Source organism: Streptomyces sp. NPDC006385, assembly GCF_040612485.1.
GTDB lineage: Bacteria > Actinomycetota > Actinomycetes > Streptomycetales > Streptomycetaceae > Streptomyces.
Window position 1 is genome coordinate 113,726 of sequence record NZ_JBEXQG010000002.1, and the last position, 57,043, is coordinate 170,768.

A 57,043-nucleotide genomic window follows, 5' to 3' on the forward strand; every position below is an offset into this window, starting at 1 on the left:
TCCAGGAAGGGCTGGAGGCGTTCGAGGGCACGGTGCTCGCCGTCACCCACGACCGCTGGTTCGCCCGCTCGTTCGACCGCTACCTCGTCTTCGGCAGCGACGGCCGGGTCCGGGAGACCCCGGAGCCGGTGTGGGACGAACGGAGGGTGGAGCGGGCGCGGTGACGCTCACGCCCACCGCAGCAGGGCACCCAACCCGCCGGCCGGCTCCGCGACCGGGTCGGCCGGAGTGACCGACAGGGCCGCAGCACCCGTCGCGACCGCGGAACGGATCAGCGCGTCGTCGGCGCGGGCCGGCCAGGAGTGCTGCTCGCCGAGGATCTTCAGGTCCGTACGGCGCACCGCCAGCTGGTCCGGATCCTCGCCGATCCACACCTCGCGATGTGCGTCGGGGCCGTCCGGGCGGATCAGGAGTTCCTCGATGCGGTGCTCACGGGCGGCCTCGATCAGCGCGGGCACGCCCTCCGCCGCACCGGAACGCCCCTCGGGATCCGGCTGCCGGGCGGCCAGGAACCGCTCCAGCTCGCGCTCCGCCCGCTGCCGTACATGCTGCTCGCGGATCCGTTCGACGTCCTCGTCGAGCAGCCTGCTGCCGGTGCCGTGCGGGGCCTCGACCACGAGGTCGTGCAGCCGCTGCGGCAGCCGTTCGTGCACCGACCGCCGCTCGCGGTCGTCACCGACGAGGATCAGCAGGTCGGCGCGGGTCTCCTCCTGGCAGACGGTGAGCGCGTCGGCGATCTCGGCCGCGTTGTGCTCCCAGGTGTTCTCCACCTTGAGCTGGAAGTGCCGCTCGGACCAGTCGACCGTGCTCGTGCGGTGGATCGGATGCTGCCGGCCGGTGACCGAGCCGACGTCCTGCCGGCCGAGCGCGGTGCGCAGCTCGAAGGCGGCGCCCCGGCGGTCGACGTAGGCCACCACGCAGACCGGGTCCTCACCCGCGAGCTCCAGGAGGGGCGCGGTGTGCGGCAGCGGCGCCCAGTGGGCGCTGTCGCGCCGCGGGGGCCGGGCCAGCGGCGGGTCCAGGACCACCTCGCCGGCGCGGGCGAAGACCGCGCGTCCATGAGGTTCGGAGGAGTGTTCGAGTCCTTCCAGCGCGTGCCGTACGGCCCGGCAGGTCGCGTCGTCGGCGCCCTGCTCGGACAGCTCCCGGGACAGGGCCTGGGCGGTGAGGCGCCGCTCGTGGGGCGTGTCCTGCGTGTGCCGGGACGTGCCGACGTACACGGAGGCCCAGGGGCCGGGGTGTTCGTACAGTGGATGCAGAAAGGCGAGATCCATAGGTTGCTCTCCCCTACGCCGCTCGGGTGCTGTGTGCTCCTCGGGCGGGTACCCGGACCGCATGATTGAACACGACGAGCGGGGCACCACCATGAACGGAGTCGACCCCGGCCGGCTGGACGACCAGCAGCTCATGAAGGAGCTGGAGACGATCCACCGGACGCGCCACGACACGCTGCTGCACGGCTCGAACGACGCGCTGCGGGTCCACAACGAACGCATGGCGCAGCTGGAGGGCGAGTACCTGCGCCGCAACCCACGCCGCCCGGTGGCCTCGGGCCGGACCCGCGAGGGCGCCCGCGACCGCACCGGCAGCAGCGCCGCCCCGACGACCCCACCGGCGTGATCCCGGCCGGTGCCGAGTGGCGCCCGGGGGTGCCGAGGAGTGCTCGGGCGTACGAGACACGCCGGTGCGCCGGGCGGGCCCGTCAGGCCCTCGTTCCCCGGCGCACCCGGTCCTGCCGCATCCGGTCCTGTCTTCGGGTCAGCCGTGATCCGGTCCTGTCTTCGGGTCAGCCGTGCACCGGCGGCCGCCCCCAGTGCCGATGGGCCCGCACCGCGGCCCTGAAGGACTGGAGGAACTCCTCCGTCGCCGGGCCCGGGGAGGTGTCCGTCACCACGCCCTGGTCGGTCACCGTGCGGTGGAACTCGGCGGACAGCCGGACGCCCTCCGGCTTCAGGGCGGACAGGACACCCACGCCGGAGCCGAGCGCGCCCACCGGTTTGCCGTGCCGGTAGGCGTCCCGCACGAAGCGCATCGCGTCCGGGTCGGCCACCGTGCCCGGGGTGTCCGCGGGGCCGCCGGGCACCAGTACGGCGTCGTACAGCACGGAGGCCACCGTCGGCAGCGCGCGGTCGACCTCGAACCGTTCACCCCCGGCACCGGTGACCGCGCCGTCCGTCGGCGCCAGCGCCTCGACGATCGCGCCCTCGGCCGTGAGCGCCTCGCGCACCGACGTCACCTGGGCGACGTCGACGCCGTCGGCGACGAGAACCGCGATCTGCCGGGTGCGGACCGAGCCGTCGCCGCGCAGGGACTCCAGACTCAGCGCGGGGGAGGACAGTTTGTCCGCCGCCTGCGTCACGGACGGCTCCGGCACCCCGATGCCCCGCGCCACCGACGCCGCCAGCTCGCCGTTCACCCGGGCGAGGTGCTCGACCGTACGGGCCCGCACCTCCTTCGCGCCGACCTTGCCGAGCTCGAAGCGGAACGCCTCGACGATGTGCTGCTTCTCCCAGTCCGCCATGCTGTTCCAGAACATCGCGGGCTGGGTGTAGTGGTCCTGGAAGCTCGCGCTGCGGCGGCGGATCTTGGCGCCGTCGACACGCTCCGCGTAGTGCGTGTACGCGTGCCCGTCCACGCCGGCGTGTGCCGGGCAGCCGCCGCCCAGGGAGTTCGGGAAGTAGTTCGTACCCCGGTGGATCGCGCTCTGGTGGTAGCCGTCGCGCTGGTTCGTGCGCACGGGCGCCACCGGCCGGTTCACCGGAAGCTGCGTGAAGTTGGGGCCGCCGAGGCGGATCAACTGCGTGTCCAGGTAGGAGAAGTTGCGGGCCTGGAGCAGCGGGTCGTTGGTGAAGTCGATCCCGGGCACGACGTTCGCCGTGTGGAAGGCGACCTGCTCGGTCTCGGCGAAGAAGTTCTCCGGGTTGCGGTCCAGCACCATCCGGCCGATCGGCCGCACCGGCACCTGCTCCTCCGGAATGATCTTCGTCGGGTCGAGCAGATCGAAGTCGAACGCGAACTCGTCCTCCTCCGGCACGAGTTGGACGCCCAGCTCCCACTCCGGGTACTCGCCCGCCTCGATCGCGTCCCACAGGTCACGCCGGTTGAAGTCCGGGTCGCGGCCCTGGCACTCCTGCGCCTCGTCCCACACCAGCGAGTGCACGCCCAGCTTCGGCTTCCAGTGGAACTTCACGAAGGTGCCGCGCCCCTGCGCGTTCACGAACCGGAAGGTGTGCACGCCGAAGCCCTGCATCATGCGGTAGCTGCGCGGGATGGCCCGGTCCGACATCAGCCACATGATCGCGTGCAGCGTCTCCGGCTGGAGGGACACGAAGTCCCACAGGGTGTCGTGGGCGGACGCGCCGGTGGGGATGTCGTTGTGCGGCTCCGGCTTCACCGCGTGCACGAAGTCGGGGAACTTGATGCCGTCCTGGATGAAGAAGACCGGGAAGTTGTTCCCGACCAGGTCGTAGTTCCCCTCCGACGTGTAGAACTTGGTCGCGAAGCCGCGCACGTCCCGGACCGTGTCCGCCGAGCCCTTCGGCCCCTGCACGGTGGAGAACCGCACGAAGACGGGCGTCCGCACGGACGGATCCTGGAGAAAGGCCGCCCGCGTGAACCGCGCGCAGGACTCGTACGGCTCGAAGAAGCCGTACGCCCCCGCGCCCCGCGCGTGCACCACCCGCTCCGGGATCCGCTCGTGGTCGAAGTGGGTGAGCTTCTCCCGGAAGTGGAAGTCCTCCATCAGCGTCGGACCGCGTTCGCCGGCGGCCAGCGAGTCGTCGGTGTGGTCGACCTCCACACCCTGCTCGGTGGTCAGCGGCCCGGCGGTCGGGTCGTCCGCCCGGAAGTTCTCCCGCTGCTCCTGCTTGCGGTCTGCCATCAGGCGGCCTCCTCGGACTCCCTGGCGAACACGTCGAGGAACGTCTCGCAGAACGCCTTCAGGTCGTCCGGCTTACGGCTGGTGACCAGCTTGTTCGGGCCGTGGTCGCAGATCCGCACCTGCTCGTCGACCCAGGTGCCGCCCGCGTTGCGGATGTCCGTGCGCAGACTCGGCCAGGAGGTCAGCACCCGGCCGCGTACGACGTCCGCCTCCACCAGCGTCCACGGGGCGTGGCAGATCGCGGCGACCGGCAGGCCCCGCTCGAAGAAGTCCCGCACGAACGCGACGGCCTTGCCGTTCATCCGCAGATGGTCCGGGTTGGCGACGCCACCCGGCAGGACCAGCGCGCCGAAGGAGTCGGCCGACGTCTCACCGACGACCTCCTGCACGGGGAACTTCTCCGCCTTGTCGAGATGGTGGTACGCCTGGATCGAGCCCGGCTTCGTCGACACGAGCACCGGCTCGTGGCCGGCGTCCACCACCGCCTGCCACGGATCGGTCAGCTCGACCTGCTCGACGCCTTCGGGTGCGATCAGAAATGCGATACGCATGATGTCTCCATGTCCTTCCGCGGCCCTGAAGCGGGCCTCGTCGCTCGTCGCGCTTTTCTTGTTCCGCCGGGCCGCGCACACAGCGCAGCAGCTCCTCGCCACACGCGCCGGGCAGCTGTGGACGTGCCGCTCGACCGGCTTGACCTCGCGGTCGCTGTGGCGGCCGTACGCGCGTCCCACAGCGCGGTCGCCTCGTGCGCCGCGGTCGCGCCGAGCTGCACGGTGAGCAGCAGCGGGTCGACCTCGTAGCGCAGGGCGCGCGATGGGGATGCCCACCTCGGTCATCATCAGCGCGTGGATGAGGGACTCCTCGGTCCCCGCCGTCTCCTCGATCCGGGTCCGCCGGTGCATCGCCACCCGGGACCCGGTGATGTCGTCCGACCGTCCTCGCTCATGCGCTCACTCGTCCGGAGCGGCCCGGCTGATCTCCGCCAGCGCCGAGTCGGGATCCTCGGTCTCGGCCAGGTCCCCGAGACTGACGACGCCGACCGGCAGACCGTCCTCGACGACCGGCAGCCGCCGTACGCGGTGCTCACGCATCAGCGCGACCGCGAGGGACACCCGGTCGCCCGGGCCGATCATCACCGGGTCCCGGGTGCACACCGACCGGGCGCTCACCGTCAGCGGGTCGGCGCCGTCCGCGACCGCCCGTACCGTGATGTCACGGTCGGTGAGCACACCCACGATCCGCTGTCCGTCCGCGACCACCACATCGCCGATGTCCTGCGCGCGCATCAGCTGCGCCGCCTCGACGAGCGAGGCGTCCGGGCGGACGGCGACCACGCCCGGTGTCATGACGTCCCTCACGAAATCAGCCATCCTGGGCCCTTCCTGCGTCGCCCGGCCGGTTCGGTACCGCGGGCGCGTCGGTGTGACCCCGCCCGCAGTACCCGCCGACCGGTCCCCTATGCGTTCGGGCGGCCCGTGGACCGCCCGGTCCCGGTCAGGGCCTCGGCCAGCTCCTGGACGTTGGCGTAGCGCGCGGTGCGCGGCAGCCGCTCCAGCGCCTCGATCAGGGCGTCCGGCGCGTATCCGCCGCGCAGGATCCCGACCAGCTCCCGGGGGCTCGCCGGGAAGGCACCACGGCTCAGGAACCGCGCCAGCTCCAGCCGGACCACCGCCAGGGACGCCGTCGACGTCCCGGGCGTCACCGGCCCACCCGCGACCCGCAGGTCGTCGTCGGCGGACGGCTCCGGGTCGTGCCACTCCTCGGTCCGGGTGGGGTGCCCGGACCTCAGCAGGCCCTGCAGTTCGTGCTTCATCTCGTCGTCGCGATGAACGCTCAGCCGGTCACTGCCTCGCTGCATGACTCCCTCCAGATCTTCGGGGGTCCGCACCGCGTACCCGTACACAGGGGGCCGACACGGGGTTTGCACCCCGGAAGGAGGGAGACCCGACCTGCACCCCCCACTCAGGTACTGGGGAAGGACAGATCATGGCACTGCTCACCGTGCTGCTCCCGCTCGCCATGCTCGGCGTGGTGCTGGCACTGGGCCGCTACGAGGATCTGCTGCTGCCGAAGGACCAGGACGAGGACCGTCCGCAGGAAGCGGCACTGGGGCACTGACACCGCCGTCCACGGGTTCGCCCGCCTGGTCCACGACACCTGCCCGTCGCCGTGGCCACGGGCATCGGCGCCCACCTCGGGTCCCGGCTCGTCGGCCGGATCGGCAGCCACCCGACGGCGGTCGCCGGCATGGCCGTCGCGGCCGCCGGAACCATGCCGCTGACCCGACTGCCGGAGACCGGCGGCGTGTACGACCGGCTCCTGCCGGGCCTGGTGATCGCCTCCCTCGGCATCGGCGCGGTCTTCGTCACCGCCACGACGACCGCCCTGGCCATGGTGGAGCACCGCGAGGCGGGGCTCGCCTCCGGAGTCGTCAACACCTTCCACGAGGTGGGCGGTTCGATAGGCGTCGCCGTTGTCTCGACCGTCGCGGCCGCCGGCTTCGAACGAGGCTCGGCAGCCGGCTTCCGCGACGCGTTCACGGTGTGCGCGGTGGCGGCGGCCGCCGGGGCCGTCGTGGCTCTGGGTCTTGTGCCGCGCGGCAGGCCGCAGTCGACCGGCGGCCCGCACGTGCACTGAACAGGGCCGGCCGTGCGCCGGCAGGTCGGTGCCCTGCTGATCGGTGTGGCCCCGCTAGTGCTTCTTCTCCCGCCCCGGCAGGAACTCCTGCATCTTCGCCTTGAACCCCTGCTTGACCATCGAGCCCCGGTCCGCGTCCCCCTTCAGGATGGACGCGGCCGTCGCCTCCAGCTGCTCCCAGGAGGCGTGCGGCGGGATCGGCGGTACGGCCGGGTCGGTGAGGAACTCGACGACCGCGGGGCCGTCCGCCTCCAGACCCGCACGCCAGCCCGCCTCGACGTCCTCGGGCTTCTCCACGCGGATGCCGGTCAGACCGAGGGAGCGGGCGAAGGCGGCGTACTGGACGTCGGGGAGCTCCTGGGACGGCAGGAAGGACGGGGCGCCCTCCATGGCGCGCATCTCCCAGGTGACCTGGTTGAGGTCGTGGTTGTTGAACACGCCGACGACCAGGCGCGGGTCCTCCCACTGGTCCTTGTACTTGGCCGCCGTGATCAGCTCCGCGAGGCCGTTCATCTGCATCGCGCCGTCGCCGACCAGCGCGATCGCCGGCCGGTCCGGGTGGGCGAACTTGGCGCCGATCGCGTACGGCACCCCGCAGCCCATCGTCGCCAGCGTCCCGGACAGCGACGCGCGCATGCCGGGCCGCATCGTCAGATGGCGGGCGTACCAGTTCGCCGCCGAGCCCGAGTCGGAGCTGATGATGGCGTTGCCGGGCAGCAGCGGGTCCAGGGCGCGGGCGACGTACTCCGGGTTGATCGGGTCGGCCGACAGGTTCGCCCGCCGCTCCATGACCTCCCGCCAGTGCGCCACGTTGTCGCACACCGTGTCGTACCACTCGCGCCCGCGGCCCTCCTCGATCAGCGGGATCAACCGCTCCAGCGTGGCCTTCGCGTCGCCGACGAGATTCACCTCGTACGGGTACCGCATCCCGACCATGTGCGGGTCGATGTCGATCTGCACGCCCCGCGCCTTGCCGAAGTCCGGCAGGAACTGCGTGTACGGGAAGGACGACCCGATGGTCAGCAGCGTGTCGCAGTCGCGCATGAGCTCGTACGACGGGCGCGTGCCCAGCAGGCCGATCGAGCCGGTGACGTACGGCAGTTCGTCGCTCAGGACGTCCTTGCCGAGCAGCGCCTTGGCCACGCCGGCGCCGAGCAGTTCGGCGATCCGCTCCACCTCGGCCCGCGCGCCGGACGCGCCCTGGCCGACCAGGATCGCCACCTTGTCACCGGTGTTGAGGATCTCCGCGGCCCGGCGGACCGAGTCGTCCGAGGGGATCGCCGTCCAGGAGCTGCGGTCCAGACTGGAGGGCACCATCTTGAACTCGTGCGTGGGCGGCGCGTAGTCGAGTTCCTGCACATCGCCGGGGATGATGATCGCCGTGGGCGCGCGGCGCGCGTACGCGGTGCGGATCGCCCGGTCCAGGACGTTCGGCAGCTGCTCGGGAACGGTCACCGTCTCCACGAAGTCCGAGGCGACGTCCTTGAACAGCGTGTGCAGGTCCACCTCCTGCTGGTAGGAGCCGCCCATCGCGGTGCGGTGCGTCTGACCGACGATCGCCAGCACCGGAACATGGTCGAGCTTGGCGTCGTACAGGCCGTTGAGCAGGTGGATCGCGCCGGGACCGGACGTCGCCGCGCACACCCCGACACGGCCGCTGAACTTCGCGTAACCGACCGCCTGGAACGCGGACATCTCCTCGTGCCGGGACTGGATGAAACGGGGCTCGTTCTCGGCCCGGCCCCAGGCGGCGAGCAGTCCGTTGATGCCGTCACCGGGATAGCCGAAGACGTGTTCGACACCCCACTCGCGCAGGCGCTGAAGGACGTGGTCGGCGACCTTGGTGCTCATGCGGGACCTCCTGGTTCCGGGGGACTGCGCGGCACCGCTACGAGTGACCCTGCGAAGAGGTGAAAAACCTGCCCGGTGTTTGCGGGCCGGGCGGCAGGGCAGGCGAAGGAACAGTGCTTCGGACAGGAGGCACGTCCGTGGGAGCGGCGATTTCCCGCCACGGGTGTGCCCGGTTCCGGTGCGCGCCCGCACTCCCATGGTGACCGTCCACGCCAGAGCACAATCAAGGGAGTTGTGGCGCATCATGCCCACCTCAGTGAGCGCGAAGCACCACCCGCACGACGACGCCCCGGACACCGCCGAGGACTTCCGCAAGCTCGCGTCGCTGCCCGAGGGCCCGCAGCGCGACGCCGTCCGCGACAGGATCGTCGAGGCGTGGCTGCCCATGGCCGACCGGCTCGCCGGGCGCTTCCGCAGCCGGGGCGAGAGCTTCGAGGACCTGCGGCAGGTGGCCGCCCTCGGGCTGGTCAAGGCCGTCGACCGGTACGACCCCGAGCGCGGCAACGCCTTCGAGAGCTATGCCGTGCCCACCATCACCGGGGAGATCAAGCGGCACTTCCGCGACCACATGTGGACGCTGCACGTGCCGCGCCGGGTGCAGGACCTGCGTAACCGGGTGCGGTTCGCCGTCCAGGAGTTGCAGACCGTCTCGGGCCGCAGGCCCACGGTCGCGGAGATCGCCGAGCACGCGGACATGAGTGAGGCCGACGTCAAGGTCGGCCTGGAGGCACTGGAGAGTTTCACCGCCCTGTCGCTGGACGCGGAGCTGCCCGGCAGCGAGGACGGCTACTCGCTGAGCGACGCGCTGGGGTCCGCCGATCCCGCGCTGGACACGGTCGTGGATCGTGAGGCCGTCAAGCCGCGGCTCGCCGCGCTGCCTGAGCGCGAGCGGGCGATCTTGTACATGCGGTTCTTCGGGGACATGACGCAGAGCCGGATCGCCGAGCAGCTGGGTATCTCGCAGATGCATGTGTCCCGGCTGATCAGCCGGTGCTGCAGCCGGCTGCGGGAACAGGTCCTCAGTGATGTGGCCTGAGGGTCGCCCCTCTAGGGCGTTCCCGCCGCCGCCAGTGCCATGTGGCGGGACATCGTGTCCATCGCCTTGGCCTCCGCCATTGAGAACGCCAGGCGGGCTCCGCAGCGGAACAGCGTGAGCACACCCTGCACGGCGCCGTCGGCCTTCAGGGGTACGCACAGCAGGGACGTGACGTTCGCCTGTACGAGGACGGGGGCGCCCTGGGGGTCGTGGCCGAAGGCGCTCGGATTCGGGGGGCGGAGCTGGAGGGCCGGGGAGGCGGTGCGGGCCGTCTCCATGACCAGGGGGCAGGCGGTGGGGTCCTGGGCCGCGAGTGCCTTCGCCTCCTGCTCCGAGGGGGCCAGCACGGTCGTACGGGACAGCCGGGCCGTGCCGGTGTCGGCGATCACCCAGTCGGCGAAGCGGCCGTGCAGGACCTGGGCCGCCCGTCGCAGGACGACCTCCAGGTCGCCGCGCGGCGCGGCCAGCAGGGCCGTGGTCATCTCGTCGAGGACGTCCATCAGCTCCGCGTGCCGGGTGGTCTCGGCGAGGTCGGGGACCTGGGCCGTCGGGCTCTCACCCGCGCCGTGGGCCCCGGGCGCGCGGAGGTCGCCGGGCTGGAGGACGACCAGCACGCTCGTGTGCGGCTCCCCGCTCGGGCGTACGGCGCACAGGGTCGCGTGGACCGGCGCGGAGGGGCGCTGCTGGAGATGCACGGTGAGGCCGCGGTCGCCCTCACCACGCGCCACCGCCGCCGCCTGGGAACGGAACGCCACCCGGTCGGCACGGGCGAGGAGACCGGTCAGCGGCCGTCCCGTCGCATAGCCCGCCCGGACGCCGGTGAAGGACGTCGCCGCGAAGTTCATCCGGCGCACCACCGCCTCCCGGTCCACCAGGGCCACCGGCAGCGGGAAGCGCTGGAACACCGCCTTCAGCAGATGCTGCTCCTGACGGTCGGAGGGCGCCGTGCGGGGCACTCCGCCCGAGGACAGCCGCTCGTACCACGGCCACAACTGGTCGGCCACGTGGTCGAGTTCGAAGATGGCGGCGTCCAGGACCGTCGGCAGGTCCCCTCCCGACAGGGACCGCGCCGCCTTGAGCTCCGCGACGCGGCGTACGAAATCCGCGAGCTCTTCACCGAATTCGTCCGTCTGCGCCATGGGACGAACCTAGCTGGCGACAAGAGGTCACGGGACGGCGGGGCGCCAACTGCCACGGCGCCTTCTCTCACGGTTTTCCTCGCGCCGGCCCGGGAACGCGCACGAAGAAGGAGGAGGGTTGAGGATGGCCGTGCACGAACAGGTGGACCGCTGGGGTGACGAGTCGGCCGAAGCCGCCCTGCCCGGGCGCAGGTTGTCCGAGCTGGCCGAACAGGCCGTACGCTGCACCGCGGACTGCTGCGGGGCGAGCAGCACGGTGTCCGAGGCGGGCGCCGAGCGCCCCGCCGCCGTCACCCATCCCGACCTCGCCGGGCTCGTCGCCGTGCAGCTGCGGTCCGGTGACGGGCCCATCCCGGCCGCCCTGGAACGCGGCGGACCGGTCGACACGGCCGACCTCCTGCACGACGAGCGCTGGCCGGACTACCGCGCCATGGCGCTCGACTCGGGGGTGCGGTCCTGTGTCACGCTGCCGTTCCGCCGCTCCGGGCTGACGGTGACGCTCAGTCTCTACAGCTTCCGGCCCGGCGCACTGGAGAACGCCTCGCACGGGCCTGTTCGAGCCCTGGGCGAGTTCGCGGTGAGCTGCCTGGTCCGCGACCGCTCCTACCGTGCCGCGCTCACCGAGCTCGACCAGCTCGGCACCGCGCTGCGCACCAGGCCCGTCGTCGACCAGGCGTGCGGCATCGTCATGCACGTCCTCGGCTGCGACGCCGACGCCGCCTTCGGGGTACTGCGCCGCATCTCGCAGGGCACCAACCGCAAGCTGTCGGACGTCGCCTCCGGCGTCGTCAGCAGGCGGGGACGCGGGCTGGAGCGGGACTTGGCGGCCCTGCTGAACTGACGGGGCGGGTTGGAACACCCAACTCGCCGGGGCGGAGTCGGTTCGGAAAGTGGACTCACGGCGGCCGGCTCACCCACTCGGCCGCCCCCGTCCCGCGAATGGTGCCCGGCCGCGCGCGTGCGGGCGCCGGGCGGGCTGTCATGGCTGCGGGGGCACGACCGCCGTACCCCCGCAGCCGTCGGCCGAAGGAGTTCACCCCATGCGCCGCACCGCCCGTGCCCTGTCCGTCGCCGCCCTGTCCGGTGCCGTCGTGGGCTTCGCCGCCTCGGCCGCCTGCGCGGACCCGGCCGTGGAGGTCAGCCCCGGCACCGTCTCGCCGGGCGGCAGCGTGACCGTCGAGGTCTCCTGCGATCCCGTCGACGGGGCGCCCGACACCGTGGACGCCACCTCGCAGGCGTTCGAGGAGGGCACCGTCGCGCTGAAGCGGGTCTCCGGCGACGAGGGGGATGCCGGGCCCGCTTACAGCGGTACCGCGACCGTTCCCCCGGCGGAGAACTTCGAGGGCGATCCGGACGCGGCCGGAGCGGACTCCGCCTGGACGGTCGACGGCACCTGCCCGGCGGCGGCCGGCGACGAGGGCAAGCCGTGGAGCGCGACGTTGACGGTGGCCCTCGACGACGGCGCCGGCACTCACGGCGGTGGTGGTGCGGACGGCAGCGGGGGAGCCGCTGATCATGGCGCGGACGGCGGCGCGGGCGGCGCAGGCGGCACGGTCGGCGGTGAGGGAGGCGCCGATCACGGCACAGAGGGCGGCACAGGCGGCACGGACGGTGGCAGGGGCGGCACCGATGGCGGCACCGGCGACACCGGCGGCACTGCTGGCGGCGGCGTCGGCGCCCCGGACGGCACCGACCGCCACTGCACCGAGCCTCACGCGGGCAAGGCCGAACCCGGCGGCACCGCGTCCCACGGGAGTGCGAGCGAGCACCACTCCGGCAGGAGCGAGCACCACTCCGGCAGGAGCGAGCACCACTCCGGCAGCAGCGAGGCCCACCCCGAGGACTGCGGCAGCGCCGCCGTCGAGCACGGCGTACGGGCCGGCCAGGGCGGCGCCTTCACCGACTCCGTCCCCGCCCTGGTCGCCGGCGGCCTTCTCATCGCGACCGCGCTCGGCGGTGCGGTGTACCGGCTGTGCCGCAGGACGCCCACCGGGGAGGGCTGATCCGCACGGTCACCCGCCGGCGGGCCGCGGTGTGACCGGCGCAACCCAACCCGGCGGCCATGGGGTGGCGCGACGATGGGTACTCAGAGCGCGAAGGGCACGCCACACACCGTGCGCACCCCTCGCCGTACGAACCTCAGGGCCCGCACCGCGCGCACCGCAGAACCCGATTCCCACAGCCGACCAGCCCGCCCGGACCCCGGCCCTCACGGAGCAGCACAAGACGACGAACCCCCACGGCACCAGGCAGCGCGGAGGAACGGATGCGCCGGACGGATCCCGAAGGCCACGGCCCCGTCCGTTACGGGCCGCCCCTCCCGGACGACGGGCTGCCCGTGCTGCCCGAACTGGCGGCCGTGCTCGCCGCGGCCGCAGGCCGGTCCGAGAGCGAGCCGATCGGGGGCGGCGCCGCACTCCTGGAGGCCGCGTGCGGCTACTGGGACCGGCGGGGTCTGCCCACCGAACCCGCTCGGGCCGTGGCCGCTCCCGGAGCGCCCGCCCTGCTGCTCGCCCTGACCGCCGCGCTCGGCGGCGACGTCCTGGTGCCGCGGCCCTGTGCCGCCTGGTGGGCGCCGTACGCACGCCTGTTGGGCAGACCCGTCTTCCATGTGGCGACGCCGGCCGAGTGCGGCGGGGTGCCGGATCCGTACGCCCTGCTGGAGACCGTTCGCCGGGTCCGTGCCGAGGGCGGTGACCCGCGGCTGCTCGTGCTGTCCGTCGCCGACGACCCCACCGCCACCGTGGCGCCGCCCGAGGTGCTGCACGAGGCCCTGGAGGCCGCGACCGGCGAGGGACTGCACCTGGTCAGCGACGAGACCTGGCGCGACACCGTGCACGCCCCGCACGACACCGTGCTGTTCAGCCCCGCCGAGATGCTGCCCGAGCACGTCACCGTCGTCACCGACCTGGCCGGCGCCCTCCTGCCGCCCGGCTGGCCCGCCGCGGTCGCCCGGTTCCCCGCGGGCGAGACCGGCGACAGCCTCCACGCGCGCGTGCTCGACGTGCTCACCGCGCTCGGCGCCCGTATCGCCGGCCCCGTCGCCCTCGCCGCCGCCCATGCCCTGAGGGAGCCCGAGCCGGTCACCGCACGGGTCGACGCCACCGTACGCCTGCACGCGCGCGTGGCCGCGGCCGTGCACGCCGCCGCGGTCGGCGCCGGAGCCCTGGCACGGCCCCCGCAGGCCGGACGGCACCTGTACGTCGACCTCGGCCCGCTGCGCGCCGGGCTGTCCGCGCACGACGTCGGGGACGCGCAGGACCTGGAGGACTTCCTCGCCGCCCGGCTCGGCATGCCCGCGCCGGGCGGGCACCGCTTCGGCGACGACCTCGGCGCGCTGCGCGTGCGACTGTCCACCGGACCGCTGCTGGCCGGCGGCGACGAGGAACGCGCGCAATGCATCACTTCACCCACTCCGTTGGAACTGCCACACGTGCACCGTGCGTTGATCCACTTGAAGTCGGTCTTCGACGATCTCCGCGACGACGCTCAGCGATGGGAGCCTCCTCGATGACGCAGCAGTCCGAGTCAGCCATGTCGACCACGTCGACGACATCGCGTACGGCCACCGGGCAAGCCGACGCCCCGGCGGACCCGTCCTCCTTCGCGCCCCCGTTCCCCCCGCTCGCGGCGCCCCGCCCGCTGGGCGAACGCCGGGTGTGGCCGCGGACCTTCCACGACCGTCTCACCGCCCCGCTCCCCGGCATGAAGGCCCTCGCCCGCTTCGCCCGCGAGGGAGCCGTCCGCCCCGGCCGGGAGGGCCTCGCCGACATCCCGCGACTGCCCTTCGAGCCGAGCCCGCTGCCGCGCGTGGACGCGCGCACGGTCGCCGTCTCCTGGGCGGGGCACGCCAGTTGGGTGGTGCGGATCGGCGGGCTGACCGTGCTCACCGACCCGGTCTGGTCGCGCCGCATCCTCGGCACCCCGGCCCGCATCACCCCCGTCGGCGTGGCCTGGAGCGCCCTGCCGCGTGTCGACGCGGTCGTCATCAGCCACAACCACTACGACCACCTGGACGCGCCGACCCTGCGCCGACTCCCGCGCGACACCCCGGTGTTCGTGCCGGCCGGGCTCGCCGGCTGGTTCCGCCGCCGCAGGTTCACCCAGGTCACCGAGCTGGACTGGTGGGAGGCCGCCGAACTGTCCGGCGTCCGCTTCGACTTCGTGCCCGCCCATCACTGGTCCAAGCGCACCCTCACCGACACCTGCCGCAGCCTGTGGGGCGGCTGGGTGCTCACCGCGCCCGACGGACAGCGCGTGTACTTCGCGGGCGACACCGGCTACGGCCACTGGTTCACCCGCATCGGCGAGCGCTACCCCGGCATCGACCTCGCGCTCCTCCCCATCGGCGCCTACGACCCCCGCTGGTGGCTCAGTGACGTCCACTGCGACCCGGAGGAGGCGGTCCGCGCCGCCCAGGACCTCGGCGCGCGACGCATGGCGCCGATGCACTGGGCCACGTTCGTGCTGTCGGCGGAGCCGGTCCTGGAACCGCTCACGCGCGTGCGCGCGGCGTGGCAGAAGGCGGGACTGGACCGGGACGACCTGTGGGACCTGCCGGTGGGGGGTTCACGGGTGCTGCAGCGATGACGTGCACCCGCGTCACGGGGCGCCGCCGGCTCTCCGCACCCGGCGCCAGACGGTCGGCGTCGCGCTGATCAGCACGGTCAGCGCGACCGCCGCCACCACGCCCTCCCACGGCTCCTCGAACAGCGAGCCACCGAGGATGCCGATCAGCTGGTACGTCACCGCCCAGGCCAGGCAGGCCGGAAGGTTGCCGCGGGCGAAGCGCCGCATCGGCCACTTCGCCAGCAGGCAGGCCAGCATCACCGGCAGGCGGCCCGCCGGCACCAGCCGCGACAGCACCAGCACGGCCACATCGTGGTCGGCGAGCTTGCGCTGGGCCCGCGCGAGCCGGTCCTCCGGGGCGCGTGAGCGGATCGCCTCCAGCCAGCGCGAGCCGTTCTTCGAGCCCATGCCGCGCCGCCCCAGCCAGTACAGGATCGCGTCGCCCAGGAACGCGGCCGTAGACGCCGTCAGGAACACCAGCGCCAGCGAGAACGGCGCCGTCTGGTGAAACGCCACCACCGCGGCCGAACTCACCAGCGCCCCCGTCGGCACGACCGGCACCAGCGCCCCGATCAGCACCAGCAGGAACAACGACGGATAGCCGATCGCCTGCTGCGTGGACTCGGCCGGCACCACCGTCGCGGCGACGGCCAGCGGCGTCACCGGGTCACCTCCGGGCGCACGCTCTCGCCGTGCGCGAGCCGGTGCACCGACACGCCGGGCGCGCGCTCGGCCGCGAGCCGCGCGAACTCGTCACCGGGCGCGTGGAATTCATGGGGGCGCACCGCATCCATGCCGATCGGCCAGTACGTGCCGTAGTGCACCGGCACGGCACTGCGCGGCGCGAGCCGGGCGAGCGCCTCGGCCGCCCGCCCCGCGTCCAGATGGCCCTCACCGAGGTAGGGCCCCCAGCCGCCCACCGGCAGCAGCGTCACGTCGACCGGGCCGACCTCCTTCGCCATCGACTCGAACAGGCCGGTGTCCCCGGCGAAGTACGTGCGTGCCTCGCCTTCGATGACGTAGCCGAGCGCGGGGGAGCGGCGCGGGCCGATCGGCAGCCGCCGCCCGTCGTGCCGCGCGGGCACGGCCCGTACGGTCAGATCGCCCACGGACGTCACGTCGCCGGGCGCCATCTCGGTCACCCGCAGGTGCGTGAGCCGGCGCAGTCCCGGCACCGCCCGGGGCGCGCCCCGGGGCACGAGCAGGCGGGTGCCCTGCTCCAGCCTGGCCAGCGACGGGACGTGCAGGTGGTCGGCGTGGAGGTGGGAGACCACGGCGACCTGCGCGTGCCAGGCGGCGGGCGGGGGCAGCGCGCCCCGGCGGCGGCGCAGGTGTGCGAGCCGGCGTGCGAACAAGGGGTCGGTGAGGACGCGCACGTTCGAATCCTCGATCGTGCAGGTGGCGTGACCCCACCACGTGATCTCCACCGGCACCTTCTTTGCCCCCTTCGCGCGACTCCCCGAAGCGTACGGGCTGGAGTAGGGTCGGCGGCGAAACCCGGAGGTGAGGGGGACGCCATGGGGTCATCCGTAGTGCGCGTGACGGCGATCGCCAGTCTGACGCCGCTCGAAGAGCTGGACGCCGACCCCTTCCTGGTGGACTCCCGCGGCCAGCACGCGATGTGCGCACGCTGGGCCACCGAGCACGGATACGTCGTCGCGCGTGAACTCCTGGTACGCGGTTTGAGGGTGGACCACAGCGTGCTGTGGGAGGGCGTCCGGCCCGGCCTCGACCTGTTCGTGGCGCCCAGCCGCAGGGTGCTGGAGAGCGCGCTGTCCTCCGTCGAGGAGTTCACCGCGGAGTGCGCCCGGCGCGGGGTGCGGGTGGAGACGGTGGGACGCGCGGAACCGTTGTACGACGCCCAGATGAAGGCGCGGGTGCACCGCAGGCTGTCGATGCCGACGGCCGGCTACGACGGCCGGTGACGAGCGCGCGAGACGGCGCACCGAAGTGACCGGTGGGGCACCGCGCACCGGCCGGGTGTCGGTGGCGTGTGCCACGCTGGGCGTAGGGGCCCGCTTCGGGGTGGTGGGTCGACACCGGAGGTGGGCTGGGCGTGCGTGGGCGTTGGCGGCGGATCGCCAGTCAGGTCGGGCGGAGCGTCGCCGTGTGGGCCGTCTCCACCGTCACCATGCTCGTGCTCGCCGGGATCCTGCCCGACTTCCAGCTCCAGTCGGCGGACGGTGACAGCGCGACCAGCATCGCCGTCACCGCCGCTCTCGGCGCCGGCGCCTTCGGTCTGCTCTCCGCGCTCGTGTGGCCCCTCCTCGTACGGCTCCTGCTGCTGGTGCCCGCCCTGGTGCTCGGCCTGCTGGTGTTCTTCCTCAACGGCTCGCTCCTCATCGTCGCCCTCAGCCTCGTCCCCTCCGGCGACAGCGAGGCGGCCCCCGAGACCGCCGTCATCGTCGCCGCCGTGATGTCCGCCGTGGCCTCCGCCACCGGCGCCGCCCTGGCCGTACGGGACGACGACGCCTACCGGCGCCGCCTGTACCGTCTCGCCGACCGCCGCCGCAGAGCCCTGCCCCCCGGCCCGTCCAGCCCCGGCACCGTCTTCGTACAGCTCGACGGCGTCGGCCACGACGTGCTCCTCGACGCCGTCGGTAAGGGCATGATGCCCACCGTCGCCCGCTGGCTCGGCAAGGCCAAGGGCGACGACGCCCCCGACGACGCCCCCGACGGCGCCCGTCCCACCCACCGGCTCACCCCCTGGCGCACCGACTGGTCCAGCCAGACCGGCGCCAGCCAGCTCGGGATCCTGCACGGCAGCAACCACGACGTCCCCGCGTTCCGCTGGTACGAGAAGGCCGGCCGCGAGATCATGGTCTGCAACCGCCCCACCAGCGCCGCCGAACTCCAGCGCCGCGCCATCGACCGCACCGGCGACCCCGGACTGCTCGGCTCCGACGGAGCCAGCCGCGGCAACCTCTTCAGCGGCGGCGCCGGCGAGCAGGCCCTGGTGCTGTCCATCGCCACCAAGCGGCGCAGCCGGGAGAACCGGTCCCGGGCGGGCTACTTCGCCTACTTCTCCGACCCCGCCAACGCCGTGCGCACCGCCCTGTCCTTCACCGCCGAGGTCGGCCGCGAGATCGGCCAGTCCACCCGGGCGCGCGCCCGCAAGGTCCGCCCGCGCGTCTCCCGCGGTGGCCTCTACCCGTTCATCCGCGCCTTCGCGACCGTCGTCGAACGGGACGTCGTCGTCGCCGCGGTGATGGGCGACATGCTCGCCGGCCGCACCGCCGTCTACGCCGACCTCGTGGCGTACGACGAAGTGGCCCACCACTCCGGGCCGTTCAGCGGTGACGCCGAGAAGGTCCTCGAACGCCTCGACCGGGCCCTGGCGCTGATCGAGAACGTCGCCGAGCACGCGCCGCGGCCGTACCGGATCGTCGTGTTGTCGGACCACGGCCAGAGCCCCGGCGAGACCTTCCGCGCCCGCTACGGCCTCGGCCTCGGCGACCTGGTACGGGCCGGCTGCGGGCTGCCCGTACCGCGCCGGGCGCAACGCACCCACAGCGGCGCCGAGGCCCGCGCGGCCGTACGGGCCGCCCTGCACCGGCCCGTCGAGGAGGGCGGCGAGCAGCACCGCCTGTCCGGCCGCCGCTCCGAGCCGATCGTGCTGGCCTCCGGCAACCTCGGCCTGGTCTCCTTCCCGGACGTCCCGCACCGGATGACCAAGGAGGAGATCGACGCCCGCCACCCCGCCCTGCTCACCACTCTCGCCAACCACCCCGGCGTCGGCTTCCTGCTCGTGCGCAGCGAGAAGCACGGCGGGGTCGTGCTCGGCGCGTACGGCGCGGAGATCCCGCTGGACCGACTGGACGAGCATCCGGGACCGTTGGAGGTCTTCGGGCCGGGCGCCGCCGACGCGGTACGCCGCACGCACTCCTTCCCGAACGCCGCCGACATCATGGTCAACTCCGCCTACGACCCCGCCGACGGCGAGGTCCTCGCCTTCGAGGAGCAGATCGGCTCGCACGGCGGACTCGGCGGCGCGCAGGGCAAGGCGTTCCTGCTGTCACCGCTCGCCTTCTCCGCGCCGGCCGACGACGGGGAGGACCTCGTCGGCGCCGAGCACGTCCACCACGTCCTGCGCCGCTGGCTGCGCGAATCGGACGGCCCCCAAGTGCCCCTGGAGGCGGAGCCGGAGGAGCGGGCCGCCTGAAAATGGGCTGCGTCCGAGGGGCCGCGGGCACACACTGTTCGAGTCGCAAAGCCCTCGAACACACCCAAGGAGCCCCTGCCTTGCAGGCAGCCGTCACCGTCACGCCCACCCGTGTCCCCGAACTCCTCCTCGGCCTCGCCACCGTGCGGCCGGTCTTCCTCTGGGGCGCCCCCGGCATCGGGAAGTCCTCCCTCGTCAGGGACTTCGCCGAGTCGCTGGGGCTGGAGTGCGTGAGCCTGCTCGGCACCCAGCTCGCGCCGGAGGACCTGATCGGTGTGCCGCAGATCCGGGACGGGCGCTCGGTGTTCTGCCCGCCGGAGGCGATCGCCCGCGACGAGCCGTACTGCCTGTTCCTGGACGAACTGAACGCCGCCACCCCGGATGTGCAGAAGGCGTTCTACTCGCTGATCCTGGACCGCCGTATCGGGAACTACGAACTGCCCAAGGGGTCCATCGTCATCGGCGCCGGCAACCGCGCCACCGACAACGCCCTCGCCCGGCCCATCGCCTCCGCGCTGGTCAACCGTCTCACCCACGTCCACCTGGAGGCCTCCGCCAAGGACTGGCTGACCTGGGCCGCGAACAACGACATCCACCCGTGGATCCTGGACCACCTCACCGACCGGCCCGACCACCTGTGGTCCAAGCCGCCGAAGACCGAGGAGCCGTTCTCCACGCCCCGCTCCTGGCACATGCTCTCCGACGCGCTGCACTCCTTCGGCCAGGGCCTCGACGAGGAGACCCTGAAGGTCCTGGCGCACGGCACGCTGACGCCCGCGCACGCCACCGCGTTCTGCGGCTACGTCAAGATCGTGCGCAGCCGGTTCGGCATCGAGGCCATCATCAAGGGCGACGCCCGCTGGCCGCACCGCATGGCGGACCGCGACCTGCTCTACTACCTCGCCGAGTCCTTCCGCGGGCGCCTGATCAAGGAACTGCCCGTCAGCAAGGAGCACCTGTCGGCGAGCGGGCGGCAGACCGCGTACCGCGCCAAGTCGCTGCTGGTGCAGCTCGCGGAGATCTCCGTCGAGGTCGCCCAGAGCGTCATCGCCTCCGACGCCGACGGCAACCCCGTCCTGCCCGCCTGGTTCCTGGTGGAGGCGGCCCGGGACATGCCGCGCCTGGTGGAGGCACGGCGGTGAGCCGGACTCCCGCCGACCGGACTACCGCCAAGAAGAAGCGGGATGTCGCGGCCGAGGCGTTCGCCGAGGGGATGCGGCTGGTGCGGGCCAACCAGGCGCTCGCCGCCGTCGAGTTCAGCGTCTGCCGCGAAGAGAAGTGCGAGACGGCGCCCCGGGACGGACTCGTCCGCGTCTCCTCCAGCGGCACGCTGCACGCCCACCCCCACCGTGTCGCCGATCCCGCCGTGTGGGCCTGGTCGATCGCGCACGCCGTCCTCCACCTGGGCTTCGGTCACGTTCCGGCCGCGAAGGGGGAGCGCGAGCAGCCCGACCGGTACGACATCGCGGCGCGCTGCGCGGTCGTCAACCGCTTCCTGCTGTCCTTCCCCGTGGGCCGCGCCCCGGACGACCAGCCCCTGGCGTACCCGGACGGCGACGAGGAGCGACTCGCCGCGCACTGGCGACGCCACGGGCTCCCGGCCGGGTACGAGCGCTGCGGTACCGCCGGCGCCGAGCCCGACCAGCTGCTCGTGGAGTGGAGGGACTGGTACAACCAGCCCCCGGACCACCAGCTGGCCTTCGCCACCGCCCTGACCCGCACCGTCTCCACCGCGATGGACATGGCGGGCGGCCGCCGCGACTCCATGGACGGCGAGCCGGTCGAGAAGCGCCCCTGGCAGTGGGCGCTGGAGTGGTTCATCACCTCCTACCCGCTGCTCGGCGGCATCGCGGCCGGCATCAAGCTGGTCGCCGACGCCGAACTCGCCCGCGCGCACGGCATCTCCGTCGCCGCCGTGAACGCCGAGGCCGGCGAGATCTACATCAACCCGCTGCGGACCTTCGAGTCCGAGGAGTGGCGGTTCATCCTCGCCCACGAGATGCTGCACGCCGCCCTGCGCCACGGCGACCGCTGCGGCACCCGTGACCCGTACCTGTTCAACGTCGCCTGCGACTACGTCATCAACGGCTGGCTGCGCGAGATGCAGGTCGGGGAGATGCCCCAAGGGCTGCTGTACGACGCGCAGTTCACCGGCCTGTCCGCCGAGGAGGTGTACGACCGGATCGCCGGCGACCTGCGCCGGATGCGCCGGCTGGCAACCCTGCGCGGCAAGGGCGTCGGCGATGTGCTCGGCGCCCCGCTCGGCCCGCCCGGCGCCTTCTGCGACCTCGACGAGTTCTACCGCCGCGGCCTCTCGCACGGCCTGGACCTGCACCAGCAGCAGGAGCGCGGCTTCCTGCCCGGCGGCCTGGTCCAGGAGATCCGTGCGCTCAGCCATCCGCCGCTGCCCTGGGACGCCCGGCTGGCCCGCTGGTTCGACGAGTTCGTGCCGCGCCCCGAGCCGGTCCGCAGCTACGCCCGTCCCTCGCGCCGCCAGTCGTCCACGCCCGACATCCCCCGCGCCGGCCACTACTTCCCACCCGAGGAGATCGCCCGCTGCACCTTCGGCGTCGTCCTGGACACCTCCGGCTCCATGGACCGGGTGCTGCTCGGCAAGGCGCTCGGCGCCATCGCCTCCTACGCCGCGGCCCGGGACGTACCGGCGGCGCGGGTGGTGTTCTGCGACGCGGCACCCCACGACGCGGGGTATGTGCCGGTGACGGACATCGCCGGGCGGGTGCGGGTGCACGGCCGGGGCGGTACGGTCCTGCAGCCCGGGATCGACCTGTTGCAGCGGGCGGACGACTTCCCGCCGGGCGCGCCGGTCCTGGTCATCACGGACGGCTGGTGCGATGTCCTGCGGGTGCGGCGCGAGCACGCGTACCTGGTTCCGCCGGGCCGTCGCCTGCCGTTCACCCCGCGTGGGCCGGTCTTCCGGGTGCAATGAGGGCGAGTGTGATCGGATGGGGGACACGGGTCCCGAACACGGGACTCCACTGTAGGAATTTCGAAGGGATTCATCGTGGCAACCACGCGCTCCGCACACACCGTGTGGGAAGGCAACCTGTTCCAGGGCAACGGCGTCGTCTCCTTCGACTCCTCCGGCAGCATCGCCCAGCAGCCGGTGACGTGGGCGTCGCGCGCCGAGGAGGCGAACGGCAAGACCAGCCCGGAGGAGCTCATCGCCGCCGCCCACTCCAGCTGCTACTCGATGGCCTTCTCCAACATCCTCGACAAGGCCGGCACGCCGCCGACCAAGCTGACCACCTCCGCCGACGTGACCTTCCAGCCCGGCGAGGGCATCACCGGCATCCACATCACCGTCGAGGCCACGATTGCGGGCATCTCCGAGGAGGACTTCCAGGCCAGGGCCGAGGACGCCAAGGTCAACTGCCCGGTCAGCCAGGCGCTGAAGGCGGTGCCGATCACGCTGTCGGCGAAGCTGGCCTGACCGCTGCGCCAGGGGGCTGAGCGCCCGCTCAGCCCCTGTTTGGCACCCGCCCCCCGGGGTCACCCGTCCCATTGACAAGAACCCACTCAAGTTTTGTGCTGGAGTTCGAAGGGGCGCCCGGGTGGAAGGGGACGACGATGGCACGCGCGGTCGGGATCGATCTGGGGACGACGAACTCGGTGGTGGCCGTCCTGGAGGGCGGCGAACCCACGGTCGTCGCCAACGCGGAGGGGGCCAGGACCACACCGTCGGTCGTGGCCTTCGCCAAGAACGGCGAGGTCCTCGTGGGCGAGGTCGCCAAGCGGCAGGCGGTGACGAACGTCGAGCGCACCGCCCGGTCCGTGAAGCGGCACATGGGCGACGGGAACTGGCGCTTCCCGGACCAGGGCGACATCGACGGCACCCGCTACCGGGCGCAGGAGCTGTCGGCCCGGGTGCTGCAGAAGCTCAAGCGGGACGCCGAGTCCTACCTCGGCGAGGACGTCACCGACGCGGTGATCACCGTCCCCGCGTACTTCGACGACGCCCAGCGGCAGGCCACCAAGGAGGCCGGCGAGATCGCGGGCCTGAAGGTCCTCAGGATCATCAACGAGCCCACGGCCGCCGCCCTCGCCTACGGCCTCGACCGGGGCGAGGAGCAGACGGTGCTGGTCTTCGACCTCGGCGGCGGCACCTTCGACGTCTCCCTGCTGGAGATCGGCGACGGCGTCATCGAGGTCAAGGCCACCAACGGCGACACGCACCTGGGCGGCGACGACTGGGACCAGCGGATCGTCGAGCACCTCGTGAAGAAGTTCAAGGGGCAGTACGGCATCGACCTCGGCAACGACAAGATGGCGCTCCAGCGGCTGCGCGAAGGTGCCGAGAAGGCCAAGATCGAGCTCTCCAGCTCCTCCGAGACGACGATCAACCTGCCCTACATCACCGCCTCCGCCGAGGGCCCCCTCCACCTCGACGAGAAGATGACCCGCGCCCAGTTCCAGGAGCTCACCGCGGACCTCCTCGACCGCTGCAAGACCCCCTTCCACCAGGCGGTCAAGGACGCCGGCATCAAGCTCTCCGCGGTCGACCACGTCATCCTGGTCGGCGGCTCCACCCGGATGCCCGCCGTCACCGACCTCGTCAAGGAACTCACCGGCAAGGACCCGCACAAGGGCGTCAACCCCGATGAGGTCGTGGCCGTCGGCGCTGCCCTCCAGGCGGGCGTCCTCCGCGGCGACGTCAAGGACGTCCTCCTGCTCGACGTCACCCCGCTGTCCCTCGGCATCGAGACCAAGGGCGGCATCATGACGAAGCTGATCGAACGCAACACGACGATCCCCACCCGCCGTTCGGAGATCTTCACGACGGCCACCGACAACCAGCCCTCCGTCGGCATCCAGGTCTACCAGGGCGAACGCGAGATCGCCGCCTACAACAAGAAGCTCGGCGTCTTCGACCTCACCGGCCTGCCGCCCGCACCGCGCGGCGTCCCGCAGATCGAGGTCGCCTTCGACATCGACGCCAACGGGATCATGCACGTCTCCGCCAAGGACCTCGCCACGGGCCGCGAACAGAAGATGACGGTCACCGGCGGTTCGGCGCTCCCCAAGGACGACATCGACCGCATGATGCGGGAGGCGGAGCAGTACGCCGAGGAGGACCGCAAGCGCCGCGAGGCCGCCGAGACCCGCAACCAGGCCGAACAGCTCGTCTACCAGACCGAGAAGTTCCTCCGCGACAACGAGGACAAGGTCCCCGCGGACACCAAGGCGGAGGTCGAGACGGCGATCACCGACCTGAAGCGGCAACTGGAGCAGAACGCCGAGACGAGCGCTCTGCGCACCGGCATCGAGAAGCTGGCCACGGTCAGCCAGAAGATGGGCCAGGCGATGTACGCCCAGTCCCAGCAGACACCGACGGACAGCGCCGCCGGCGCGGGCACGGAACAGACCGCACCGCAGGACGACGAAGGCGTGGTGGACGCGGAGATCGTCGACGACGAGAAGGAGCAGAAGGGCGGGGCGGCCTGAGGTCGCGACGCCGCGGCGCGGCGCCTACGCGTCCGTCTTCTCCCGGTCCCGTCTCCCCGGCCGCGGCCCCAGCCGCTCGGGGTCGCGGCTCCGGTACACCACGTACGGCCGGAACAGGTACCGCACCGGTGCGCTGAACATGTGCGCCAGGCGGGTGTACGGCACCAGCGCGATCAGGACCATGCCGATCACCGCGTGGATCTGGTGCACGACCGGAACGCCCGCCATCAGGTCGGTGTCCGGGCTGAGGGTGAACAGGCTGCGGGACCAAGGGCCGATCGACTGGCGGTGGTCGTGGCCGTCGCCGGAGGCGTGGGCCAGCTCGGCGACCATGCCCGAAACGATCGCCGCGAGCAGGACGGCGTACACCAGCTTGTCGCCGGCGGTCGTCGCGCGGGGCACGGGGGCTTGGGCGCGGCGGCGGTGGATCAGCACCACGATCCCGCCGACCGCGACCACGCCGGCCGCGGTGCCGCCGTAGAGCGAGAACAGGTGGTAGGCGTGCTCGCCGACGCCGAGCGCGTCCGTCCAGGACTCCGGGACGAACAGGCCCACCAGATGGCCGACCAGCACGAACAGGATGCCGTAGTGGAAGGCCGGCGAGGCGATGTTCAGCAGCCTCGACTCGCGCACCCGCGACGAGCGCGTGGTCCAGCCGAACCGGTCGTGGCGAAGGCGCCAGACGAGGCCGGCGACGAGCAGGACGAAGGTGACGTACGGCAGGACGCCCCAAAGGAGTGTGGTCATGAGCGCACTCCGGTGCGTGCGGTCGGCAGGGTGGCGCACACGGCGTCGAGGACCGTCGCGTACGGCGTGCCGAAGTCGGTGAGCCGGGAGCGGAGTTGCTCCAGGGCGTCGCGGTGCTCCAGCAGGAGGTCGATGTCACCGGTGCGGGCCGCGAACTCCAGCACCGCGGGCAGGAAGTCGGGCAGCTCCTCGCCGGCCAGTTCCAGGCCGTAGGCGTTGTAGAGGTCGTGGAAGCGGACCAGCGCCCTGCCGCGCCGGCGGGTGTCCCCGTCGCGCCACCAGCTCAGGTACAGGCTGTGGCGGCTGTCCAGGTCGAAGACCTCGACGTAGTGGGCGGCCAGATCCCCGGGCGCGGTGACGGCCGCGTGGTCGGTGAACTCCCGTAGCTGCGGGGCGGCTTCGCGCAGGAGCGGAAGCCTGGCACGGAAGTCGTCGTCGGGGTAGGTCAGGCAGAGCGCGGCCGCCTGGTAGAGCACCTCGAAGGCGGGCATCAGGTCTCCTCGGCGTCGGCTGTGTGGGTCATGGCGGCGGTGTCCGTCTCGTCCGCGGTCTGCCGTCCGCGCAGGCTGTGCAGGTTCTCCACCGGCACCAGCGGCAGCAGCTTGCGGTCCGGGTCCCGGCCGAAGGGGCCGTCCCCGCCCATCCCGGGCCCGCCGTCGTGATCGAGACTGCAGCCCTGCGCCAGCGCCGACTCCTCCAGGCGCCGGGCGTCCCCGCCGGCGGCCGTCGGAATCACGTACCGGTCCTCGGACTCGGCGACCGCCAGCAGCCGGTACATCTCCTCGATCTCGTACGCCCCCATGCCGACGGCGGCCGCCACCGAGGGGTCCGGCTCCTCACCGAGGTTGATCGCCCGCATGTGGGAGCGCATCGCGGCGAGCCTCTCCAGCGAGGCCCGGACCGGCCCGACGTCACCGGCTGAGAACAGCTCCGCCAGGTACTCCAGCGGTATGCGCAGGCTGTCGATCGCGCCGAACAGGTTGCGCGCGTCCTCGCCGTCGTGCCCGGTCTCCGCCAGCGCGTCCACCACCGGCGACAGCGGCGGGATGTACCAGACCATCGGCATCGTCCGGTACTCCGGGTGCAGCGGCAGCGCCACCCGGTACCTGCTGATCAGCGCGTGCACGGGCGAGCGACGGGCAGCCTCCAGCCAGTCGTCCGCGATGCCCGCCTCGACGGCGGCGCACCGCACCGCCCGGTCGTCGGGGTCGAGGAACACCCCCAACTGGGCCTCGTACAGGTCCTTCTCGTCCCGCACGGACGCGGCCGCCGTCACCTTGTCGGCGTCGTACAGCACCACCCCGAGATAGCGCAGCCGGCCCACGCACGTCTGCGAGCAGACCGTCGGCAGACCGGCCTCGACGCGCGGATGGCACAGCGTGCACTTCTCGGCCTTGCCGGTGCGCTGGTTGACGTACACCTTCTTGTACGGGCATCCCGTCACGCACATCCGCCAGCCCCGGCACCGGTCCTCGTCGACGAGGACGATGCCGTCCTCCGCACGCTTGTACATCGCCCCGGACGGACAGGACGCCACGCAGGACGGGTTCAGGCAGTGCTCGCAGATGCGGGGCAGAGAGAACATGAAGGTCCGCTCGTACTCGAAGCGCACCTTGTCCGAGGCGTGCCTGCGCGCACGCTCGGCCATCGGGTCCAGGTCACCGGGGGCGGGGGCGTCGGTGAGGTTCCGGTGGTCGTCCGCGCGGGGCTCGTCGTAGTCCTCGATCTCCGGGAGTTCGGGGTGGGAGAAGATCCCGGCGAGCTTGCGCAGCCGGCCGCCCGCCTTCAGCCTCAGCGCGCCGCGCCGGTTCAGCTCCCAGCCGCCGCGCCACCGCTCCTGGTCCTCGTAGCGGCGGGGATAGCCCTGGCCGGGGCGTGTCTCGACGTTGTTGAACCAGACGTGCTCCATGCCCGGCCGGTCGGTCCACGCCTGTTTGCAGGTGACCGAGCAGGTGGGACAGCCGATGCACTTGTCGAGGTTCATGACCATCGCTATCTGGGCCATCGGGCGCATCAGTACTCGACCTCCTGGCTGCGGCGGCGGATCACCGTCACCTCGTCGCGCTGGTTGCCCGTCGGGTCCAGGTAGTTGAACGCCCAGGTCAACTGGGCGTAGCCGCCGACGAGACGGGACGGCTTGAGGATCAGCCGGGTGGTGTCCGGTTCCGGGACGGCGATGGTGTGTTCCCGCGCGTGGTGCATGTGGACGGTGCCGTGCGGTATCCGGTGGGAGACGGCCGCCCGGGCGACGACGACGCCGCCGCGGCCGACGGCCTCGACCCAGTCGTCGTCGACGACCCCGATCACCTCGGCGTCCCGCGGGGACAGCCAGATGTGCCGGCCACCGCGGGAGAGGGCCAGCATGAACAGGTCGTCCTGGTACTCGGAGTGCAGGGACCACGTGTCGTGGGGGGTGAGGCAGCGGACCGTCACCTCCTGCTGCCCGTCCGGGCCGAGACGCGGTTCGCCGAGCAGCCTGTTCCTGTCCAGCGGCGGCCGGTAGACGGGGAGCGCCTCACCGATCTCATGGATCCAGTCGTGGTCGAGGAAGAAGTGCTGACGGCCGGTGAGGGTGTGCCAGGGCTGGAGGTGCTCGGTGTGGAGGGTGAAGGCGGCGCGGCGCCGCCCGCCGGACCCGCTGATGCCCTCGGCGGGCGGCCCGGGCCGCTCCACCAGCGGCTCGAGTGCCGCGAACCTGGCGCCGATCGCCGTGTAGTCCCGCTCGACGACGGTCAGGTTCGGCAGGGTCCTCCCGGGCACGGGGTCGCACTCCCCGCGCTTCCAGTCCAGGACGACCCCGCCGGGCTGGGCGATCTCGCCGGGGGTGTCGTGCTCGAGGGGCGTCGCCACCAGGTCCTTGCGTACGCCGAGATGGTCGACGGCCAGTTCGCTGAACCGCTCGGCCAGCGCCTTGAACGTGTCGGTCTCGTCCCAGGCGGCGGGCAGGACGACGTCCGACAGCAGGGTGGACGACGTGTGCCGGAAGTCCAGCGACAGCAGCAGGTCGAGCTTGCCCTCGGGTGCCTCCTCGCGCCAGATCACATCCCGCGGCCGGACGTCCTCGGGCGCCTCCTCGGCCCGCGGGGACGAGTCCGTGCCCAGCAGATGCCGCGTGAAGAACTCGGCGCCCTGCGCCGACGACCCGAGCAGGTCGGCCCGCCACAGTGTCAGCACCCGCGGCCAGTTCTCCGGCGCGTCCGGGTCCTCGCAGGCGAACCTCAAGGTGCCCGCCCGCAGTTCGGCCACCACCCGCGCCACCGGATCGCCGAACACCGCGCCCAGCTCCAGCGGATTGCGGTCGAAGGTCGGATACGACGGCATCCACCCCGACCGTGCCGACAGCGCGAGACAGTCCGCGCCCGTCATCCCCCGGAACCGGACCGCACCGAGCGGCGAAGCCAGCATGTCGGCCGTGAACCGGTCGTAGCGCCACTGGTCGGTGTGGAGGAACCAGTACGCCGTGCCGCTCATCCGGCGCGGTGGCCGCGCCCGGTCCGACGCGGACGCGAGGGTCGCCCCGCCGGTCACCGGGCGGCCCCTGTCCTGGCCCGCGCGGTGCGCCCAGCCGCCGCCGTCGCGGCCCGGGCAGCCGGTGAGCTGGAGCAGGGCGAGGAAGGCGCGGTACATCGTCTCGGAGTGGAACCAGTGCGTGGTGCCGGCGCCCATGAGGATCATGCAGCGGCCCTTCGACCGGTCGGCCGTCCGCGCGAACTCCCGCGCGATCCGCACGCACCTGGCCGCCGGGACGGAGGTGTGCGCCTCCTGCCAGGCGGGCGTGCCGGGCGCGTCGGCGTCGTCGTACGACACCGGCCAGTGGCCCGGCAGCCCCGGCCGGGCCACCCCGTACTGGGCGAGCAGCAGATCGAAGACCGTCGTCACCAAAGGCCCGTTCACCCCGCCGAGCTTCGTCGCCGGCACCCCTCGCCGTACGACGTCCCCGCGTCCCTGACCGTGTGCCCCGCCGTCGGTGTCGAAGCGGGGCAGCAGCACCTCGACGCCCGCGGCGACCTCGCTGCCGTACAGGCTCAACCGTGGCCGTATGTCGCCGAGTTCGAGGTTCCACCGGTCCTTGCCCGACCTGGTCCAGCGAAAGCCCAGCGAGCCGTTCGGGGCGACCGCGCGGCCCGCCACCTCGTCCAGCACGACCGTCTTCCACTCGGCGCCCTCACCCTCCTGCCCCACGTGCGAGGCGCGCAGGAACTTCGCCGGGACGTAGGCGCCGTCGCGCTCCTCCAGCGTGACCAGGAAGGGCAGGTCGGTGAACTTCCGTACGTAGTCCGCGAAGAACGGCGTCTCGCGGTCGACGAAGAACTCCTTGAGGATCACATGGCCCATGGCGAGGGCCAGCGCGCCGTCCGTACCGGGGCGCGGGTGCAGGCACTCGTCGGCGAACTTGGCGTCGTCGGCCCGGTCGGGGGCGACGACCACGACCTTCTGGCCGCGGTAGCGGGCCTCCGCCGTCCGGTACGCGTCCGAAGTCTCGGTCACCGGGGCGTTCGAGCCCCACATCATCAGATACGCCGCGTCCCGGCAGTCACCCGCCTCCGGCCCGTCGGCCTGGTCCCCGAACACCTGCGGGAAGGCGACGGGCAGATCGGCGCACCAGTCGTGGAAGGACAGCATCGGGGCGCCGATCAGGCAGTGGAAGCGGGCGCACGCCGCCTGCGACACCATCGGCATCGCGGGGGACCACCCGGCGACGCGGTCGGGGCCGTACGTCCTGAGGGTGTGCACATAGGCGGCGGCGACCAGCTCGATCGCCTCGTCCCAGCTCGCCCGCACCAGGCCGCCCTTGCCGCGCGCCCGCTGGTAGCGGCGGCGGCGCCCGGGGTCGTCCTGGATGTCCGCCCAGGCCGGCACGGGGTCCCGCAGACGCTGTTTCGCCTCCCGGTACATCTCCAGGAGCACACCGCGGACGTACGGGCGGCGGATCCGGGTGGGGGAGCAGAGCTCCCAGGGGAGGGCGGCGCCGGGAGAGCCGAAGGGCTCGTGGTCGGGGCGGTCGGGGCCGACGCCCGGACGGTGCGGATCGGGCGCGGCCGTACCGGGGAGGAAGAACCTCCCGGCCTTCAACAACTCCGCGCCCGGCTCGGCGGGCGGAGCGGGCGGTATCCGCGTGTCGGTCACAGGCGCTCCCTTGCTTGCCCTGGTCCCGAACCTAGGGCGGGGCGCGGGAGCGCACCCCTTCACGGCACCCGTACGGGTCAGACCTTGCGGGCGACCCCCGCGTACACGGGCACGATGCCCTCGGCCTGGGCCGCCACGTCCTCCGGCTCCGGCCGCCAGCCGTGGACGGGGATCACCCCGGGGCCGAGCAGTTCCAGGCCGTCGAAGAAGCGGGAGAACTCGGCCAGCGTCCGGGGGAAGAAGGGGGTCCCGCTGCGCCGGAACTGGTTCGCCGCCTTCTCGATCACCTCGGGGCTGAGATCCGGGGTGACCTGGGACAGGATCAGGTGGCTGCCGGGGGCGAGCGCGGCGACGTACCTCCGGAGCAGGCCGTACACGTCGTCTGCGTCGGGATCGTCGCCCAGGTAGTGGGTGAGCGCGACCAGCGACAGCGCGACCGGTTCGGAGAAGTCCAAGGACTCGCCGGCCCGGCCCAGCAGGGTGTCGACGTCACGGACGTCGGCGTGCACGTAGTCCGTGCTGCCCTCGGCGGTGCCGCGCAGCAGCGCCTGCGCGTGCCGCAGCACGATCGGATCGTTGTCGGCGTACACGACCCTGGACCGCGGGGCGACGCCCTGCGCCACCTGGTGCAGGTTGGGCTCGGTGGGGATGCCCGTGCCGATGTCCAGGAACTGGCGTGTCCCGGCCTCGGCGGCGGTGCGCACGGCCCGGTGCATGAACCGGCGGTTGGCGCGCGCTCCCCGTAGGACCGTGCCGTCCACGGCGAGGATCCTGCGGGCCAGTTCCTCGTCCACCGGGTAGTTGTCCTTGCCGCCCAGCCACCAGTCGTAGACGCGGGCCGGATGCGGCCTGCTGGTGTCGACGCGGGTGGGCGCGGCCTCGGATCCGGTCATGCGCTGCGTTCTCCTCGAAGGTCGTCTGCGGTCGTGCACAGGTCGTCGGCCGTGGCCGGAAAGGTTGCCGTACACCGCGCAGCGGTTGCGCTCAGCAGTCCTCGCGGTACTCCCGCAGGATCTTCCTCGTGCGCTCGGCCGACGCGGCACCCGTCGACATGTGGTCCAGAACCTCCAGGTGCGCGGCGACCTCCTTGCGGGAGTCCAGGTACAGGGCGCCGGTGAGGTACTCGGTGTAGACCATGTCGGGCAGCTCGGGCTCGGCGAAGCGGAACAGGGTGAAGGGGGCGTACGTCCCCGGGTGCGGTCCGGACGCGAACTCCGCGATCTGCAACGTGACCCGGTCCCGTTCGGCGAACTCCAGGAGCTTGTCCAACTGGTCGCGCATGACCTCGCCGCGGGCGCTCACCGGACGCCGCAGCACCGTCTCGTCCATGATCACCCACAGATGGGGCGGGTCCGGGCGCTCCAGCAACCGCTGCCGTCGCATACGCAGCGCCACATGCCGCTCGACGGTCTCCGGCCCGCTCTGACCGATCGTCCCGGCCTCCAGCACGGCACGGGCGTACTCCTCGGTCTGGAGCAGACCCGGCACGAAGTGCGGCTCGTAGGAGCGGATGATGCGGGCGGCGCCCTCCAGGCTCACGTACAGGCTGAACCAGTCCGGGAGCACGTCGTGGAACCGCTGCCACCAGCCCGGCTGGTTGGCCTCCTCGGCCAGGTCGACGAACGCGGCCGCCTCGTCCTGAGGTACGCCGTACGTCTCCAGCAGCACCTGCACGTACGGGATCTTCAGGGCGACCTCGGCCGTCTCCATGCGCCGCACGGTCGCCGCGGCCACCCGCAGCACGCGTGCCGCCTCGTCGCGCCCCAGCCCGGCCGCCTCCCGCAGCTCCTGCAGGCGCTTTCCCAGCACCACCTGGCCCACGGTGGGCGCGGGTCGCCGCTCACTCACGCCACGCCTCCCCTACGCGCCGAAGTACGGGTGCAGTGTGCCATGTTCCGGTTCCGGATCGGGATGGTCGCCGCTGCGCGCCGACCGCGGGGCGGTGCATTACCTCCCGGGTAATCGCCCTCTCGGCCCGTCCGCGGGACCGTTGTGGCACCGGGTTCCGGGGCGGCGCACTCCGTCCCGGGACCCGGGCCCCCGCCCACAACCCGACCTCCACGGAGGGTGATTCGTCATGTCCGCCACCTCGCTCGCCGCACTCGCCCGCACCTCCGACCCGCAGACCGTGCTGCGCCGCTTCCTGGCCCTGGACGCGGTGGTGACCGGGGCGAACGGGATCGCCTACCTCGTGGCGTCCGGCCCGCTCGGCCGCCTCCTCGGCGTGGACCGGGGGCTGCTGCTCGGGCTCGGGGCGTTCCTCACGGTGTTCGCGGCCGGCGTCGGCCTGCTCGCCTCCCGTGCCCGGCCCGCCGCGTTCCCGGTGCGAGCCGTGATCGAGGCCAACCTCGCCTGGGCCGTGCTGAGTGTCGTCGCGCTCGTGGTGTGGCTGTCTCCGACCACGGCGGGCGCGGTGTGGACCGTGCTCCAGGCGCTCACGGTCGCCGGGTTCGCGGCGCTCCAGCACGCCGCCCTGAAAGCCCGTCAGGGAACCATCGACTGAAGGTACTTGACCGTCGCCGGGTCGGCCGGGAGGAACGTCTCGACGGCCAGTTCGGCGACGGTCACGTCCATCGGCGTGTTGAAGGTGGAGATGGAGGAGATGAAGGACAGGACACGGCCCTCGTGCTCGATCCGCATGGGCAGTGCGAAGTACGGGACCGGTCCGGCCGGTTCGGCGGTCTCGGTCGGTTCGGCGCCGGGCGACTCCTCCGGCACCGGATACGCCGCCACCTCCTCGTACAGCTTCTTCAGCGGCTCGGAGCGGCGCAGCGCGATCTGCCGGTCCATCTGGTCGAGCAGATGCCCGCGCCACTCGCGCAGGTTGCGGATGCGCGGCGCGAGGCCCTCCGGGTGCAGCGTCAGGCGCATCGCGTTCAGCGGGGGCGTGAGGAGGTGCTCGGGGACGCCGTCGAGCAGCATCAGGATGCCCCGGTTGGCCGCGTGGACGTGGTACATGGCGTCGACCACGAGGGCGGGGTAGGGCTCGTAGCCCTGGATCAGCCGCTCCATGCCCGCGCGGAGCGCGTCCATCGCGGGATCGTCCAGCGGGGTCTCCGGGTAGCGGGGGGCGTAGCCGGCCGCCAGCAGCAGCGCGTTGCGCTCGCGCACCGGCACGTCCAGGTGCTCCGCCAGCCGCAGCACCATCTCCTCGCTCGGGCGTGAACGGCCCGTCTCGATGAAGCTGATGTGCCGCGCCGAGGAGTCGGCCCGCAGTGCCAACTCCAGCTGGCTGACCCGCCGTTGCTCCCGCCAGGCCCGCAGCAGCGGGCCCACGCCCTGGTCGGCGGGGCCGGGGGCGGGGGCGGGGCCGGGCTGAGCGGCGTTCTTGGGCGGGACAGTGGTCATGTGTACGACCGTAGTCGAGGAGCGCGGGAAGATGGCGTCCCCGGCGGCCGGCGGCGCCGCCTCCGGCCACCTGGTCACCACTCCGGTGCCGGTCACCCCATCGGCTCCCTCCGCGGCTTCCTCCGCGGCAACCTCCTGGGGTGCCCGGTGCCGGGTGTTTTCCCTTCGGACGAGTACCCCGGCCGTCCCCCGGGCACCGTCCGACCAGGGCCGCGGCGCCCCGGCTGTGGCAGGCTGACACCGAACCCGCCAGTCCAGGAAGGAGCGAGGCCATGCCCCTCGAACCGCTGTCGCAGAAGGAGATCGAGGACCGGCTCGCGGAGCTGCCGGGCTGGTCGCTCGACGGCGACCGCATCGCGCGTTCCTACCGGTTGCCCTCGCACTTCGCGGCCACCGCGATGGTCGTGCACATCGCCCAGATCCAGGAGGAGCTCGACCACCACTCCGACCTCACCCTCGGCTACAACACGGTGTCCCTCACCGTGAACACGCACACCGTGGGCGGCGTGACCGAGCGGGACTTCGCCCTCGCCCGGAAGATCGAGGAGCTCGCGCCGGGCCACGGGGCACATTGACGGGCGTGCTGGACTACGACAAGGAAGCGGAGCGGTACGACACCCTGCGTGGCGGCGAGCCCAGGGCGGCGGCCGCGGCGGAGGCGGTGCTGGGACTCCTGCCGGACGGCACCCGCCGCCTGCTCGATGTCGGCTGCGGCACCGGCATCGTCACGCGGCGGCTCGCTGCCGCACGGGACGGCCTGTGCGTGACCGGCGTGGATCTCGCCCTCAACATGGCCCGGCAGGCCGCCGCCCGGCTGCCCGGCGCCGTCCTGCTCGCGGACAGCCGGCGGCTGCCGTGCCGGGACGGCCGGTTCGACGCCGTCAGCAGTGTGTGGCTGCTGCACCTGGCGCGAAGCGCCGAGGACGTGCGGACCATCGTCGGCGAGTGCGCCCGGGTGCTGCGGCCCGGCGGGGTCTACGTCACCACCGTCGACAAGGCCGCCGCCCACAACGTGGGCAGTGACATCGATGCCGTACTGGCCGCCCGCCCGCGCCGCGCCGCCCGGGACGCGGCGGCCGTCGTCGAGTCGTACGCCCTCGACCACGGCCTGGAACCGGCCGGTGAGGCCCGCTTCACCGGCCACGGCCAGGGTCGCAGCCCCCGCCGCACGGTGGCCGACCTGCGCCGGGGCTGGTTCGTCACCCTGCCGCCCGGCGGCGCGCTCGCCGACGCGTTCGCCGCCCGCCTGGCGGACCTGCCGGACCAGGACCGACCCCGGCCCGACCCGGTGTTCACCCTGCGGGCGTTCCGGAAGGCCGGATGAAGTCCATGGTCCAGTTGGTCGACCAGGTCCGTCCGTCGTCGACGGAGAACGCCTGCTCCCAGCGGGCCGACCGCGGGGAGACGCCCGACCACACGAACCGAACACGCACGTCGTTGCCGTCGTGTGTGTCGGCGCCGTGGAACTCGCCGCGCCCGCCCTCGAACCGGCCGACGACGGGTGGGAACAGCTTCCCGCTGACGCTGGAGGCCCAGTTCAGGGACCACTGCTCGGTCTCCCGGTCGAACAGCCGCAGGGTCGCACCCTTCGCCGACAGGTGCGGCATGTCGATCTCGTCGAGGTTCGCGGTCCCGTCGAACAGCGGCCAGCACCGGCTGGTCGCCGGGAACTCCTCCCAGCCGCTGTCCGGGTCGAGGAAGTCGGTGCGGCGGCGGTTGAGGACCTCCCACTCGCCGTGGAAGAAGTCGAAGTCGTGCGGGCTGCTCATGAGCGGTCTCCAGTGGTTCCTTCGGGCAGGGAATCAGCCAAGTAGGCGTCGAGATCGGGGACTCGCGGGGCGAGCAGGTGCCGTACCCAGGCGTCCCGTTCGTGCAGGATCGGCGGGAGTTCCCCGACGAACGTCGCGGGAGGCGTGCCGTCCGGCTCCGGCAGGAGCTCCGGCAGGATCTCGTACGCCGCCTTCTCCACCTCGGGCGCGATGCCCGCGGGGTCGGCGGTGACGTGGTAGCGCTTGACGTGCCGCCCGGCGACCTCGATCGGCGGGGGCACGGTCAGCGGTTTCTCGCTGAAGGGCATGGCAAGGACGCTAGATCCGGTCTCCTGACACCATGTGTCAGTGAAGTCCAGCCGACTCCTGTCGATCCTCCTGCTGCTCCAGACCCGCGGCCGGATGACCGCCGCCCAGCTCGCCGAGGAGTTGGAGGTGTCGGTGCGCACGGTCTACCGGGACGTCGAGGCGCTGAGCGCGGCGGGCGTCCCGCTGTACGGCGACGCGGGCCACGCCGGTGGCTACCGCCTCCTCGACGGCTACCGCACCCGCCTCACCGGACTCACCGCCGACGAGGCGGAGGCCCTCTTCCTCGCCGGCGCCCCCGGTCCCGCCGCCCAGCTCGGCCTCGGCTCGCTCCTGTCCGCCGCGCGGCTCAAGGTCCGGGCCGCCCTGCCCGTGGAGCTGCGCGTCCACGCCGACCGGATCAGCGGCCGCTTCCATCTGGACGCGCCCGGCTGGTACGCCGACGCCGACGAGACGCCGTACCTCCCCGCGGTGGCCGACGCCGTCTGGAACAGCCGCGTCCTGCACGTGCGGTACCGCCGCTGGCGCGAGCCCACCGACGTGGAGCGCCGTCTGGAGCCGTACGGGCTCGTCCTCAAGGCGGGCCGCTGGTACGTCGTCGCGGGCCCCGGCCCCCGCACCTACCGCGTCGACCAGATCCTTGAACTGGCCACGACGGACGAGGAGTTCACCCGCCCGGACGGCTTCGAGCTGGCCGCCTACTGGATGGCGTACCTACGCGGCTTCCACGACCGGCTCCGCCCGGCCGTGGCGGTGGTCCGGCTGGCGCCCGGCGTGACCCTCACCGGGCCGGTGAAGGGTGACGCGCACCAGGAGGAGGACGGCTGGACCCGGCTCACCGTCCCCATCGAGTCCGTCGACCAGGCCCACGCGGAGTTCCTGCGCCTGGGCACCGGCATCGAAGTGCTCCAACCACCCGAGCTGCGCCAGAAGATCGCCCGGACGGCGGCCGAACTGGCCGCGAGATACGGCAACGTCCCCGGGAACGGCGGCGACTGAGGGAACGGAACCCGTCCGTCCTCCCAGGAGGTTCGTCACGTGCAGCACCCGCACAAGCACCGTAGACGCCGGGCCGTCCTCTGCGCCGCGTTCGCCACCGCCGCCCTCGTCGGCGCCGGAGTGACCGCGCTGGCCCCCGGCACCGCCGAGGCCGCCACCGCCCGCCAGGTCGAGAAGCTGGACCGGGGCGTGGTCAGCGTCCACACGGCCGGCGGCAACCTGGTCAGCTGGCGCTGGCTGGGCACCGATCCGAACGACGTGTCGTTCAACGTGTACCGGGCCGGTACGAAGGTCAACCCGGCACCGATCACCGGCTCCACGAACTACTTCCACTCCGGCGCCCCGGAACAGGCCGACTACACCGTCCGCGCGGTCGTGAACGGCGTGGAGCAGGGCGACTCGGTGCACGCGATCCAGTTCCGCGCCGGCTACAAGGACGTCCCGATCTCCCCGCCCGCCGGGGGCACCGCCCCGGGCAACTCGCCGTACACCTACCAGGCCAACGACGCCTCCGTCGGCGATCTGGACGGCGACGGCGCCCTCGACATCGTCCTGAAGTGGCAGCCCACCAACGCCAAGGACAACTCCCAGCCCGGCTACACCGGCAACACCGTCATCGACGGCATCAGGCTCGACGGCACCCGGCTGTGGCGCATCGACCTGGGCCGCAACATCCGCTCCGGGGCGCACTACACGCAGTTCCAGGTGTACGACTACGACGGTGACGGCAAGGCCGAGGTCGCCATGAAGACGGCCGACGGCACCCGGGACGGCACCGGCGCGGTGATCGGCAGTTCGTCGGCCGACCACCGCAACTCCAGCGGGTACGTCCTGTCCGGGCCCGAGTTCCTGACGATGTTCGACGGCCGGACGGGCAAGGCGATGCAGAGCGTCGACTACGTCCCGGCCCGCGGCAACGTCTCATCCTGGGGCGACAACTACGGCAACCGCGTCGACCGCTTCCTCGCCGGCACCGCCTACCTCGACGGCTCCCGTCCCTCCCTGATCATGGCGCGCGGCTACTACACCCGTACGGTGATCGCCGCCTGGGACTGGCGAGGCGGCTCCTTCACCCGCCGCTGGACCTTCGACACCAACTCCTCCACCAACAGCGGCAAGGGCTACGACGGCCAGGGCAACCACAGCCTGTCCGTCGCGGACGTCGACGGCGACGGCAAGGACGAGATCGTCTACGGCGCGATGACCGTGGACGACAACGGCCACGGGCTGTGGACGACGAAACTCGGTCACGGCGACGCCGGTCACGTCGGTGACCTCAACCCGTCCCGCGCGGGCCTTGAGTACTTCAAGGTCTCCGAGGACTCCAGCAAGCCGGGCTCATGGATGGCCGACGCCCGCACGGGCCAGATCCTCTGGCGGACGGCGTCGGGCGCCGACAACGGCCGCGGCGTCGCCGCCGACGTCCACGCCGGCAGCCCGGGCGCCGAAGCCTGGTCGGCCTCCGACACCACCCTGCGCTCGGCGACCGGTGCCTCCCTGGGCCGGGAGCCGTCCAGTATCAACTTCCTGTCCTGGTGGGACGGCGACCCCGTCCGCGAACTCCTCGACGACACCCGCATCGACAAGTACGGCACCTCGGGCGACACCCGCCTGCTCACCGGCTCCGGGGTGGCCTCCAACAACGGCACCAAGGCCACCCCGGTCCTGTCCGGCGACATCCTCGGCGACTGGCGCGAGGAGGTCGTCTGGCGCACCGGCAACAACACGGCGCTGCGCATCTACTCGACCCCGCACCAGACCACCACCAAGATCACGACCCTGCTCCACGACACCCAGTACCGCACGGCCCTGGCCTGGCAGAACACGGCCTACAACCAGCCCCCGCACCCGAGCTTCTTCATCGGCAACGGCATGGCGGCGGCACCGCGCCCGACGGTGTACACGCCCTGAGAGGCGGACGACCGCGGACGGCCTGACCGGTCCGGGTGGTCGTCGGCCGAGCGCCGGCGACCACCCCGACCGGTTCCACCCCGACGCGATAACGGGATGTCAGGTTGCTTCGGGATTCCAACTTTCTTCGTGATCCGTACAACCATGGGTGTTCTCCACGGGTCCTTCACATGCGTACCACCGAAACCTGGGGAGAACATGTTCCACACCCGCATACGCCTCGCCGCCACCGCCGCCGCCGTCGTCGCCGCGATCGGCCTCACCGCCTGTGGCTCCGGCTCCGGTGACGAGATCGTGGACAAGCCGAAGGCGAAGGCTTCCGCCAAGGCCGGCGACGGCGGCGACAAGGAGCCCGCCGCCGAGGACAGCAGTGCCGCGCCCGAGGTCGCCGAGGTCGGCGACACGCTCGCCCTCAAGGGCATGGAGAGCGGCAGCGGACTCGACGTCACCGTCGTCAAGGTGGTCGACAACGCCAAGTCCGGCGACGAGTTCTTCGCCCCCGAAGACGGCAAGCGCTGGATCGGCGTGCAGTTCCAGCTCGTCAACACCGGCACCAAGGTCTACTCCGACGCTCCCGTGAACGGGGCGAAGCTGGCCGACGACCAGGGCCAGCAGTTCGGGACCGTCCTCGCCGACATCACGGCCGGCCCGTCCATGTCGTCGGACGTCCGGCTCAAGCCCGGTGCGAAGGCGCTGGGCTGGATCGTGTTCGAGGTGCCGAAGGCGTCGAAGGCGGCCACCGTCACGTTCGCGATGGACTCGGGCTTCGCCCAGCAGGCCGGGGAGTGGAAGCTGTAGGCACCGCGCAGGGCGCGTGCCGGGAGCCGGCACGCGCCCTCGGGCTCAACTCACCGCGCAGTTCCGGTCACCCAGCTTGAACGCGGCCGGTTCGGCGTTGGCCCCCGACCAGCTCCCGGTGAACCCGAAGCTCACGGACGAACCGGCCGCCACGTTCCCGTTCCAGCCGACGTTCTTCGCGGTCACCGCCGAGCCGGACTGGGTGTGCTCGGCGTTCCACACCTGCGTGATCCGCTGTCCGTCGGTGAAGGACCAGCCGAGGGACCAGCCGCTCCAGGCGCTGGAGCCGGAGTTGGTGAGCCGCACGTCCGCCTGGAAACCGCCCGACCACTGATGGGTGATCTTGTACGTCACCGCGCAGGCACCGGTGGGCGCCGGGTCGGGGCCCGGCCCCGGACCGGGGTCCGTCGTGCCGCCGTCCGAGGAGTCGCCGTAGACGACACCGCGCCCGTTGGTCGCCACGTACACACGCCCGTACACCCGCGGGTCACCCGTGATCGCCGCGCCCGTCCAACCCCACTGGTGGGCGTCGTCGTTGATGCGGGTCCAGCTCGCGCCCTTGTCGGTGGAGCGGAAGATGCCGCGCACGCCGCCGATCTTCGCGCTGGTGTAGAGGGTCTGGTACGACGCTCCCGGCGCCGCCTTGCCGAAGCCGATCGTGTCGGCCTCCCCGACATCGGCGAGCCTGGTGAAGCTCGCGCCGCCGTCCGTCGAGTGCCACAGCCCGTAGGCGCCGTCCGTCGCGCCCCCGGCCAGCCACACGTCGCCCTTCACCCCGGGCAGCGCCTTGAAGCGGACGCTGTCACCGCTCGGCAGCCCGGTCGCCGAGGACGCGGTGAAGGTCGCGCCGCCGTCCGTGCTGACGTAGAACTTCCCGGACTTGAAGCCGTAGAAGACCTTCGGGTCGACCCGGTCGGACTCGACGATCGCCCCGGCCGGGATCCCGCTGGACGCCTGCCAGGAGGTGCCGAATCCCGTCGTGTACCGCACGCCCGTACCGCCGGGGCTCCAGACGAACCGGCCGCCGTCGGCCGCCGCGGCCACGGTGCCGCCCTCGCTGACGCCCGCGGGGTCGGTCCCCGCGAACCAGTTGGCGCCGTTGTCCGTCGAGAACGCGATGTGCGGCCCCGAGTCCAGGTTGCCGACCCGGACGACCGTGTTCGGGTCGGACTCGGCGAAGTCCAGGCTCGTGGTCGTGGTGAAGTTGGGCTGGGTGAACATCATCGACGGGACCTGGGTGAGGTCCGTGTGGCGGAAGCCGCCGATGTCGCCCAGCGCGCTGAGCAGCGGCGCCCCCGACGGAGGAGAGGCGAGGTCGTTGACGGCCGTCTCCTCCAGGCCCCGCACCATCGGCTTGATGGCGAACTTGCTCCCGCTGTCCCAGTTCGTGAGGTTCTCGGTGCCGTAGATCGTCGCGCCCGTCCCGTACATCATCCGGTCGGAGTTGAACGGGTCGATCTCCAACGCCTCGGTCATCCAGCCGAGTTTGGGTGTCTGCTCGGGCGGCGAGGGGTTCGCGCCCCACGTCAGCCAGGGCGAGGACGAGACGTCCATCGTGTAGCGGTTCTCGCGGTTGGGGTACGACGTGTAGTCCCACGCCTTCGTCCAGGTGCCGCCGCGGTCCGTGGAGCGGAAGATCTGGGTGTCCGGCCACCAGGAGCTGTACGCCGTCGCCATCACCGTGCCCGGCCTCTGCCGGTCGATCGTCAGCCCGCTGAAGCCGTAGTACGTGTCGGCCTCCGCCACCGGGCTGATGTCCGTCCAGGTCCCGGTCGCCGTCGCGTACCGCCACAGCCGGCCCTTGCCGCCGTCGTACGGCCCGCCCTTGTCGCTGTAGGCGAGGTACAGGTAGCCGTTCGTCGCGTCCAGGACGCCCTTGTGGGCCAGGTACCCCGTCGGCTGCCCGGCGAGCCGCGACCAGGTCGCGCCCGCGTCCGTCGAGCGGTACACGGCGTTGTCCTTGTCGGCGACCCCCACGTAGACGGTCTTCGTGGCGTTCCCGGCCGTCCCCGTGGACTCGTCGAAGGTGACCCAGACGATCCCCTGGTTGTCGCTCGCGTAGCCGCTCGTGTCGCCCGGATCCTGCGCGTAGTCGCCGACGTTGGGGAAGTTCGCCACCTGCGACCAGGTCACCCCGGAGTCCGTCGACCGCCACAGCCCCTTGCCGCTGGGCGCGCCCAGATACAGCACGCTGTTCCGGTTCGGGTCGACCGCGAGACGCTCACCCATGCCGCGTCCGGGCATGTTGCCGCCCAGCTTGAACGGCAGGTCGGCCTTCCGCCAGCTCGCCCCCCGGTCGGAGGAGCGCATGACCGCGCCGTTCTTCGGGTCCCAGCTGTTGGTGTACGTGCCCACCGCCGCGTACACCTTGTTCGGGTCCACGGAGTCGGACGCCAGGCTCACCACACCCGTGTGCCCCCAGTCGTCCCAGCCCACCGAGTCCAGCAGCGGCGTCCAGGTCTTCGTGGACTCCTGCCAGCGGTAGGCGCCGCCGATGTCGGTGCGGGCGTAGGCGAGGTTCTTCTCCTTGCGGTTGAAGACGATGCCGGGGACGAAACCACCGCCGTCGATACGGGCGTTCTTCCAGGTGTAGGTGTCGGCGGCGATCGACACGTCCTTCGAGGCGTCGGCGGCCAGTGCGGGTGGAGTGCCCGCGAGCAGGCCGGCCGCGAGGGCCAGCGCGGCCGTGAGGATGCGTGTTCTTCGCACGGTGGGGTCCTTCCTGAGAGAGGAACGCGCGACGACCGGGCGGCCCCCAGTGCGGGAGGGGGCCGCCCGGCGGTTCGGCCTCGTCGTCAGGTGACGAGACCACGTACGCGGAGCCTTCAAGCGGTTCCGTGGAAACGCCGTGCACGGGCGCCCCTCAAGGGGCGCGGGGAACTGCGTGACCAGCCACGACGGACCCGCAGTGGAGCACGGCCCTGCCCGCGGAGCGCTTGGCGGGGGCTGGTTATTCGAGAAGCTCCGCGTACGAGCCGAAGGCGAGCGCGATGTCCGCCTGGGCCCAGAAGCGGTGATACGTGAACGACGGCGCCGCACCGCCCGCGAGATACGCCTCGATCTTCGACCAGGCCGGGTCGTCCTCGTAGAACGAGCGGATCGAGTCGAAGGTCGACGACGAGTTGATCGCGTCGCCGTTCGGCATGGTGCCGGTCCAGCCGCTCGGGACGTAGATCCGGTCGTCGAAGCGGTTGTAGTCGGCGCGGGTCTCCGGGACGGCGATGCCCAGGCTGTCCTGGTGGTTGTCCCACATGCCGTCCAGGAACGCCTTGGCCGTGGCCGCGGCCTGGGTGTCACCGGAGCGGTCGGCGTAGTACGTCAGGGTCTTGGCGTACGCGGCCGCCACCCCGACGTCGTTGGTGTAGTCGGCGACGGTGACGTGAAGTCCGTTGTTGGCGCCCGGACTCGACGGGTTCCAGGTGTCGGGCTGGCCCGACCACTGGAGCGTGGACGGGAACCGGAAGGTGCCGTCCGGGTTGATCGTGGTGTGGGACAGCGCCCAGTCGACCCACTTGTCGAGGACGGCCTTGGCGGCCGCGTTCCCCGTCTGCTGGTAGTACTCGGCCACCCGCTCCATCGACCACGCCTGGAAGCCGAACCACTGGTTGGACGGCGGGTCGTGGTAGACGGGCTGCTGGTCGTAGTACATGCCGTAGAACGTCGACTTCCCGGTCGGCGGGGTCGCGTACCGGCCCGCCCAGCTGTTGGTCGCACCGCCCGCGATCGCGCCCTCGCTGGACTGGAGCCAGCGGTAGAACTCGACCTGCCGCTGCAGCGACTTGGCCCAGTCCGCCTGTCCCGTCGCCGACTTCGGCTTCAGGTCGGCGTAGTTGGCCAGGGCGTACGCGGCCATCGGGTTCTGGTAGCCGCCGTGCGCGTGGCTGGAGCCGATGCGCCAGGCCCAGCCCGCCGAGGTGTCGGTGGCGCCGCCCCAGGCGTAGTACCAGGACATCAGGTAGTGCGAGGCGTCCTTGCCGGTGCCGGCCGGGCAGGACGAGGCCCCCACACAGGTGCCGACCTTCTTGAAGTACTTGTCGTACATCGCGTAGCGCAGGTAGTCGCCCATCTTCGCGGCCTTGGCCACGGTCGCGGAGATCTCGCCGCCCTTGCCCTGCGCGTCGGCCCACTTGTCGGCCCAGTACGCGGCCTGCACCGCACGCGCGTCGGCGTCCGGGGCGTTGGTGAACTTCCACTGCTTGGCGTACGACGCGTCACCCGTGAACAGGTCCAGATACCCGTTCATCCCGCCGTACTTGAAGGCGTCGCAGGTCGGCTGCGGCACCGTCTCCCACACCGACTCCTGCGCACCGCGCTGGAAGGTGTTGATGTACGACGGCCCCGTGTCGGTCGGCCCCGCCTCGCACTTGCCCGGCGAGTTGCCGAAGCCGTAGACGTTGTCGACGTCCTGGAGCCAGTGCATGCCGTAGACGTCGTCCGTGCCGTACGCGCTCTTCAGTTCGGCCGCGATCGGGTCCCGGCCGACCGGGACGCCGGCGTCGAGCTTGGCCGGGTACTCGTTCGGTGTGTCCAGCTCGGGTGCGTAGGTCGCCGGCTTCGAGGCGTTGTAGAAGGAGTTGGTCGGCTGGTCGGCGCGGGTCGGGATCATGTACTTCTCCATGATCTCCCAGGCGCCGTTGAACTTGGACCAGTCGCCTGTGACCTTGCCGTACATCGCCTGCAGCCAGAGAAGGTAGCTGTAGGCCTCGGACGTCGTCTCATGGCCGTGGTCCGGCGCCTCGACGATCAGCGTCTCGACCGAGTGGTAGGGGATGCCCTCGGGGGAGAAGTAGCCGTTCGCCGGGTTGGTGATCTTGCCGTACAGCTCCAGGAAGCGGGCGTCGTACGCCTTGGTCGCCGCGATCTGGGTCACCGTGACCGACGCCTGGCCGTGACCGGTCGCCGTCGACTCGAAGGTCGCCGAGCCGGTACCGGAGTTGTCGGCGGTGATGGTCACCTTCTGCGCGGTGTTCCAGTTGGAGGGGGTGAAGGTGAGCGAGGCGCCGCCGGTCACCGACAGGCCGGTGTTGCCGCCGGTCCGGGCGGTCGTGACGGTCACGTTGGCGGACGGCTGGGTCGACAGCTTCACGTCGTACGAGCCCGTCCTGCCCGCCTGGACGGCCAGTTGGGTCGCCGAGGCCACCACGGCGGGACCCGCGGCGACCGTGACGCCGACCGGAGTGGACTCCGCGGACGCGCCCAGGCTGTCGTACGCCTTCGCCAGCAGTGAATGACTGCCCACGGTCAAGCTGGAGACCGAGAGCGAGTACGGCGCCGTCGTGTCCGTGCCGAGCAGCGTGGTGTCGTCGTAGAACTCGACCTTGCTGATCGACGCGCCGTCCGCGGCGGCGGCCGTGGCCGCGAGCGGGACCGCGTCGCCACGCGTGTACACGGCGCCCGCCGCCGGGCTGGTCAGCACGGTGATGGGGGGTTGGTGGGCGCCGGTGCAGGTGGTGCCGTTGATCGCGAAGTTCGTGGGGGCGGTGTTGGTGCCGCTGTAGGTGAACTGTGCGCCCGTGCTCACCGCCGCGCCGGCGGCGATCGCCGCGTTGTACGAGGCACTCTTCACCGTGACCTGCTGCCCGGACTGGGACCAGGTGCCGTTCCAGCCGTTGCTGAGCTTCTGGTTGCCCGCGTAGCTGTAGGTCAGGGTCCAGCCGTTGATGGCGTCCGTGCCGCGGTTGGTGAGGGTCAGGTCCGCGGTGAAGCCGGAACCCCAGTCGTTGGTCTTGTAGTCGACACTGCACTGAAGTGCCGCTGCCTGAGCGGTGGTCGAACCCGTACTCAACATGGTCAAAGGAAGCGCCAGAGTCGCGACGACGGCCGTCCAGAACCGTCGTACCGCTCTGCGTCTGCGTGGGGGATGCACGTGCTGGTTCCTCCTTGCGGCTCGGAGAAGTCAAGGTTTGAACCAGTGGGAGCGCTCCCATAGTGAGGACGGGTATGCAAGCGGTCAAGGTTCTTGAAGAGTCGAAAAGATTCGATGCGTTCAGTTGAGTAAAAGTCAGTAACTCCTCTGTCCTTTACCGTCACTTGGCGCTAGCTTCATTGACACCAGTGGGAGCGATTCCATCAGTCGACGCGTCCGTCCCGACGCGCCCGATCTGCAAGGAGTCGCTCATGCGACACCCCCCGCGTTCAGTACTTTTAGCCGTCGCCGGCGCGTGCGCCTGGTCCGAGGACGCCGTCGTCAACGGCGCGCGGGACCTCGTCGACGCCATACGGGACACCGGTGCGCCGCCTGGCACGTCCACCACTTCAACGCCCGCGCGAACCAGAGCTGCCGGGACCCCACGCTCGCCCCGGTCGCGGCCCGACCGCCGCGGCGGCCGCACTGGCCCACGTCGTACGGCATCGGGCCGCGTGATCGTCCAGGCGCCCTCGACGGACAACTCCCCTCACGAAGAAGGAAACCCGCACTCATGACTCGTACCAGAACAGCGATGCTCGCCGCCCTCGCCCTGGTCGCCGGGGCCGGGGCCTCGGGAACCGCGCTCGCCGCGGTCCCCGGCGGAATCGGCACGGCCGCCGTGCCCTGCACCGTCGACTACAAGGTGCAGAACCAGTGGGCCACCGGCTTCACCGCCGCCGTGACGGTCACCAACCAGGGCGCCGCCAAGTCGAACTGGTCGGTGAAGTGGTCGTACGCCGGAAACCAGAAGATCACCAATGGCTGGAACGCCAAGCTGAGCCAGAGCGGCGCGGCCGTCACCGCGACCAACGAGTCCTACAACGGCACACTGTCGACCGGCGGTTCGGTCAGCTTCGGCTTCCAGGCCTCCTACAGCGGCTCCAACGCGATCCCGGCCACCTTCACGCTCGACGGCGTGACCTGCAACGTCGACGGCGGCTCGGGACCTGGACCCGGACCCGACCCGACCGGTCCGAAGGTCGACAACCCGTACTCCGGCGCCAAGGTGTACGTGAACCCGGAGTGGTCCGCGAAGGCCGCCGCCGAGCCGGGCGGCAGCCGTATCGCCAACCAGCCGACCGGCGTCTGGCTCGACCGGATCGCCGCCATCAACGGCGTCAACGGCGGCATGGGCCTGCGCGCCCACCTCGACGAGGCGCTGCGCCAGAAGGGCTCCGGCGAACTCGTCGTCCAGTTGGTGATCTACAACCTGCCGGGACGCGACTGCGCCGCGCTCGCCTCCAACGGCGAACTCGGTCCGACGGAGATCAACCGGTACAAGACCGAGTACATCGACCCGATCGCCGCGATCCTCGCCGACCCGAAGTACGCCTCGCTGCGGATCGTGAACACCATCGAGATCGACTCGCTGCCCAACCTGATCACCAACACCGGCAGCCGGCCGACCGCCACGCCGCAGTGCGACGTGATGAAGGCCAACGGCAACTACCAGAAGGGCGTGGGCTACGCCCTCAACAAGCTCGGTGACGCGGCCAACGTCTACAACTACATCGACGCCGGCCACCACGGCTGGATCGGCTGGGACGACAACTTCGCCCCCAGCGCCGCCCTGATGAAGGAGGCGGCCACCACCGAGGGCGCCACCGTCAACGACGTCCACGGCTTCATCACCAACACGGCCAACTACAGCGCCCTGAAGGAGAACAACTTCACCATCAACGACTCCGTCGGCGGCAAGTCCGTGCGTGAGTCCAAGTGGGTCGACTGGAACCGGTACGTCGACGAGCTGTCCTTCGCACAGGCGTTCCGCAACCAGTTGATCACGGCCGGCTTCAACTCCGGCATCGGCATGCTGATCGACACCTCCCGCAACGGCTGGGGCGGCAGCGCACGGCCCGCCGGTCCCGGTGCGATGACGAACGTCGACACGTACGTCAACGGCGGCCGCTACGACCGCCGCATCCACATCGGCAACTGGTGCAACCAGTCCGGCGCCGGCCTCGGCGAGCGCCCGCAGGCCAACCCGGCGGCCGGGATCGACGCGTACGTCTGGATGAAGCCGCCGGGTGAGTCCGACGGCGCCAGCAAGGAGATCCCGAACGACGAGGGCAAGGGCTTCGACCGCATGTGCGACCCGACCTACACGGGCAACCCGCGCAACGGCAACAACCTGTCCGGCGCTCTGCCGAACGCCCCGATCTCCGGGCACTGGTTCTCGGCCCAGTTCCAGGAGCTGATGCGGAACGCGTACCCGCCGCTGTCGTAACCGGCTGACCGGCCCCGCCGGGGCCTCGCCCGGCCCTACTCCCGGGCCAGGCCCCGGCGGATCGCGAACTCCACCGCCGAGTAGTTCCCGTCGGCCCGCTCCAGCTCGCACTGCTCCGCCGGGTGCAGCGGCGGCTGCGCCATGAAGCGGGGGCGGGTGCCGTGGTGGGGCTGGGCGGCGTGGACCAGGAAGGGATGGCACAGATAGACGTCGCCGGGGCGGCCGGTGGCGTGGGCGAGCGGACGGTGCGCGGAGGCTTCGGCGACCTTCGGGCCGAGCTCCAGGAAGGACGCGCCGGCCTCGCCGTACGGTTCCAGGACCGCCGGTACGTCGAGGTGCGAGCCGACCCGGATGCGGGTCGGGGCGTCGTCCTCGGTGACCTCGCTGAACAGGAACAGCATGAGCAGCGCACGGTCCTTGGAGCGTATGTTCGTGTGCGGGTGCGCGGCGCCTTCGGGTACGTAGCTGCCCTCGATGTGCCAGCCCGCGTCGTCGGGTTCCTCCTCGTGCGGGAAGCGCAGCGGGAAGCTGCCCAGCGAGTAGCGGGACTGCCATCGGTCCTCACCCACCAGCGCATCGAACGCCTCATGCAGGACCGGGGTGTTGACGGCGGCCGCGAACGGGCCCTGCGCCAGGTCGTACACCCAGTACACCGGGTCCTTCCAGGTGCCGGGGTCCTCCGGGTCGTACCCCGTCTCCCGCCACAGCAACCGCGCGCAGTGCTCGGCGACGCGCGGCGGGAAGGCCGCCTCGATCTTCACGAACCCGTCCTCGAGGAAGCGCTCCACCATCTCGTCGTTCATCGGGCCATCCTGGGTGACCGGAGCCCGCCTCCGCACCTCATTTTTTTGCCCCGCTTTTGCCGATGCGGCAAGGACAGTGGCCCCGTGGCGGTGCGTCGTCGCACGCTGGCGGCATCCGGACGAGAGGCTGACCACCATGGCGCACGACGACCACCGGCACCACCAGCACGAGCACCACGATCACCATCATCACCACGACCACAGCGACATCGACTGGAACGAGATGGCCCCGCTGCTGGAGGCGCAGGCGGAGCTGTTCACGCCCATGTACGAGCACGCCATGGCCTGGCTGGCCAAGCGGCAGACCGAGCCGGGGCTGATCGTGGACGCGGGCAGCGGGCCCGGCGTCGTCGCCTGTCTGCTGGCCGACGCCTTCCCCGGCGCCCGGGTCGTCGCCGTCGACGGATCCGAACCGCTGCTGGAGCGGGCCCGGGCGCGCGCCGAGCGGCTCGGTGTCGCCGACCGCTTCGGGACCCTCGCCGGTGAACTGCCGGACGTCCTGGACGACTTGGACTACCCCGTCGATCTGCTGTGGGTGAGCCGCACTCTGCACCACCTCGGCGACCAGCGCGCCGCCCTCGCCGCCTTCGCCGACCGCCTCGCACACGGCGGCACGCTGGCGCTGCAGGAGGGCGGTCTCCCGAGCCGGTTCCTGCCGCGCGACATCGGCTTCGGGCGCCCCGGGCTGCAGGAGCGTCTCGACGCACTGGAAGCGCAGCGGTTCGCGGCGATGCGCGACGACCTGCCCGGCTCCGTCGCCGAGACCGAGGACTGGCCGGCGCTGCTCACCGCCGCCGGACTCAGGCCCACCGGCACCCGCACCTTCCTGCTCGACCTGCCGGCCCCGACCACGGACCGCGCCCGCGCCTTCGTCGCCGCCACGCTGACCCGCACCCGCGAGGGGCTGGCCGATCACCTCGACGCCGACGACCGCGCGACCCTCGACCGGCTGCTCGACCCGGACGACAAGGCGAGCGTGCACCACCGTCCCGATCTGTTCGTGCTCGCGGCGCAGACCGTGTACACGGCCGTGCGGACCCAGTGACGCCGGTGAGCACGCCGTCCGGGGGTCAGTTGCTCTCGATGAACTCCTCCGCCCGTTTCTCGCCCAGCGAGACCGCCGCGCCGTGGTCCTCGATGGGCGAGACCTGGGAGTTCGCGAAGAGGATGTACGTCACCTCGGAAGACGGCGTACAGGACCTGGTCGTCGTGGACGACGGCGGCCACGCCGCCGCCCTTGATGTCCGCCGTGGAGTAGTCCCACGTTTCGCTGGCACCGGGCACGACGACGTACGGCGGCGCATCGGACCTCAGCGGTTCCCCGTCGGACTGGTGGAACGCCGTGTCGGGCAGGAACCAGGGGTCGGTGTGCTCGTTGCACTTGGCCGTGCGCCGGCCGTCGCAGTCGATGTCCATGTCGGCCTTCCAGAAGACGGCGCCGTTCGCACCGCAGACGGGGACGGTGGCCTTCTTTTATGGGGTGCCCTTCTTTCAGGAAAGTTTCCTTACCGGGTGGCTGATTGCGACGTCATGACCCCAGTAGAAGACTGGACATGCCGAAGATTTCGGATATGGCCCGGCTTTCCGGGAGGTGTCATGTTCGTACGCGCCCTCTACGCGACCGGCGATCCCACGAAGATCGACACTGCCATCAGGGCAATGAACACAGAGGGGCGGGACCTGCTGGAAGACCGCCCGGGATACCGCGGGGCAAGTGTCTTCGTGGACCGGACGCTCGGGAAACTCCTGGCGGCGAGTTGGTGGGAGTCGGAGCAGGCCCGGCGCAACAGCGACGAGGTGCTGCGCGAGCGGCGGGCGGCGATGCTGGAGCCGTTCGCGGGGACCCTCGCGGTCGACAACTACGAGGCGTTGGTCTTCCACCAGGCCCGGCAGCCGCAGGCGGGCGGCGGACTGCGGCTCACCAGGCTGGAGTTCGACCCCATGGACGCGGACCTGCTCGCCGACACGTTCCGGGCGACGGTGGTGCCCCGGCTGGAGACCCTCACGGGGCTGGCCCGGGCGTCCCTGCTGGTCGACAGAGGGCGGGGGCGCGGGTTGGTCGGAGTGATCTTCGTCGACCACGCGTCCCTGGAGGCGTCCCGCTCCGGTCAGGCGGCGGCCAGGCACGAAGGCGCGGCCAAGGCGCATGCGACCGTGACCGGACTGGAGGAGTTCGAGGTCGTCTTCACCGACGTGCGCGGCGACTGAGGAGTCCCGCGCGGGAATCGGCCCGCGATCCGGTTCCGCGCACGCCTCCGCCCGCCGCTCGGACAGCCGAGCGGCGGGCGGACGGTCTCACCGAAACGGTGCCGGGTGCGCGGACGCGGCCGTCAGGCCATGTCGAACGTCGCCGGGTCCGGACCGATACGCCGGTCCTCGTTCAGCGCGCTGATCGCCGCGAGGTCCTCGTCGTCCAGGCTGAAGTCGAAGACCTCGATGTTCTCCTTGATCCGCGACGGCGTCACGGACTTCGGGATCACGACGTTGCCCAGCTGCAGGTGCCAGCGCAGCACGATCTGGGCCGGGGTGCGGCCGTGCTTCTGCGCGATGGCGACGATCGCCGGGACCTCCAGCAGGCCCTTGCCCTGGCCGAGCGGCGACCATGCCTCGGTGGCGATGCCCTGCGCGGCGTGGTACTCGCGGGAGGCGCGCTGCTGCAGGTGCGGGTGCAGCTCGATCTGGTTGAGCGCCGGGACGACCGACGTCTCGTCGATCAGCCGCTCAAGGTGCTCCGGAAGGAAGTTGGAGACACCGATCGCGCGGATACGGCCGTCGGCGTGGAGCTTCTCGAACGCCTTGTACGTGTCGACGTACGTGCCGCGGGCCGGCAGCGGCCAGTGGATGAGGTACAGGTCGACGTAGTCCAGGCCCAGCTTCTTCAGCGACACGTCGAAGGCACGAAGCGTGGAGTCGTACCCCTGGTCGCTGTTCCAGAGCTTGGTGGTGACGAAGACATCCTCGCGGGGGAGGCCGGAGGCGGCGATGGCCTTTCCGGTGCCCTCCTCGTTGCCGTAGATCGCCGCTGTGTCGATGCTGCGGTACCCGGCCTCCAGCGCGGTGCTGACCGCCCGCTCCGCCTCGTCGTCCGGCACCTGCCAGACGCCGAAGCCCAGCTGGGGCATCTCGACGCCGTTGTTGAGGGTGGTGTGGGGGACCTTGCTGCTCACGAGCTATGGATCCTTACGGTTGTCGTCAGGTGGTACTCACATCGTCAACGATCACGGGCCGCGATGCATTCCTGACCGGAGAATCCGTTCGAACCGATCCGGACCTCAGGCTCGGTACAGCGCCTCGACCTCGTTGGCGTAGGCGTTCTCGATCGCCTTGCGCTTCATCTTCAACGACGGTGTGAGCAGTCCGTGTTCCTCGGTGAACGGCTGGGCGAGGATACGGAACGTACGGATCGACTCGGCCTGCGAGACAAGGGTGTTGGCGGCGACGACCGCGCGCCGCACCTCCGTCTCCAGGTCCGGGTCGCGCACCAGTTGAGCCGGCGTCATCCGGGGCTTGTCGCGCATCATCAGCCAGTGCTCGACGGCCTCTTGCTCCAGGGTGACCAGGGCCGCGATGTACGGGCGGTCGTTGCCGACGACGATGCACTGGGCGACCAGGGGGTGGTCGCGGACGCGCTCCTCCAGCGCCCCCGGCGAGACGCTCTTGCCGCTGGATGTGACAAGAATCTCCTTCTTGCGGCCGGTGATGGTGAGGTAGCCGTCCTCGTCGAGGGAGCCCAGGTCGCCGGTGGCCAGCCAGCCGTCGTGCAGGGTCTCGTCGGTGGCCTTCTGGTTGTTGAGGTAGCCCTGGAAGACGTTGGCCCCGTGCAGCCAGATCTCGCCGTCGTCCGCGATGTGCACGGTCATGCCCGGAATGGGTTGACCGACGGTGCCGTACCGGGTGCGGTGCGGTGGGTTGGCGGTCGCGGCCGCTGTGGACTCGGTGAGGCCGTAGCCCTCGTAGATGTGCACGCCCGCGCCGGCGAAGAACAACCCCAGCCGCCGGTCCATCGCCGAACCGCCGGACATCGCGTGCCGGATGCGGCCGCCCATCGCCGCTCGCATCTTGGAGTAGACGAGCTTGTCGAACAGTTGGTGCTGCATCCGCAGACCGGCCGACGGGCCCGGGCCGATGCCCCACGCCTTGGCCTCCAGCGCGTCCGCGTACTTCACGGCGACCTCCACGGCCTTCTCGAAGGCGCCGGCCCTGCCCTCCTTCTCGGCCTTGCGGCGGGCGGCGTTGAAGACCTTCTCGAAGATGTACGGCACGGCCAGGAAGAACGTCGGCCTGAACGCCGCGAGGTCCGGCAGCAGGGCGGCCGCGTTCATCTGCGGCTGGTGGCCGAAGCGCACCCGGCCGCGGATCGCGGCGACCTGCACCATGCGCCCGAAGACGTGCGCGAGCGGCAGGAACAGCAGGGTCGCCGCCTCGTCGCCCTTCTTGGAGTGGAACACCGGCTCCCAGCGCTCGATGACGGTGTCCGCCTCGTACATGAAGTTGCCGTGCGAGATGACACAGCCCTTGGGACGCCCGGTCGTGCCCGAGGTGTAGATGATCGTCGCGACCGAGTCGGGCGTGACCGCCTGCCGGTGCCGGTGGACGACCTCGTCGTCGAGGTGGGCGCCGGCCTCGTACAGCTCCTGCACGGCGCCCGCGTCCAGCTGCCACAGCTGGTGCAGCCGGGGCAGCCGGTCGATGACGGTGGCGATCGTCATCGCGTGGTCCTCGTGCTCCACTATCGCGGCCGAGCACTCGGCGTCGTACAGCATCCAGAAGCACTGCTCGGCCGAGGAGGTGGGGTAGACCGGCACCACCTGGGCACCGATGGTCCACAGGGCGAAGTCGAACAGCGTCCACTCGTACCGGGTGCGGGACATGATCGCGACCCGGTCGCCGAACCGGATGCCCCGGGCCAGGAGGCCCTTGGCGAGGGCGAGCACCTCGTCCCGGAACTCGGCGGAGGTGACGTCCCGCCACCGCCCGCTCGCGTCCTTGCGGCCGAGGGCGACGTTCAGCGGGTCGTCCTGGGCATGCTCGAAGACGACGTCGGCCAGACCGCCCACCGGCGGCGCCAACGCCAACGGAGGGTTGGTGAACTCGCGCAAACCCCGCTCCCCGCTCCGAATGCCTCGGCTGACGCTCCGCTCAGCGCCGTGAAAGCTACCCCACCCGCCGGTGGGGCGGGAGGGGGCCGAAAAACAGAGCAGTGCTCAGGTATGCCTGGTCCGCGCCGGAAAATGCGCGCACATGGGGAAGGGTCGGACAGAAAACTGACGGTTGAGTAAGTTTCGGGCCCGTGATCTCCACCGAATCTGTACGACCCGACCGCGCCCCGCCGACCCGGTCGACCACGTCGTCCCCGACGCTCCGTCCTCTCCTCGGCCGTCCTCTCCTTGGTCAGCGTACGGGCACCGCGACCTGTCACACCGGGGCGGCTAGTCGCCCCGGCGCCGGTGCAACCGGTCCCCGCCCGCCAGGATCGCCGCGGCCAGCGCGTCCGCGGCGCCCTGGGCGGGTGTGTGACGGCGGCCGTGGGCCAGGACGAAGTCGACGCGGCCCAGTTCCGGGAGCCCGGAGCGGTCGGGCACACGCGCCAGACCCGGCGGAATCAGCCCGCGCGAGTGCGCCATCACGCCGAGCCCGGCCCGGGCCGCCGCGATCAGCCCGTTGAGGCTGCCGCTCGTGCACACGATCCGCCAGTCACGCCCCTGCCGTTCCAGCGCCTCCAACGCGAGCGCCCTGCTGATGCCCGGCGGCGGATAGACGATCAACGGAACCGGGCGGTCCGGCTCCAGGCGCAGCCGCTCCGCGCCGATCCACACCAGCCGGTCGTGCCAGACCAGCTCGCCCCGGGAGTCCTCGGGGCGCCGCTTGGCCAGCACCAGGTCCAGCTTTCCGGCGGCCAGCTGCTCGTGCAGCGTGCCCGAGAGTTCGACCGTCAGTTCCAGGTCGACCTCCGGGTGGTCGTAGCGGAAGCCCTCCAGGATCTCCGGCAGACGGGTGAGGACGAAGTCCTCGGACGCGCCGAAGCGGAGCCGGCCGCGCAGCCGGGTGCCGGTGAAGAACGCCGCCGCCTGCTCGTGCACCTCCAGGATCCGGCGGGCGAAGCCGAGCATCGCCTCGCCGTCCTCGGTCAGCTCCACGGAATGGGTGTCCCGGGTGAACAGCGGACGCCCGGTGGCGTCCTCCAGCCGCCGTACGTGCTGGCTGACGGTCGACTGACGCAGGCCGAGGCGCCGGGCGGCCTGGGTGAAGCTGAGCGTCTGGGCCACCGCGAGGAACGTCCGCAGGTGGGAGGGGTCGTACATGGCCCCAAGGCTACCGGTGGTCATCGCGGAACGTGATGACAGTCAGAGTGGTATGCCGGATTCCCGATCGCTGACCGGCGCAGGACGATGGAGAGGGCACGTCCGTGCCGGGAACCCGAAGCACGGCGATGCGACAACCGCGTACGACAGCGAAGTAGTGGAGCACAGTGAAACGCCTGCGATGGCCCCGTTGGATGCCGATCGACCCGTACATCCTGCTGCTGCTCGGGACCGTGGGCCTCGCGGCCCTCTTCCCGGCGCGCGGGACGGCCTCCGACGTCGCGTCCGGTGCCTCCACGGCGGCGATCGCCTTCCTGTTCTTCCTCTACGGCGCCCGGCTGTCCACCCGTGAGGCGCTGGACGGGCTGAAGCACTGGCGCCTCCACGTCACCGTCCTGGCCTGCACCTTCGTCGTCTTCCCACTGCTGGGCCTGGCCGCCCGCGGGCTCGTCCCGGTCTTCCTGACCCACCCGCTCTACCAGGGCCTGCTGTTTCTCACCCTCGTCCCGTCGACGATCCAGTCGTCGATCGCCTTCACCTCGATGGCCCGGGGCAACGTGCCCGCGGCGATCTGCGCGGGCTCCTTCTCCTCGCTCGTGGGCATCGTCCTCACCCCGCTCCTCGCCGCGGCCGTGCTCGGCTCCGGAGCCGGCGGCTTCTCCGCCGACTCGCTGCTGAAGATCGTGCTGCAGCTGCTGGTGCCGTTCCTCGCGGGGCAGGCGCTGCGCCGCTGGATCGGCGGTTTCGTCACCCGGCACAAGAAGGTCCTCGGACTCGTCGACCGCGGCTCGATCCTGCTCGTCGTCTACACCGCGTTCAGCCAGGGCATGGTCCAGGGCATCTGGCACCAGGTGAGCCCCGTCCGGCTGGCCGGCCTGCTCGCCGTCGAGGCGGTGCTGCTGGCCGTGATGCTCACCCTGACCTGGTACGGAGCCAAGGCGCTGCGCTTCAGCCGCGAGGACCGCATCGCGATCCAGTTCGCGGGCTCGAAGAAGTCCCTCGCCGCCGGCCTGCCCATGGCGAGCGTCCTGTTCGGCGCCCATGCCTCGCTGGCCGTGCTGCCGCTGATGCTCTTCCACCAGATGCAGCTGATGGTGTGCGCGGTCACCGCCAAGCGCCGCGCCCGCGACGCCGGGGAGCCGGTCACCGTGTCGGGGCCAGCCGCAGCGTCACGAACCGCGGTCGGTACAGGGACACGTTCCGGCTGAGCTGCGCCGCGGCGCCGGTCGTCTCCAGCCAGTTGACGTCGTAGCTCAGGACGAGACGCCCGCCGCCGCTCAGTTCGGGATGTGTCTGCGGGTTGTAGGCGGCGACCTGGCCGCCCTGCGGCAGCGCCGGGCTGAAGTCCTTCGTCGGCCCGTGCCACGGGCCGGTCGGGGAGCAGGCCCAGTACGACGTCACGGTCGTCAGCCCGTCGGTACCCGCGGCCATGGTGAACAGGACGTACGTCCCCCGCACCCGCACCACCGAGAACGCGCTCCCCACCCCCTTGCGCTGCCCGTCCCCGAGCACCGCACGCGGCCGGGAACCCGCCTGCGCCCACCGCGATCCGTCCCAGTACCGCCAGGCGCCCGGCTCCGCGAGCCTGCCCTCCGGCACCCGCGCGACGTACGCGTGCGAGGCCGGCCGGGACACGGCCTGCCCGTCGTCACCACCGAAGACGTACGTCCAGCCGCCCTCCTCGACCAGCGTCGTGCCGAACAGGACACGCCGGGAGGGATCCGGCACCAGCTGCTGGTCGAGGACCTTCGCGAACGACTCGACCCGCAGCTCGGGCAGCGAGAGCGTGGCGACCTCGGTGGCGGTCGGCACACCGTAGATCCAGGGGGACTGGCCCGCCGTGCGCACCCACAGCAGCACCCGTACGACCTGCTCGGACGAGCCGGGGGAGCGGGGCTCGACGCGGGCCGCGACCGGCCAGCGCCACTGGTTCGGCGCGGGGTCCGGGAAGATCGGGGCGGCGAGGGTGCGCTCCAGACGGCCGTCGCGCATGACGACCGCCGAGTTGCGCACCAGGGGAGCGGCGGTGTCCCGCCAGGTGTGGGACTCGCCGAACGGGTT

50 protein-coding genes and 1 pseudogene (2 of these 51 cut by a window edge) are annotated in these 57,043 nt (G+C 71.7%); 25 read left to right on the top strand and 26 right to left on the bottom strand.

The annotated features are described in order from the left end of the window. On the top strand, positions 1–164 hold the 3' portion of the coding sequence (locus ABZ078_RS02005) for an ATP-binding cassette domain-containing protein (RefSeq protein WP_356570660.1). It extends 1,456 nt beyond the left edge of the window; the window shows 164 of its 1,620 coding nt (coding positions 1,457–1,620); its start codon lies off the left edge, out of view; its stop codon occupies positions 162–164. 3 nt (positions 165–167) lie between these two features. On the opposite strand, the gene ABZ078_RS02010 is transcribed toward ABZ078_RS02005, so the two are convergent. After that, a complete protein-coding gene (locus tag ABZ078_RS02010) occupies positions 168–1,274 on the bottom strand; it encodes a Vms1/Ankzf1 family peptidyl-tRNA hydrolase (RefSeq protein ID WP_356570662.1) in 1,107 nt (368 codons plus the stop codon). A 61-nt stretch (positions 1,275–1,335) separates the two neighbouring features. Between ABZ078_RS02010 and ABZ078_RS02015 the strand changes: the two genes are divergently transcribed. Continuing rightward, a complete protein-coding gene (locus ABZ078_RS02015) occupies positions 1,336–1,620 on the top strand; it encodes a DUF6158 family protein (RefSeq protein ID WP_356570664.1) in 285 nt (94 codons plus the stop codon). Between the two features lie 166 nt (positions 1,621–1,786). On the opposite strand, the gene ABZ078_RS02020 is transcribed toward ABZ078_RS02015, so the two are convergent. From ABZ078_RS02020 to ABZ078_RS02035, 4 genes are all read right to left on the bottom strand, one after another. After that, positions 1,787–3,880, bottom strand: a complete 2,094-nt coding sequence (locus ABZ078_RS02020) for a catalase (RefSeq protein WP_356570666.1) — start codon at positions 3,878–3,880, stop codon at positions 1,787–1,789. Then, positions 3,880–4,431 carry a type 1 glutamine amidotransferase domain-containing protein gene (locus ABZ078_RS02025; RefSeq protein WP_356570668.1) on the bottom strand — a complete coding sequence of 184 codons (552 nt, stop codon included), beginning with the start codon at positions 4,429–4,431 and terminating at the stop codon, positions 3,880–3,882. The genes ABZ078_RS02020 and ABZ078_RS02025 overlap by 1 nt, the downstream gene beginning before the upstream one ends. A gap of 399 nt (positions 4,432–4,830) precedes the next feature. Beyond that, positions 4,831–5,250 carry a CBS domain-containing protein gene (locus ABZ078_RS02030; protein WP_356570670.1) on the bottom strand — a complete coding sequence of 140 codons (420 nt, stop codon included), beginning with the start codon at positions 5,248–5,250 and terminating at the stop codon, positions 4,831–4,833. 86 nt (positions 5,251–5,336) lie between these two features. Further along, positions 5,337–5,738, bottom strand: a complete 402-nt coding sequence (locus ABZ078_RS02035) for a DUF2795 domain-containing protein (RefSeq protein WP_356570672.1) — start codon at positions 5,736–5,738, stop codon at positions 5,337–5,339. Between the two features lie 128 nt (positions 5,739–5,866). Here ABZ078_RS02035 and ABZ078_RS02040 point away from each other — a divergent pair, with 128 nt between their 5' ends. Both ABZ078_RS02040 and ABZ078_RS02045 read left to right on the top strand, forming a co-directional pair. Further along, on the top strand, positions 5,867–5,998 hold the full coding sequence (locus ABZ078_RS02040) for a hypothetical protein (protein ID WP_356570674.1): 132 nt from the start codon (positions 5,867–5,869) through the stop codon (positions 5,996–5,998). Positions 5,999–6,049: 51 nt separating this feature from the next. Further along, the gene (locus tag ABZ078_RS02045; RefSeq protein WP_356570676.1) at positions 6,050–6,517 is read left to right on the top strand and encodes an MFS transporter; all 468 of its coding nucleotides are present in this window, start codon (positions 6,050–6,052) and stop codon (positions 6,515–6,517) included. Positions 6,518–6,571: 54 nt separating this feature from the next. Here the strand turns inward: ABZ078_RS02045 and ABZ078_RS02050 are convergent, their stop codons facing one another. Further along, positions 6,572–8,368, bottom strand: coding sequence for a thiamine pyrophosphate-requiring protein (locus ABZ078_RS02050; protein ID WP_356570677.1), 1,797 nt, complete (start codon positions 8,366–8,368; stop codon positions 6,572–6,574). A gap of 244 nt (positions 8,369–8,612) precedes the next feature. On the opposite strand from ABZ078_RS02050, the gene ABZ078_RS02055 reads away from it, so the two are divergent. Further along, positions 8,613–9,404, top strand: a complete 792-nt coding sequence (locus ABZ078_RS02055; protein ID WP_356570679.1) for an RNA polymerase sigma factor SigF — start codon at positions 8,613–8,615, stop codon at positions 9,402–9,404. Between the two features lie 11 nt (positions 9,405–9,415). Here ABZ078_RS02055 and ABZ078_RS02060 read toward each other — a convergent pair whose 3' ends face one another. After that, on the bottom strand, positions 9,416–10,543 hold the full coding sequence (locus tag ABZ078_RS02060) for a GAF domain-containing protein (protein ID WP_356570681.1): 1,128 nt from the start codon (positions 10,541–10,543) through the stop codon (positions 9,416–9,418). A gap of 124 nt (positions 10,544–10,667) precedes the next feature. Between ABZ078_RS02060 and ABZ078_RS02065 the strand changes: the two genes are divergently transcribed. From ABZ078_RS02065 to ABZ078_RS02080, 4 genes are all read left to right on the top strand, one after another. Next, complete coding sequence (locus ABZ078_RS02065) at positions 10,668–11,384, top strand: ANTAR domain-containing protein (RefSeq protein ID WP_356570683.1); 717 nt, start codon at positions 10,668–10,670, stop codon at positions 11,382–11,384. Positions 11,385–11,583: 199 nt separating this feature from the next. Beyond that, positions 11,584–12,546, top strand: a complete 963-nt coding sequence (locus ABZ078_RS02070) for a hypothetical protein (RefSeq protein ID WP_356570685.1) — start codon at positions 11,584–11,586, stop codon at positions 12,544–12,546. Positions 12,547–12,809: 263 nt separating this feature from the next. Next, a complete protein-coding gene (locus ABZ078_RS02075) occupies positions 12,810–14,057 on the top strand; it encodes an aminotransferase class I/II-fold pyridoxal phosphate-dependent enzyme (RefSeq protein ID WP_356570687.1) in 1,248 nt (415 codons plus the stop codon). Beyond that, complete coding sequence (locus ABZ078_RS02080) at positions 14,054–15,133, top strand: MBL fold metallo-hydrolase (RefSeq protein ID WP_356570689.1); 1,080 nt, start codon at positions 14,054–14,056, stop codon at positions 15,131–15,133. The genes ABZ078_RS02075 and ABZ078_RS02080 overlap by 4 nt, the downstream gene beginning before the upstream one ends. A 12-nt stretch (positions 15,134–15,145) precedes the next feature. On the opposite strand, the gene ABZ078_RS02085 is transcribed toward ABZ078_RS02080, so the two are convergent. Continuing rightward, positions 15,146–15,775, bottom strand: coding sequence for a VTT domain-containing protein (locus tag ABZ078_RS02085; protein ID WP_356570691.1), 630 nt, complete (start codon positions 15,773–15,775; stop codon positions 15,146–15,148). Then, on the bottom strand, positions 15,772–16,545 hold the full coding sequence (locus ABZ078_RS02090) for an MBL fold metallo-hydrolase (protein WP_356570693.1): 774 nt from the start codon (positions 16,543–16,545) through the stop codon (positions 15,772–15,774). The genes ABZ078_RS02085 and ABZ078_RS02090 overlap by 4 nt, the downstream gene beginning before the upstream one ends. An 84-nt stretch (positions 16,546–16,629) precedes the next feature. Between ABZ078_RS02090 and ABZ078_RS02095 the strand changes: the two genes are divergently transcribed. From ABZ078_RS02095 to dnaK, 6 genes are all read left to right on the top strand, one after another. Further along, a complete protein-coding gene (locus ABZ078_RS02095) occupies positions 16,630–17,037 on the top strand; it encodes a hypothetical protein (RefSeq protein WP_356570695.1) in 408 nt (135 codons plus the stop codon). 182 nt (positions 17,038–17,219) lie between these two features. Next, on the top strand, positions 17,220–19,274 hold the full coding sequence (locus ABZ078_RS02100; protein WP_356570894.1) for a phage holin family protein: 2,055 nt from the start codon (positions 17,220–17,222) through the stop codon (positions 19,272–19,274). 80 nt (positions 19,275–19,354) lie between these two features. Then, on the top strand, positions 19,355–20,416 hold the full coding sequence (locus ABZ078_RS02105; RefSeq protein WP_356570697.1) for a MoxR family ATPase: 1,062 nt from the start codon (positions 19,355–19,357) through the stop codon (positions 20,414–20,416). Positions 20,417–20,487: 71 nt separating this feature from the next. After that, complete coding sequence (locus ABZ078_RS02110; RefSeq protein ID WP_356570896.1) at positions 20,488–22,221, top strand: hypothetical protein; 1,734 nt, start codon at positions 20,488–20,490, stop codon at positions 22,219–22,221. A 75-nt stretch (positions 22,222–22,296) separates the two neighbouring features. Beyond that, a complete protein-coding gene (locus tag ABZ078_RS02115; protein WP_356570699.1) occupies positions 22,297–22,725 on the top strand; it encodes an OsmC family protein in 429 nt (142 codons plus the stop codon). Positions 22,726–22,862: 137 nt separating this feature from the next. Then, entirely contained in the window at positions 22,863–24,737 is a 1,875-nt protein-coding gene (gene dnaK / locus ABZ078_RS02120; protein WP_356570701.1) for a molecular chaperone DnaK, read from the top strand. A 24-nt stretch (positions 24,738–24,761) separates the two neighbouring features. Here dnaK and narI read toward each other — a convergent pair whose 3' ends face one another. From narI to ABZ078_RS02150, 6 genes are all read right to left on the bottom strand, one after another. Further along, the gene (gene narI / locus ABZ078_RS02125) at positions 24,762–25,484 is read right to left on the bottom strand and encodes a respiratory nitrate reductase subunit gamma (RefSeq protein WP_356570703.1); all 723 of its coding nucleotides are present in this window, start codon (positions 25,482–25,484) and stop codon (positions 24,762–24,764) included. Beyond that, a complete protein-coding gene (gene narJ, locus ABZ078_RS02130; protein WP_356570705.1) occupies positions 25,481–25,975 on the bottom strand; it encodes a nitrate reductase molybdenum cofactor assembly chaperone in 495 nt (164 codons plus the stop codon). The genes narI and narJ overlap by 4 nt, the downstream gene beginning before the upstream one ends. Then, positions 25,975–27,498 carry a 4Fe-4S dicluster domain-containing protein gene (locus ABZ078_RS02135; protein WP_356570707.1) on the bottom strand — a complete coding sequence of 508 codons (1,524 nt, stop codon included), beginning with the start codon at positions 27,496–27,498 and terminating at the stop codon, positions 25,975–25,977. The genes narJ and ABZ078_RS02135 overlap by 1 nt, the downstream gene beginning before the upstream one ends. Then, entirely contained in the window at positions 27,498–30,611 is a 3,114-nt protein-coding gene (locus ABZ078_RS02140) for a molybdopterin-dependent oxidoreductase (RefSeq protein WP_356570709.1), read from the bottom strand. Before ABZ078_RS02140 ends, ABZ078_RS02135 begins: the two co-directional genes overlap by 1 nt. A gap of 77 nt (positions 30,612–30,688) precedes the next feature. Beyond that, positions 30,689–31,504 (bottom strand): SAM-dependent methyltransferase, encoded by an 816-nt coding sequence (locus ABZ078_RS02145; protein ID WP_356570710.1) that lies wholly within the window; start codon positions 31,502–31,504, stop codon positions 30,689–30,691. A 91-nt stretch (positions 31,505–31,595) separates the two neighbouring features. Further along, on the bottom strand, positions 31,596–32,459 hold the full coding sequence (locus ABZ078_RS02150) for a helix-turn-helix transcriptional regulator (RefSeq protein WP_356570712.1): 864 nt from the start codon (positions 32,457–32,459) through the stop codon (positions 31,596–31,598). A gap of 229 nt (positions 32,460–32,688) precedes the next feature. Between ABZ078_RS02150 and ABZ078_RS02155 the strand changes: the two genes are divergently transcribed. After that, positions 32,689–33,114 (top strand): hypothetical protein, encoded by a 426-nt coding sequence (locus ABZ078_RS02155; protein WP_356570714.1) that lies wholly within the window; start codon positions 32,689–32,691, stop codon positions 33,112–33,114. Here the strand turns inward: ABZ078_RS02155 and ABZ078_RS02160 are convergent. After that, positions 33,096–33,959, bottom strand: a complete 864-nt coding sequence (locus ABZ078_RS02160) for a helix-turn-helix transcriptional regulator (protein WP_356570715.1) — start codon at positions 33,957–33,959, stop codon at positions 33,096–33,098. The genes ABZ078_RS02155 and ABZ078_RS02160 overlap by 19 nt on opposite strands. 272 nt (positions 33,960–34,231) lie before the next feature. Here ABZ078_RS02160 and ABZ078_RS02165 point away from each other — a divergent pair, with 272 nt between their 5' ends. Next, positions 34,232–34,534: a 4a-hydroxytetrahydrobiopterin dehydratase gene (locus ABZ078_RS02165; protein WP_356570717.1), complete on the top strand. Its 303-nt coding sequence runs from the start codon at positions 34,232–34,234 to the stop codon at positions 34,532–34,534. Between the two features lie 5 nt (positions 34,535–34,539). Further along, positions 34,540–35,283, top strand: coding sequence for a class I SAM-dependent methyltransferase (locus tag ABZ078_RS02170; RefSeq protein ID WP_356570719.1), 744 nt, complete (start codon positions 34,540–34,542; stop codon positions 35,281–35,283). On the opposite strand, the gene ABZ078_RS02175 is transcribed toward ABZ078_RS02170, so the two are convergent. Beyond that, positions 35,252–35,728 carry a hypothetical protein gene (locus tag ABZ078_RS02175; protein WP_356570721.1) on the bottom strand — a complete coding sequence of 159 codons (477 nt, stop codon included), beginning with the start codon at positions 35,726–35,728 and terminating at the stop codon, positions 35,252–35,254. The two genes, ABZ078_RS02170 and ABZ078_RS02175, sit on opposite strands and share 32 nt — an antisense overlap. Beyond that, entirely contained in the window at positions 35,725–36,036 is a 312-nt protein-coding gene (locus ABZ078_RS02180) for a hypothetical protein (RefSeq protein WP_356570723.1), read from the bottom strand. The genes ABZ078_RS02175 and ABZ078_RS02180 overlap by 4 nt, the downstream gene beginning before the upstream one ends. Before the next feature lie 40 nt (positions 36,037–36,076). On the opposite strand from ABZ078_RS02180, the gene ABZ078_RS02185 reads away from it, so the two are divergent. The 3 genes from ABZ078_RS02185 (at position 36,077) to ABZ078_RS02195 (ending at position 39,742) form a co-directional block, all read left to right on the top strand. Further along, entirely contained in the window at positions 36,077–37,033 is a 957-nt protein-coding gene (locus ABZ078_RS02185; RefSeq protein ID WP_356570725.1) for a YafY family protein, read from the top strand. A gap of 39 nt (positions 37,034–37,072) precedes the next feature. Beyond that, positions 37,073–38,944 carry a rhamnogalacturonan lyase gene (locus ABZ078_RS02190; RefSeq protein ID WP_356570727.1) on the top strand — a complete coding sequence of 624 codons (1,872 nt, stop codon included), beginning with the start codon at positions 37,073–37,075 and terminating at the stop codon, positions 38,942–38,944. Between the two features lie 198 nt (positions 38,945–39,142). Further along, positions 39,143–39,742 carry a DUF4352 domain-containing protein gene (locus ABZ078_RS02195; protein ID WP_356570729.1) on the top strand — a complete coding sequence of 200 codons (600 nt, stop codon included), beginning with the start codon at positions 39,143–39,145 and terminating at the stop codon, positions 39,740–39,742. A gap of 45 nt (positions 39,743–39,787) precedes the next feature. On the opposite strand, the gene ABZ078_RS02200 is transcribed toward ABZ078_RS02195, so the two are convergent. Together ABZ078_RS02200 and ABZ078_RS02205 are read right to left on the bottom strand one after the other, a co-directional pair. Then, entirely contained in the window at positions 39,788–42,451 is a 2,664-nt protein-coding gene (locus ABZ078_RS02200) for a cellulose binding domain-containing protein (RefSeq protein ID WP_356570730.1), read from the bottom strand. A gap of 241 nt (positions 42,452–42,692) precedes the next feature. Beyond that, entirely contained in the window at positions 42,693–45,608 is a 2,916-nt protein-coding gene (locus tag ABZ078_RS02205) for a glycoside hydrolase family 48 protein (RefSeq protein WP_356570732.1), read from the bottom strand. 553 nt (positions 45,609–46,161) lie between these two features. On the opposite strand from ABZ078_RS02205, the gene ABZ078_RS02210 reads away from it, so the two are divergent. After that, positions 46,162–47,877, top strand: coding sequence for a glycoside hydrolase family 6 protein (locus ABZ078_RS02210; protein WP_356570734.1), 1,716 nt, complete (start codon positions 46,162–46,164; stop codon positions 47,875–47,877). A 35-nt stretch (positions 47,878–47,912) separates the two neighbouring features. On the opposite strand, the gene ABZ078_RS02215 is transcribed toward ABZ078_RS02210, so the two are convergent. Next, complete coding sequence (locus ABZ078_RS02215; RefSeq protein WP_356570736.1) at positions 47,913–48,680, bottom strand: phytanoyl-CoA dioxygenase family protein; 768 nt, start codon at positions 48,678–48,680, stop codon at positions 47,913–47,915. 136 nt (positions 48,681–48,816) lie between these two features. Here ABZ078_RS02215 and ABZ078_RS02220 point away from each other — a divergent pair, with 136 nt between their 5' ends. Then, positions 48,817–49,725, top strand: coding sequence for a methyltransferase domain-containing protein (locus tag ABZ078_RS02220; RefSeq protein WP_356570738.1), 909 nt, complete (start codon positions 48,817–48,819; stop codon positions 49,723–49,725). Between the two features lie 25 nt (positions 49,726–49,750). Here the strand turns inward: ABZ078_RS02220 and ABZ078_RS02225 are convergent. After that, positions 49,751–50,147: pseudogene (locus ABZ078_RS02225) on the bottom strand (glycoside hydrolase family 75 protein); the annotation flags it as partial. Between the two features lie 129 nt (positions 50,148–50,276). Here ABZ078_RS02225 and ABZ078_RS02230 point away from each other — a divergent pair. Beyond that, positions 50,277–50,888, top strand: a complete 612-nt coding sequence (locus tag ABZ078_RS02230) for a hypothetical protein (protein ID WP_356570740.1) — start codon at positions 50,277–50,279, stop codon at positions 50,886–50,888. Positions 50,889–51,010: 122 nt separating this feature from the next. Here the strand turns inward: ABZ078_RS02230 and ABZ078_RS02235 are convergent, their stop codons facing one another. The 3 genes from ABZ078_RS02235 to ABZ078_RS02245 all read right to left on the bottom strand — a co-directional run bounded on the left by ABZ078_RS02235 (position 51,011) and on the right by ABZ078_RS02245 (position 54,982). Next, on the bottom strand, positions 51,011–51,847 hold the full coding sequence (locus ABZ078_RS02235; protein WP_356570742.1) for an aldo/keto reductase: 837 nt from the start codon (positions 51,845–51,847) through the stop codon (positions 51,011–51,013). Positions 51,848–51,952: 105 nt separating this feature from the next. Then, complete coding sequence (locus tag ABZ078_RS02240) at positions 51,953–53,779, bottom strand: AMP-dependent synthetase/ligase (protein WP_356570744.1); 1,827 nt, start codon at positions 53,777–53,779, stop codon at positions 51,953–51,955. A gap of 330 nt (positions 53,780–54,109) precedes the next feature. Beyond that, complete coding sequence (locus ABZ078_RS02245; protein ID WP_356570745.1) at positions 54,110–54,982, bottom strand: LysR substrate-binding domain-containing protein; 873 nt, start codon at positions 54,980–54,982, stop codon at positions 54,110–54,112. A gap of 194 nt (positions 54,983–55,176) precedes the next feature. Here ABZ078_RS02245 and ABZ078_RS02250 point away from each other — a divergent pair, with 194 nt between their 5' ends. Further along, positions 55,177–56,190, top strand: a complete 1,014-nt coding sequence (locus ABZ078_RS02250; protein ID WP_356570747.1) for a bile acid:sodium symporter family protein — start codon at positions 55,177–55,179, stop codon at positions 56,188–56,190. Here ABZ078_RS02250 and ABZ078_RS02255 read toward each other — a convergent pair. Then, positions 56,126–57,043: the 3' portion of a DUF4185 domain-containing protein gene (locus ABZ078_RS02255; protein WP_356570749.1), read on the bottom strand. The gene runs 318 nt beyond the window's last position; the window shows 918 of its 1,236 coding nt (coding positions 319–1,236); its start codon lies beyond the right edge, outside the window; the stop codon is at positions 56,126–56,128. The genes ABZ078_RS02250 and ABZ078_RS02255 overlap by 65 nt on opposite strands.

Excerpts from the sequence above, each read along its gene's own strand:
- ABZ078_RS02010 (WP_356570662.1), bottom strand. The coding sequence starts at position 1,274 with ATGGATCTCGCCTTTCTGCATCCACTGTACGAACACCCCGGCCCCTGG.
- ABZ078_RS02015 (WP_356570664.1), top strand. The coding sequence starts at position 1,336 with ATGATTGAACACGACGAGCGGGGCACCACCATGAACGGAGTCGACCCC.
- ABZ078_RS02020 (WP_356570666.1), bottom strand. The coding sequence starts at position 3,880 with ATGGCAGACCGCAAGCAGGAGCAGCGGGAGAACTTCCGGGCGGACGAC.
- ABZ078_RS02025 (WP_356570668.1), bottom strand. The coding sequence starts at position 4,431 with ATGCGTATCGCATTTCTGATCGCACCCGAAGGCGTCGAGCAGGTCGAG.
- ABZ078_RS02030 (WP_356570670.1), bottom strand. The coding sequence starts at position 5,250 with ATGGCTGATTTCGTGAGGGACGTCATGACACCGGGCGTGGTCGCCGTC.
- ABZ078_RS02035 (WP_356570672.1), bottom strand. The coding sequence starts at position 5,738 with ATGCAGCGAGGCAGTGACCGGCTGAGCGTTCATCGCGACGACGAGATG.
- ABZ078_RS02040 (WP_356570674.1), top strand. The coding sequence starts at position 5,867 with ATGGCACTGCTCACCGTGCTGCTCCCGCTCGCCATGCTCGGCGTGGTG.
- ABZ078_RS02050 (WP_356570677.1), bottom strand. The coding sequence starts at position 8,368 with ATGAGCACCAAGGTCGCCGACCACGTCCTTCAGCGCCTGCGCGAGTGG.
- ABZ078_RS02055 (WP_356570679.1), top strand. The coding sequence starts at position 8,613 with ATGCCCACCTCAGTGAGCGCGAAGCACCACCCGCACGACGACGCCCCG.
- ABZ078_RS02060 (WP_356570681.1), bottom strand. The coding sequence starts at position 10,543 with ATGGCGCAGACGGACGAATTCGGTGAAGAGCTCGCGGATTTCGTACGC.
- ABZ078_RS02065 (WP_356570683.1), top strand. The coding sequence starts at position 10,668 with ATGGCCGTGCACGAACAGGTGGACCGCTGGGGTGACGAGTCGGCCGAA.
- ABZ078_RS02070 (WP_356570685.1), top strand. The coding sequence starts at position 11,584 with ATGCGCCGCACCGCCCGTGCCCTGTCCGTCGCCGCCCTGTCCGGTGCC.
- ABZ078_RS02075 (WP_356570687.1), top strand. The coding sequence starts at position 12,810 with ATGCGCCGGACGGATCCCGAAGGCCACGGCCCCGTCCGTTACGGGCCG.
- ABZ078_RS02080 (WP_356570689.1), top strand. The coding sequence starts at position 14,054 with ATGACGCAGCAGTCCGAGTCAGCCATGTCGACCACGTCGACGACATCG.
- ABZ078_RS02095 (WP_356570695.1), top strand. The coding sequence starts at position 16,630 with ATGGGGTCATCCGTAGTGCGCGTGACGGCGATCGCCAGTCTGACGCCG.
- ABZ078_RS02110 (WP_356570896.1), top strand. The coding sequence starts at position 20,488 with ATGCGGCTGGTGCGGGCCAACCAGGCGCTCGCCGCCGTCGAGTTCAGC.
- dnaK (WP_356570701.1), top strand. The coding sequence starts at position 22,863 with ATGGCACGCGCGGTCGGGATCGATCTGGGGACGACGAACTCGGTGGTG.
- narI (WP_356570703.1), bottom strand. The coding sequence starts at position 25,484 with ATGACCACACTCCTTTGGGGCGTCCTGCCGTACGTCACCTTCGTCCTG.
- narJ (WP_356570705.1), bottom strand. The coding sequence starts at position 25,975 with ATGCCCGCCTTCGAGGTGCTCTACCAGGCGGCCGCGCTCTGCCTGACC.
- ABZ078_RS02135 (WP_356570707.1), bottom strand. The coding sequence starts at position 27,498 with ATGCGCCCGATGGCCCAGATAGCGATGGTCATGAACCTCGACAAGTGC.
- ABZ078_RS02145 (WP_356570710.1), bottom strand. The coding sequence starts at position 31,504 with ATGACCGGATCCGAGGCCGCGCCCACCCGCGTCGACACCAGCAGGCCG.
- ABZ078_RS02155 (WP_356570714.1), top strand. The coding sequence starts at position 32,689 with ATGTCCGCCACCTCGCTCGCCGCACTCGCCCGCACCTCCGACCCGCAG.
- ABZ078_RS02160 (WP_356570715.1), bottom strand. The coding sequence starts at position 33,959 with ATGACCACTGTCCCGCCCAAGAACGCCGCTCAGCCCGGCCCCGCCCCC.
- ABZ078_RS02165 (WP_356570717.1), top strand. The coding sequence starts at position 34,232 with ATGCCCCTCGAACCGCTGTCGCAGAAGGAGATCGAGGACCGGCTCGCG.
- ABZ078_RS02175 (WP_356570721.1), bottom strand. The coding sequence starts at position 35,728 with ATGAGCAGCCCGCACGACTTCGACTTCTTCCACGGCGAGTGGGAGGTC.
- ABZ078_RS02180 (WP_356570723.1), bottom strand. The coding sequence starts at position 36,036 with ATGCCCTTCAGCGAGAAACCGCTGACCGTGCCCCCGCCGATCGAGGTC.
- ABZ078_RS02195 (WP_356570729.1), top strand. The coding sequence starts at position 39,143 with ATGTTCCACACCCGCATACGCCTCGCCGCCACCGCCGCCGCCGTCGTC.
- ABZ078_RS02210 (WP_356570734.1), top strand. The coding sequence starts at position 46,162 with ATGACTCGTACCAGAACAGCGATGCTCGCCGCCCTCGCCCTGGTCGCC.
- ABZ078_RS02215 (WP_356570736.1), bottom strand. The coding sequence starts at position 48,680 with ATGAACGACGAGATGGTGGAGCGCTTCCTCGAGGACGGGTTCGTGAAG.
- ABZ078_RS02220 (WP_356570738.1), top strand. The coding sequence starts at position 48,817 with ATGGCGCACGACGACCACCGGCACCACCAGCACGAGCACCACGATCAC.
- ABZ078_RS02230 (WP_356570740.1), top strand. The coding sequence starts at position 50,277 with ATGTTCGTACGCGCCCTCTACGCGACCGGCGATCCCACGAAGATCGAC.
- ABZ078_RS02245 (WP_356570745.1), bottom strand. The coding sequence starts at position 54,982 with ATGTACGACCCCTCCCACCTGCGGACGTTCCTCGCGGTGGCCCAGACG.
- ABZ078_RS02250 (WP_356570747.1), top strand. The coding sequence starts at position 55,177 with ATGCCGATCGACCCGTACATCCTGCTGCTGCTCGGGACCGTGGGCCTC.